The sequence below is a fragment of the Microcella sp. genome, assembly GCF_040286215.1.
Taxonomy (GTDB): Bacteria; Actinomycetota; Actinomycetes; order Actinomycetales; family Microbacteriaceae; genus Microcella.
This window is the reverse complement of the sequence record NZ_JAVKCK010000027.1, coordinates 1-52,064: the sequence shown is the minus strand read 5'-3', so window position 1 is coordinate 52,064 and position 52,064 is coordinate 1. Positions and strand designations below refer to the sequence as shown.

General features: G+C 70.1%; 56 protein-coding genes, 1 tRNA gene and 2 pseudogenes. 31 read left to right on the top strand and 28 right to left on the bottom strand.

Annotation, left to right across the window (positions count from 1 at the left end; all coding sequences use genetic code 11):
* Positions 1-570, top strand: a pseudogene (locus RJQ01_RS11945) (hypothetical protein); the annotation flags it as partial.
* 106 nt (positions 571-676) lie between these two features.
* Here the strand turns inward: RJQ01_RS11945 and RJQ01_RS11940 are convergent.
* The 6 genes from RJQ01_RS11940 to RJQ01_RS11915 all read right to left on the bottom strand — a co-directional run bounded on the left by RJQ01_RS11940 (position 677) and on the right by RJQ01_RS11915 (position 6,136).
* Positions 677-1,330: a response regulator transcription factor gene (locus tag RJQ01_RS11940; protein ID WP_350476948.1), complete on the bottom strand. Its 654-nt coding sequence runs from the start codon at positions 1,328-1,330 to the stop codon at positions 677-679.
* A gap of 10 nt (positions 1,331-1,340) precedes the next feature.
* On the bottom strand, positions 1,341-2,768 hold the full coding sequence (locus RJQ01_RS11935) for a sensor histidine kinase (protein ID WP_350476947.1): 1,428 nt from the start codon (positions 2,766-2,768) through the stop codon (positions 1,341-1,343).
* A 204-nt stretch (positions 2,769-2,972) separates the two neighbouring features.
* Positions 2,973-3,815: a putative RNA methyltransferase gene (locus RJQ01_RS11930; RefSeq protein ID WP_350476946.1), complete on the bottom strand. Its 843-nt coding sequence runs from the start codon at positions 3,813-3,815 to the stop codon at positions 2,973-2,975.
* 69 nt (positions 3,816-3,884) lie between these two features.
* Positions 3,885-4,769 (bottom strand): SMP-30/gluconolactonase/LRE family protein, encoded by an 885-nt coding sequence (locus RJQ01_RS11925; RefSeq protein WP_350476945.1) that lies wholly within the window; start codon positions 4,767-4,769, stop codon positions 3,885-3,887.
* 9 nt (positions 4,770-4,778) lie between these two features.
* Positions 4,779-5,540 carry a CDP-alcohol phosphatidyltransferase family protein gene (locus RJQ01_RS11920; protein WP_350476944.1) on the bottom strand — a complete coding sequence of 254 codons (762 nt, stop codon included), beginning with the start codon at positions 5,538-5,540 and terminating at the stop codon, positions 4,779-4,781.
* Positions 5,541-5,662: 122 nt separating this feature from the next.
* Positions 5,663-6,136, bottom strand: a complete 474-nt coding sequence (locus RJQ01_RS11915; protein ID WP_350476943.1) for an SRPBCC family protein — start codon at positions 6,134-6,136, stop codon at positions 5,663-5,665.
* 183 nt (positions 6,137-6,319) lie between these two features.
* Between RJQ01_RS11915 and RJQ01_RS11910 the strand changes: the two genes are divergently transcribed.
* On the top strand, positions 6,320-6,655 hold the full coding sequence (locus tag RJQ01_RS11910; protein WP_350476942.1) for a ribonuclease E inhibitor RraB: 336 nt from the start codon (positions 6,320-6,322) through the stop codon (positions 6,653-6,655).
* Positions 6,656-6,661: 6 nt separating this feature from the next.
* On the opposite strand, the gene RJQ01_RS11905 is transcribed toward RJQ01_RS11910, so the two are convergent.
* Genes RJQ01_RS11905 through RJQ01_RS11895 form a run of 3 tightly spaced genes read right to left on the bottom strand, consistent with a single transcriptional unit; the run spans position 6,662 to position 10,550 of the window.
* The gene (locus RJQ01_RS11905; RefSeq protein ID WP_350476941.1) at positions 6,662-7,726 is read right to left on the bottom strand and encodes a Glu/Leu/Phe/Val dehydrogenase dimerization domain-containing protein; all 1,065 of its coding nucleotides are present in this window, start codon (positions 7,724-7,726) and stop codon (positions 6,662-6,664) included.
* Positions 7,723-9,501, bottom strand: coding sequence for an amidase (locus RJQ01_RS11900; RefSeq protein ID WP_350476940.1), 1,779 nt, complete (start codon positions 9,499-9,501; stop codon positions 7,723-7,725). Before RJQ01_RS11900 ends, RJQ01_RS11905 begins: the two co-directional genes overlap by 4 nt.
* Positions 9,498-10,550, bottom strand: a complete 1,053-nt coding sequence (locus RJQ01_RS11895; protein WP_350476939.1) for an agmatine deiminase family protein — start codon at positions 10,548-10,550, stop codon at positions 9,498-9,500. The genes RJQ01_RS11900 and RJQ01_RS11895 overlap by 4 nt, the downstream gene beginning before the upstream one ends.
* Before the next feature lie 140 nt (positions 10,551-10,690).
* Here RJQ01_RS11895 and RJQ01_RS11890 point away from each other — a divergent pair, with 140 nt between their 5' ends.
* The 6 genes from RJQ01_RS11890 (at position 10,691) to RJQ01_RS11865 (ending at position 14,353) form a co-directional block, all read left to right on the top strand.
* Complete coding sequence (locus tag RJQ01_RS11890; protein WP_350476938.1) at positions 10,691-11,008, top strand: DUF7882 family protein; 318 nt, start codon at positions 10,691-10,693, stop codon at positions 11,006-11,008.
* Entirely contained in the window at positions 11,008-11,214 is a 207-nt protein-coding gene (locus RJQ01_RS11885; protein ID WP_350476937.1) for a hypothetical protein, read from the top strand. The genes RJQ01_RS11890 and RJQ01_RS11885 overlap by 1 nt, the downstream gene beginning before the upstream one ends.
* Before the next feature lie 139 nt (positions 11,215-11,353).
* Positions 11,354-11,659 carry a DUF7882 family protein gene (locus tag RJQ01_RS11880; RefSeq protein ID WP_350476936.1) on the top strand — a complete coding sequence of 102 codons (306 nt, stop codon included), beginning with the start codon at positions 11,354-11,356 and terminating at the stop codon, positions 11,657-11,659.
* A 77-nt stretch (positions 11,660-11,736) separates the two neighbouring features.
* Positions 11,737-11,994, top strand: a complete 258-nt coding sequence (locus RJQ01_RS11875) for a hypothetical protein (protein WP_350476935.1) — start codon at positions 11,737-11,739, stop codon at positions 11,992-11,994.
* 117 nt (positions 11,995-12,111) lie between these two features.
* The gene (locus RJQ01_RS11870) at positions 12,112-12,654 is read left to right on the top strand and encodes a PadR family transcriptional regulator (protein ID WP_350476934.1); all 543 of its coding nucleotides are present in this window, start codon (positions 12,112-12,114) and stop codon (positions 12,652-12,654) included.
* A gap of 76 nt (positions 12,655-12,730) precedes the next feature.
* Positions 12,731-14,353, top strand: coding sequence for an ABC1 kinase family protein (locus tag RJQ01_RS11865; protein ID WP_350476950.1), 1,623 nt, complete (start codon positions 12,731-12,733; stop codon positions 14,351-14,353).
* Positions 14,354-14,386: 33 nt separating this feature from the next.
* On the opposite strand, the gene RJQ01_RS11860 is transcribed toward RJQ01_RS11865, so the two are convergent.
* From RJQ01_RS11860 to RJQ01_RS11840, 5 genes are read right to left on the bottom strand one after another with little or no spacing between them, the layout of a single operon-like run.
* Positions 14,387-14,926, bottom strand: a complete 540-nt coding sequence (locus RJQ01_RS11860) for a hypothetical protein (protein ID WP_350476933.1) — start codon at positions 14,924-14,926, stop codon at positions 14,387-14,389.
* A 48-nt stretch (positions 14,927-14,974) separates the two neighbouring features.
* Positions 14,975-15,649, bottom strand: a complete 675-nt coding sequence (locus RJQ01_RS11855) for a helix-turn-helix domain-containing protein (RefSeq protein WP_350476932.1) — start codon at positions 15,647-15,649, stop codon at positions 14,975-14,977.
* A gap of 58 nt (positions 15,650-15,707) precedes the next feature.
* The gene (locus RJQ01_RS11850; RefSeq protein ID WP_350476931.1) at positions 15,708-16,598 is read right to left on the bottom strand and encodes an SDR family oxidoreductase; all 891 of its coding nucleotides are present in this window, start codon (positions 16,596-16,598) and stop codon (positions 15,708-15,710) included.
* Complete coding sequence (locus RJQ01_RS11845; protein ID WP_350476930.1) at positions 16,595-17,035, bottom strand: MarR family winged helix-turn-helix transcriptional regulator; 441 nt, start codon at positions 17,033-17,035, stop codon at positions 16,595-16,597. The genes RJQ01_RS11850 and RJQ01_RS11845 overlap by 4 nt, the downstream gene beginning before the upstream one ends.
* The gene (locus RJQ01_RS11840) at positions 17,032-17,706 is read right to left on the bottom strand and encodes an NAD(P)-dependent oxidoreductase (RefSeq protein WP_350476929.1); all 675 of its coding nucleotides are present in this window, start codon (positions 17,704-17,706) and stop codon (positions 17,032-17,034) included. Before RJQ01_RS11840 ends, RJQ01_RS11845 begins: the two co-directional genes overlap by 4 nt.
* Before the next feature lie 69 nt (positions 17,707-17,775).
* Between RJQ01_RS11840 and RJQ01_RS11835 the strand changes: the two are divergent.
* From RJQ01_RS11835 to RJQ01_RS11825, 3 genes and pseudogenes are all read left to right on the top strand, one after another.
* Positions 17,776-18,282 (top strand): annotated as a pseudogene (locus tag RJQ01_RS11835) (ribonuclease H family protein); the annotation flags it as partial.
* Between the two features lie 137 nt (positions 18,283-18,419).
* A complete protein-coding gene (locus RJQ01_RS11830) occupies positions 18,420-18,680 on the top strand; it encodes a hypothetical protein (RefSeq protein WP_350476928.1) in 261 nt (86 codons plus the stop codon).
* A 2-nt stretch (positions 18,681-18,682) separates the two neighbouring features.
* Positions 18,683-19,561: an FHA domain-containing protein gene (locus RJQ01_RS11825; RefSeq protein ID WP_350476927.1), complete on the top strand. Its 879-nt coding sequence runs from the start codon at positions 18,683-18,685 to the stop codon at positions 19,559-19,561.
* A gap of 129 nt (positions 19,562-19,690) precedes the next feature.
* Here the strand turns inward: RJQ01_RS11825 and RJQ01_RS11820 are convergent.
* Positions 19,691-19,762: transfer RNA gene (locus RJQ01_RS11820), tRNA-Arg, on the bottom strand.
* A 112-nt stretch (positions 19,763-19,874) separates the two neighbouring features.
* On the opposite strand from RJQ01_RS11820, the gene RJQ01_RS11815 reads away from it, so the two are divergent.
* From RJQ01_RS11815 to RJQ01_RS11800, 4 genes are all read left to right on the top strand, one after another.
* Positions 19,875-20,897: a 3-oxoacyl-ACP synthase III gene (locus RJQ01_RS11815; RefSeq protein WP_350476926.1), complete on the top strand. Its 1,023-nt coding sequence runs from the start codon at positions 19,875-19,877 to the stop codon at positions 20,895-20,897.
* A 29-nt stretch (positions 20,898-20,926) separates the two neighbouring features.
* Positions 20,927-23,515, top strand: coding sequence for an alpha/beta fold hydrolase (locus tag RJQ01_RS11810; RefSeq protein WP_350476949.1), 2,589 nt, complete (start codon positions 20,927-20,929; stop codon positions 23,513-23,515).
* On the top strand, positions 23,512-24,480 hold the full coding sequence (locus RJQ01_RS11805) for an NAD-dependent epimerase/dehydratase family protein (protein WP_350476925.1): 969 nt from the start codon (positions 23,512-23,514) through the stop codon (positions 24,478-24,480). The genes RJQ01_RS11810 and RJQ01_RS11805 overlap by 4 nt, the downstream gene beginning before the upstream one ends.
* 61 nt (positions 24,481-24,541) lie before the next feature.
* Positions 24,542-26,419: a DUF2207 domain-containing protein gene (locus RJQ01_RS11800; protein WP_350476924.1), complete on the top strand. Its 1,878-nt coding sequence runs from the start codon at positions 24,542-24,544 to the stop codon at positions 26,417-26,419.
* Here RJQ01_RS11800 and RJQ01_RS11795 read toward each other — a convergent pair.
* The 5 genes from RJQ01_RS11795 to RJQ01_RS11775 form a co-directional block, all read right to left on the bottom strand.
* Complete coding sequence (locus RJQ01_RS11795) at positions 26,416-27,663, bottom strand: RNA polymerase sigma factor (RefSeq protein ID WP_350476923.1); 1,248 nt, start codon at positions 27,661-27,663, stop codon at positions 26,416-26,418. The genes RJQ01_RS11800 and RJQ01_RS11795 overlap by 4 nt on opposite strands.
* A gap of 21 nt (positions 27,664-27,684) precedes the next feature.
* Positions 27,685-28,047 (bottom strand): YciI family protein, encoded by a 363-nt coding sequence (locus RJQ01_RS11790; RefSeq protein WP_350476922.1) that lies wholly within the window; start codon positions 28,045-28,047, stop codon positions 27,685-27,687.
* 199 nt (positions 28,048-28,246) lie between these two features.
* Positions 28,247-28,780: a hypothetical protein gene (locus RJQ01_RS11785; protein WP_350476921.1), complete on the bottom strand. Its 534-nt coding sequence runs from the start codon at positions 28,778-28,780 to the stop codon at positions 28,247-28,249.
* Positions 28,781-28,840: 60 nt separating this feature from the next.
* Positions 28,841-29,632, bottom strand: a complete 792-nt coding sequence (locus RJQ01_RS11780) for an MBL fold metallo-hydrolase (protein WP_350476920.1) — start codon at positions 29,630-29,632, stop codon at positions 28,841-28,843.
* A gap of 79 nt (positions 29,633-29,711) precedes the next feature.
* Positions 29,712-30,491 carry a helix-turn-helix domain-containing protein gene (locus RJQ01_RS11775; RefSeq protein ID WP_350476919.1) on the bottom strand — a complete coding sequence of 260 codons (780 nt, stop codon included), beginning with the start codon at positions 30,489-30,491 and terminating at the stop codon, positions 29,712-29,714.
* Between the two features lie 95 nt (positions 30,492-30,586).
* Here RJQ01_RS11775 and RJQ01_RS11770 point away from each other — a divergent pair, with 95 nt between their 5' ends.
* From RJQ01_RS11770 to RJQ01_RS11745, 6 genes are all read left to right on the top strand, one after another.
* On the top strand, positions 30,587-31,756 hold the full coding sequence (locus tag RJQ01_RS11770) for a DUF418 domain-containing protein (protein WP_350476918.1): 1,170 nt from the start codon (positions 30,587-30,589) through the stop codon (positions 31,754-31,756).
* An 82-nt stretch (positions 31,757-31,838) separates the two neighbouring features.
* Positions 31,839-32,375 (top strand): hypothetical protein, encoded by a 537-nt coding sequence (locus tag RJQ01_RS11765; RefSeq protein WP_350476917.1) that lies wholly within the window; start codon positions 31,839-31,841, stop codon positions 32,373-32,375.
* A 2-nt stretch (positions 32,376-32,377) separates the two neighbouring features.
* A complete protein-coding gene (locus RJQ01_RS11760; RefSeq protein WP_350476916.1) occupies positions 32,378-33,160 on the top strand; it encodes a fasciclin domain-containing protein in 783 nt (260 codons plus the stop codon).
* Between the two features lie 29 nt (positions 33,161-33,189).
* Positions 33,190-34,167 (top strand): alpha/beta hydrolase, encoded by a 978-nt coding sequence (locus RJQ01_RS11755; protein WP_350476915.1) that lies wholly within the window; start codon positions 33,190-33,192, stop codon positions 34,165-34,167.
* A 62-nt stretch (positions 34,168-34,229) separates the two neighbouring features.
* Positions 34,230-34,784, top strand: coding sequence for an RNA polymerase sigma factor (locus RJQ01_RS11750; protein WP_350476914.1), 555 nt, complete (start codon positions 34,230-34,232; stop codon positions 34,782-34,784).
* Positions 34,777-35,376, top strand: coding sequence for a hypothetical protein (locus RJQ01_RS11745; RefSeq protein WP_350476913.1), 600 nt, complete (start codon positions 34,777-34,779; stop codon positions 35,374-35,376). The genes RJQ01_RS11750 and RJQ01_RS11745 overlap by 8 nt, the downstream gene beginning before the upstream one ends.
* A gap of 28 nt (positions 35,377-35,404) precedes the next feature.
* Here the strand turns inward: RJQ01_RS11745 and RJQ01_RS11740 are convergent, their stop codons facing one another.
* The 3 genes from RJQ01_RS11740 to RJQ01_RS11730 all read right to left on the bottom strand — a co-directional run bounded on the left by RJQ01_RS11740 (position 35,405) and on the right by RJQ01_RS11730 (position 37,762).
* On the bottom strand, positions 35,405-35,902 hold the full coding sequence (locus RJQ01_RS11740; protein WP_350476912.1) for an HNH endonuclease: 498 nt from the start codon (positions 35,900-35,902) through the stop codon (positions 35,405-35,407).
* 364 nt (positions 35,903-36,266) lie between these two features.
* On the bottom strand, positions 36,267-36,956 hold the full coding sequence (locus RJQ01_RS11735) for a C40 family peptidase (RefSeq protein WP_350476911.1): 690 nt from the start codon (positions 36,954-36,956) through the stop codon (positions 36,267-36,269).
* A gap of 116 nt (positions 36,957-37,072) precedes the next feature.
* Positions 37,073-37,762, bottom strand: a complete 690-nt coding sequence (locus RJQ01_RS11730; protein WP_350476910.1) for an iron-dependent transcriptional repressor DtxR — start codon at positions 37,760-37,762, stop codon at positions 37,073-37,075.
* 119 nt (positions 37,763-37,881) lie between these two features.
* On the opposite strand from RJQ01_RS11730, the gene serC reads away from it, so the two are divergent.
* On the top strand, positions 37,882-38,997 hold the full coding sequence (serC, locus tag RJQ01_RS11725; protein WP_350476909.1) for a phosphoserine transaminase: 1,116 nt from the start codon (positions 37,882-37,884) through the stop codon (positions 38,995-38,997).
* 5 nt (positions 38,998-39,002) lie between these two features.
* Complete coding sequence (locus RJQ01_RS11720; protein WP_350476908.1) at positions 39,003-39,239, top strand: hypothetical protein; 237 nt, start codon at positions 39,003-39,005, stop codon at positions 39,237-39,239.
* A gap of 192 nt (positions 39,240-39,431) precedes the next feature.
* Here the strand turns inward: RJQ01_RS11720 and RJQ01_RS11715 are convergent, their stop codons facing one another.
* From RJQ01_RS11715 to RJQ01_RS11705, 3 genes are all read right to left on the bottom strand, one after another.
* A complete protein-coding gene (locus RJQ01_RS11715; protein WP_350476907.1) occupies positions 39,432-40,382 on the bottom strand; it encodes a hypothetical protein in 951 nt (316 codons plus the stop codon).
* 205 nt (positions 40,383-40,587) lie between these two features.
* Positions 40,588-41,091 (bottom strand): DUF3027 domain-containing protein, encoded by a 504-nt coding sequence (locus RJQ01_RS11710; protein WP_350476906.1) that lies wholly within the window; start codon positions 41,089-41,091, stop codon positions 40,588-40,590.
* Positions 41,084-41,464 (bottom strand): cold-shock protein, encoded by a 381-nt coding sequence (locus tag RJQ01_RS11705; RefSeq protein ID WP_100823416.1) that lies wholly within the window; start codon positions 41,462-41,464, stop codon positions 41,084-41,086. The genes RJQ01_RS11710 and RJQ01_RS11705 overlap by 8 nt, the downstream gene beginning before the upstream one ends.
* 146 nt (positions 41,465-41,610) lie before the next feature.
* Here RJQ01_RS11705 and RJQ01_RS11700 point away from each other — a divergent pair, with 146 nt between their 5' ends.
* The 3 genes from RJQ01_RS11700 (at position 41,611) to RJQ01_RS11690 (ending at position 45,412) form a co-directional block, all read left to right on the top strand.
* Positions 41,611-41,862, top strand: coding sequence for a multidrug ABC transporter ATPase (locus tag RJQ01_RS11700; protein ID WP_350476905.1), 252 nt, complete (start codon positions 41,611-41,613; stop codon positions 41,860-41,862).
* Positions 41,849-43,696, top strand: coding sequence for a helicase-associated domain-containing protein (locus tag RJQ01_RS11695; RefSeq protein WP_350476904.1), 1,848 nt, complete (start codon positions 41,849-41,851; stop codon positions 43,694-43,696). The genes RJQ01_RS11700 and RJQ01_RS11695 overlap by 14 nt, the downstream gene beginning before the upstream one ends.
* A 72-nt stretch (positions 43,697-43,768) precedes the next feature.
* The gene (locus RJQ01_RS11690) at positions 43,769-45,412 is read left to right on the top strand and encodes a DNA repair helicase XPB (protein ID WP_350476903.1); all 1,644 of its coding nucleotides are present in this window, start codon (positions 43,769-43,771) and stop codon (positions 45,410-45,412) included.
* Positions 45,413-45,472: 60 nt separating this feature from the next.
* Here the strand turns inward: RJQ01_RS11690 and RJQ01_RS11685 are convergent, their stop codons facing one another.
* Positions 45,473-46,180 (bottom strand): alpha/beta fold hydrolase, encoded by a 708-nt coding sequence (locus tag RJQ01_RS11685; RefSeq protein ID WP_350476902.1) that lies wholly within the window; start codon positions 46,178-46,180, stop codon positions 45,473-45,475.
* A 103-nt stretch (positions 46,181-46,283) separates the two neighbouring features.
* Between RJQ01_RS11685 and RJQ01_RS11680 the strand changes: the two genes are divergently transcribed.
* The 5 genes from RJQ01_RS11680 to RJQ01_RS11660 all read left to right on the top strand — a co-directional run bounded on the left by RJQ01_RS11680 (position 46,284) and on the right by RJQ01_RS11660 (position 50,167).
* Positions 46,284-46,976 carry a response regulator transcription factor gene (locus RJQ01_RS11680; RefSeq protein WP_179873087.1) on the top strand — a complete coding sequence of 231 codons (693 nt, stop codon included), beginning with the start codon at positions 46,284-46,286 and terminating at the stop codon, positions 46,974-46,976.
* A 12-nt stretch (positions 46,977-46,988) separates the two neighbouring features.
* On the top strand, positions 46,989-48,737 hold the full coding sequence (locus RJQ01_RS11675; RefSeq protein WP_350476901.1) for a sensor histidine kinase: 1,749 nt from the start codon (positions 46,989-46,991) through the stop codon (positions 48,735-48,737).
* 60 nt (positions 48,738-48,797) lie between these two features.
* Complete coding sequence (locus RJQ01_RS11670) at positions 48,798-49,088, top strand: WXG100 family type VII secretion target (RefSeq protein ID WP_350476900.1); 291 nt, start codon at positions 48,798-48,800, stop codon at positions 49,086-49,088.
* Between the two features lie 31 nt (positions 49,089-49,119).
* Positions 49,120-49,428, top strand: a complete 309-nt coding sequence (locus RJQ01_RS11665; protein WP_350476899.1) for a DUF2470 domain-containing protein — start codon at positions 49,120-49,122, stop codon at positions 49,426-49,428.
* A 79-nt stretch (positions 49,429-49,507) separates the two neighbouring features.
* Complete coding sequence (locus RJQ01_RS11660; protein WP_350476898.1) at positions 49,508-50,167, top strand: biliverdin-producing heme oxygenase; 660 nt, start codon at positions 49,508-49,510, stop codon at positions 50,165-50,167.
* A gap of 100 nt (positions 50,168-50,267) precedes the next feature.
* On the opposite strand, the gene groL is transcribed toward RJQ01_RS11660, so the two are convergent.
* Positions 50,268-51,896, bottom strand: coding sequence for a chaperonin GroEL (gene groL / locus RJQ01_RS11655; protein ID WP_350476897.1), 1,629 nt, complete (start codon positions 51,894-51,896; stop codon positions 50,268-50,270).
* Positions 51,897-52,064: the final 168 nt, after the last annotated feature.

Here is a 52,064-nt window from a genome sequence, read left to right as displayed (position 1 = left end):
CTGCTCGCCGACGCCGAACGGCTCGCGCACGAGGCCGACGAGCTGCTCGCCCTGGTGCCGTCGACGGCCCAGCGCCTCACCGATGCCCTCGCCGCGCTCGACGCCCTGCGGGCCGACGCCCGCACCGCCCGCTCCGAGGCGCTCGCCGACCTGGATGATGCGCCCGACCCCGGCACCGCGGCCGCGATCACCGCCGCGGTCGCCGACGTCGACGACGCTCTCGCCGCGACCGGCGGGGATGCCGCGCACCATCCCGTGGCGGCGCTCGACCGCGTCCGCGGCGCGATGGATGCGCTGGAGGTCGCGCTCGCCGCGAGCCGCACCCAGGCGCAGCGACTCGCCCACGCGCGGGAGGCCTACGCGGGCGCCCGGGTGTCGGCGCAGTCCCAGCTCGCCGCGGCCCGGGCGGCGCTCGGCCGCGGAGGCAGCGCGGGTGCCCGTGCCAGACTCGCCGAGGCAGAGGAGGAGCTCGCCCTGGCCGAGCGCTCGACCGACCCGGTGGAGGCTCTCGACGCCGCCCGCCGCGCGATCACCCACGCGCGCGACGCCGAGATCCTCGCCCGCTACTAGCCCGCCGCCGCTCCCCTCCGTGCCAGATCTGACGCGCATGGGCGCTCAGCCGCGGGCAAAGCGCCCCTTCGTGTCAGATCTGGCACTAGGAAGCGAGCATCGCGCGCTAGGCGCCGTTTTGGAGGTAGGTGACGACGGCGAGCACTCGGCGGTGGTCCTCCCCCGTGTCGTCGAGCCCGAGCTTGGTGAAGATCGCTGACACGTTCTTCTCCACCGCGCCGACGCCGATGTGCAGGGTCTGCGCGATCGCCGCGTTCGTGCGGCCCTGCGCCATGAGCTCGAGCACCTCGCGCTCGCGCGGCGTGAGCGCGTCGAGCGGGTCATGCCGCCTGGCCATGAGCTGACTCACCACCTCAGGGTCGAGAACGGTTCCGCCGGCGACGATGCGATGCAGGGCATCCCGTACGTCGTCGAGGCTGACGACGCGATCCTTGAGCAGATAGCCGAGACCTGCGCTGCCGGCCGCGAGCAGCTCATGCGCGTAGGTGAGCTCGACGTACTGCGAGAGCAGCAGAATCGCGATATCGGGATGCACCCGCCGCAGCTCGAGCGCCGCACGCACCCCTTCGTCGCGGAAGGTGGGCGGCATGCGCACGTCGAGCACGACGGCGTCGAGCTCGATCGCGGGCACCTCGGCGAGCAGCGTCTCGGCGTCGCCGTACGCACCGACGACCTCGAACCCTGCGTCGCGCAGCACGCGCACCAGCCCTTCGCGCAGCAGCACCGAATCATCGGCGACCGCGACGCGAAGGGCTGGCATGGGGTCAAGCCTAGGCACGCGGCTCGCGCTCGGCCGCCGGGTCGGCAACGGGGGCGGATGCTCCGCTCACGCCGGCGAGCGGCAGGGTCGCACGCACGACGGTGGGGCCACCCTCCGGGCTGTCGATCGCGAGCTCGCCGCCGAGACCGTGCGTACGGTCGCGCAGGCCTTCGAGACCGTGGCCGGTGCGCTCGATGGCACCGCCGACGCCGTCATCGCTCACGGTGATGATGAGCACGCCGTCCGCCGCGACCACCGAGAGCGTGATGCCGCTCGCCTGCGAGTGCTTGGCGGCGTTCGCAATGAGCTCGCTCGCCACGAAGTAGGCGTTGCGCGCGACCTCGTCGGGCAGGTTGGCCGTCGCACCGAGCTGCGACTCGAGCGCCACGGGGATGCTCGAGCGGCTCGCGAGCGACTCGAGTGCGGCGAAGAGTCCGCGATCGAGCAGCAGCGGTGGCGCGAAGCCCCGCGAGAGGTTGCGCAGCTCGTCGAGCGCGTCCTGAGCCTGGCGGCGGGCATCCGTGACGAGGCCTCGCGCCTCCTCGGGGTTCTCCGCGATGCGGCGCTCGGCGGCGGCGAGGTCCATCTGCAGGCGGATGAGGCGCTGCTGCGGGCCGTCGTGGATGTCGCGCTCGATGCGGCGCAGGGCGCTGCCCTCGGCGGCGACGGCCGCCTGGCGCGACGTGAAGAGGCTCGATACCTGCTGCTCGAGCTGCTCATTGCTGAAGCGGCCGAGGAAGGGGCGGGCGATGGCCGCGTGCAGCCAGGTGAGGCCGCGCAGCACGTAGGGCAGGGTGAGGATCGCGATGACTCCGAGCACGACCGCGATGACGGCGATGGTGGGGGCCGCATCGCGGATCCACTCCGTTTCGACGAGGACCTCACCGCGTTCGGTGTCGAATGTCCAGCTGCCCACTTCGAAGGGGTTTGAGCCGAGGAACGCGGCGCGAATCGGCACCGCGATTGCGGTGATGAGCAGGGTGAACCACACGGTGAGCACGACGAAGCTCACGGTCGCGATGATCGGAGCGATGACGGCGCCGTGCAGCAGCGCGAGCCAGTAGCGGCCGTTGGCGAGGGGGCGCAACCAGCGCTTCCACCAGACGGCTGTCGGGTCGCTCGTCCACGCCGGCGCGGTGATCGGGGTCTCGCCGGAGAAGCGCAGGCGGGCGATCTCGAGCGCTCCGGCGTAGCGCGCCAGCAGCAGCGTGAGCGAGAGGATGAAGACGCCGACGACGAAGACGATGAGTCCTGCGGCGCCGGAGACGAGCGAGGTCAGCGCAGCGCTGACGATGACGGCGATGAGGAAGGTGGGAATGAGGTAGCCGAGCGCGCGGGGTACGCGACGCCAGACAGCGCCGTAGCTCCAGCTGTCGGGCACGGCGGGTGCCGTCGATGCGGTCGCCGGCGGCGCGGAGGTGGGGGATGCGGTGGTCATGGTTTTCTCCTGAGGTCAGACTGCCACGGCGCGGGGTGCGGCGCGGTGACTCCAGCCTCGTGACGCTCGCCCTCTGTCACCATGCAGCCCACCCACCAACCTTCGGGGGGTTATCCCCCCTCCCCAGCGCGGCAGATCTGGCGAAGAGGGGCGCTCACGCTCGGGCATCGCGCCCATATGGGTCAGATCTGCGCCTGGGGGGGGCTAGGGCAGCTCGAGCGTCACGACCGTGACTGCGAGGGTCACGTTGATGGGCGCGACCCACTCCTCGAGGGCGGCACGCACGGTGGAGCGCTCCTGGTGGAAGGCGTTGGGGCCCATGAACACCGCGTCGAGGGCCTGCTCGATCGACAGCGGCAGGCGGGCGCGCACCTCACGAGCAGAGACGAGACGGGCATCCGGGATGCTCGCCGCGACCTCCTCCGCCTTGCCAGCCGGCACGCGCATCAGCTTGAGGCCGTGCTGCAGCTCGCGCTGGTGGTCGCCGTGCGGCACGACGAGCACGGCGCGGCCGCCGGGGGCGAGGATGCGCCGAACCTCCGCCGCAGCGCCGGGCGAGAAGATGCGCAGCGCGACGGCGACGGACGCGTCGCGTAAGGGGATGCCCGTCCACACGTCGGCGCTCACCGCTGCCAGGCGGGCATGGGCGCGGGCGGCGATGCGCACGGCAGCGGCCGAGGCGTCGAGCACGATGCCGCGCAGCGTGGGGCGCGCGTCCAGCACCCGCGCCGCGTACCAGCCGGTTCCGCCGCCGAGGTCGGCGAGCCAGCCGCTGGCACTCTCCGGCACGGCGTCGAGCACGGCGGCCGCGACGGTGTCGTGGAAACCGTCGGCCTGGAAGCGCTCGCGCGCCTCGAGCATGTCAGGCGTGTCGCCGGTCGCGGGGGCGCCCTTGCCTTTGTGCGCGGCGCGCAGGCTCAGGTAGCCCTGCCGGGCGCGGTCGAAGCGGTGGCGGTTGCCGCACTCCGCTCCCCCGTCGGCCGGGGCCAGCGGCTCGCCGCAGCTCGGGCACTGCAGAAGGTCGAAGGCCGCGTCGAGGGTGGTCACGCGCGCAACGCTACGCGGTCGCCGGCCGCCGCGTGCGCGCGGTCGCTGTGGCTGGCGCGCGTCGAGTCGCTACTGGGGCAGCGCGACGGGGCGCCAGCGGTGCGCCGGCTGGCCTGTGACGGGCAGGTCGACGAGGAAGAGCATGCCTGCACCGGGGTGGCGCTCGACCTCGGCCGGGCTGAGGACGAGGCTCGCGGTCGTCACGAGCGCGCGGTTCAGCGAGCTGCCGACGAACGCCAGGCTCGTGACGTGCGGAACGTCGATCGCGATGTCGCCGTGCGGGTGGCCCAGGGCATCCAGATGGCGGATGCCGTGGCCTCCCCACAGCGCCACCCAGAGGCCGCCCTCCGAGTCGACCGCCATACCATCCGGCGTCGCATCCTCGATGCGCGCGAGCACGCGTCGCGCACCCGCCGCGCCCGACTCGTAGTCGTAGGCGCGCGCGTAGACGACGTTCGCGTCGCTGTCGATCGAGTACAGAGTGCCGCCGTCCGGCGAGAAACCGAGGCCGTTCGACAGGCCGAGATCGTCGTCCAGGGTCGTCACGTTGCCGTCGTGCTCGAGGCGCAGCAGCACGTTGCCGGTGTGGTCGTCGGTCAGGCTGAGCCCGCCCACGATGAGCCGGCCTGCCGGGTCGATGATGCCGTCGTTGAAGCGCCGCCCCTCGGGCAGCAGCTCGCGCGAGGTGGTGACGGTGCCCAGAGCGTCGACGAGCGCGAGCCGGCGCTCGAGCGCGACGAGGAACTGCGCGTTGCCGAGCCGGAACGCGCAGCCGACGCGCTCCTCGAAGTCGAGCGTGCGGATGACGTCGACGCGGTCATCCGCGTCGGGGCGCCCGACGAAGACACGCCCGGCCTCGATGTCGATCCAGCTGACGGTCGCCGTCGCAGTGTCCCACGCGGGCCCTTCGGCGAGTACGTGGCGGTCGGTGTCGAGCATCGTGACGGCGGTCATGCCTCCACCCTACGAGCCCGGGCCTCGGCGGCTCCTCTGTACGAGGCGGGCGACCACGCGCGCTCCGATGAGAACCTCCATGACGGCGGCGGGGCGGATCCAGCGCGAGCGCGGCAGGTCGACCATGCCGCCGCGCGCGAAGCTCGCGACCGTGAGCGCCCCGACGGGTAACGCCCACGCGGCGAAGGTCGCAACCTGCCACGGGCGGCTCGACTCGTAGCGGAGGGTGAACCACGTCCACAGCGCGGCGTCGGCCAGGTAGTCGCCCTGGGTTCCGAAGCGGGTGACGGTGCCCGTGCGGCGGGCGAGCTTGCCGTCGACGAAGTCGGTGGCGAGGGCGAGCACGGGCACGGCGGCGCCGAGCCGCTGCGCGGCCGCCGGTAGTGCTGCCCGCGCGACGGTGAGCAGGTTGGGGGCACCGAGCGTGCGGCGCTGCTCGAGCATCCCGAGATGCGTGACGGTCATGATCCAGCTGGTGACGAGCCAGGCGCGACCGTGCGGGTGCGCGAGAGCGCCGATCGCGAGGTGGATGGCGGTCGCCTCGGCGACCGCGACGGGCCTCCTGCGGGCTTCGAGGAGGCTGCGTCGCGTCGCGTCGTATACGAAGCGTCCGAGCGCGCGCGGCCCGAACCCGTCGGCCTTCAGCCCGCTCAGCAGCGCCTCGGTCGCGGCGCGGCTGTCAGAACCTGTGAGGGCCGCCTGTCGTGCGCGCCGCACCCGTCTGAGGGCCCGCGCGCGCACCGCTGCCCGTGCTGCTGCGGCGTCCGTCATCGCGGCCTCCCTCGCTCGTCACCCTATCTTCGGTGCCCTGCCGCGAAGAAGAGGGGTCGGGGAGGCCGCGACGGGCCGGGGTGGAGCGGTCGTCGCCGCGGGGCGACGACGGTGGAATCGGCTCAGCGCCCTGTCGCGTCGGGGGCGCGCTCGACGCTGCCGCGCCAGGCTCCGCCCTCGAAGCCGTTGTGCTCGATGAGGTCTTTGAAGCTGCGCAGGTCGCGGTCGATCTGGATGTCGTCGATCTGCAGGAGCGAGCCGATGCGCTCGACAGCACCGTGCGGCTGCCAGGTGAGCTGCAGAGCGACCTTCGTGGTGTCTTCGCTGAGCCGGTGGAAGGTCACGACCCCGGCGTGCTCCTCGCCCGCTGTCGAGTTCCAGGCGATGCGCTCGTCGGGCGTCTGCTCGACGATCTCGGCGTCGAACTCGCGGGATACGCCGGCGAGGGAGACCTCCCAGTGGGTGTGGGTGTCGTCGACCTGGCGCACCGCGTCGACGCCTGACATGAACTGGGGGAAGGTTTCGAACTGCGTCCACTGGTTGTAGACGGTGGAGATGGGAAGGTCGATGTCGATCTCTGCGCGAACAGTGCTCATGGCGTGCTCCTGTCGGGGACGGTGTCGCGTCGAGGTCGTCGACGCGCGGTCGATTCCACGCTAGGCGGGTCATCCCGTCGCAGGGAGGGGGTTGACTTCTGCGGTCGCCGGGGGCGATGCACTGTCACACGGGGAATCCTCATGAGATGCGAACAGTGACGATCTGTCCTACTATCGCCCCTCGTGGGTGATATCCGTCAGCACCTCAGTGTGAATGTCGAGCAGTACTGCCAGCGCATGAAGATGCGCGACGATGTGGACGCTCCGCGCGAGGTCGAGCACATCGCGTTGTTCCGCAGCATGCGCGACGCCGCACGGGCCGCCCGTGACCTCGAATCGCACGGCTACCACGCCGAGGTGACCCGTCGGCAGTGGACGAAGGCGCGACTGCGGGCGACGAAGAATGCCGCGGTCGACGTCGACACCGCTGATGCGATGACGGAGGAGGTCTACACGATCGTGTGCGACCACCACGGCGACTACGACGGCTGGGCCGCGCCGGTTCTGGCGCGCGGCTAGGCCGAGCTACCGGCCCGCACGGCCTGCTCCCTGCACGCGCTCGACCGCGAGCGCTTCGGCGGCGTCGAGCGGCGTGACGCCCTCGGCTTCGGCCGCGTCGAGCACGCGCGCGAGGGTGTCGCCGATGGCCCGCAGCCGCGCGTCGAGCACGACGGAGGTGGCGCCCTCGGCCATGAGCGCGAGGTGGATGACGCCGCCCGCGTTGACGAGGAAGTCGGGAGCGTAGAGGATGCCCCGCTCGGCGAGCTGCGCCGCCCCCACCCTTTCGGCGAGCGGGTTGTTGGCCGGGCCGACGACGGCGCGCACGGGCAGCTGCTCGATCACGGAAGCCGTGAGCACCCCTCCGAGCCCGGCGGGCACGAGCACGTCGGCGGCTGTCGTGAGCGCCTGCTCGGGGGCGATCCAGATCGCTCCGAGCTCGTCCGCTAGTGCGCGCTTGTCGACGATGTCGGTGACGTGCAGTCGCGCGCCGGCGGCGGCGAGTCGGCGGGCGAGGCGCGACCCCACCTGGCCGAGGCCCGAGATGACGAAGGAGCGGTCGGCGACCGCGCGCGAGCCGAAGACGCGCTCGAGCACGACCTCGAGGGAGGCGTGCACGCCGAGGGCGGTGCCCTCGGCGGGCTCGCCGGCGCCGCCGAGACTGGCGGGGAGGCCGACGACGTGCGGCGTCCGCTCGCGCACGACGACCATGTCGTGCTCGGTCACTCCGACGTCTTCGGTCGTGATGTAGGTGCCGTCGAAGCTGTGGACCAGATCGCCGAGGTCGAGCAGGGCATCCCGTCGCCGGCCGTCGTCGAGCTCGTCGTCGGGGCCGAGGGCGATGACGGCTTTGCCGCCGCCGTAGTCGAGGCCGGCGAGGGAGTTCTTGAGGGTCATCGCGCTCGAGAGCCGCAGCACATCGCCGAGTCCGTCGCTCCAGTGCCGGTAGCGCCACAGGCGGCAGCCGCCGAGGCCGGGGCCGAGGGCGCTGGAGTGCAGGGCGACCCCGATCGTGATGCCGGAGCGGGAGCCCGTGACGAGCTCGACGCGCTTGTGGGCGAGGTCGGGCAGGGCGAGAGGTGCGGCGGTCATGCCTCCAGTGTGCCGTTCTCGCTCGCTGTGGCGCCCAGCTCGGGTGTGAGCGGCGCGGGCACGCGGGGTGCGCCGAGCGCCGACCCGGGCACGGCGGTGGCGTGCTCGAAGGCCCACGCGTAGGCGAGGAGCGCTGCGTCATCCCACCCTCGGCCGGCGAAGGTGAGGCCGATGGGCATGCCGATGTCGTCGAGCACCCCCATCGGCACCTGTGCCGTCGGGATGCCGAGGTGCCGCCAGACGAGGTTGCCGTTGGCGACCCACGTGCCGTTGCGCCAGGCGAGTTCGGCGCTCGCGGGGTTCACGTCGGCATCAGCCGGGCCGATGTCGGCGACGGCGGGGAACACGATCGCGTCGAGCCGCTCGGCGTCGAGCCAGGCATCCCAGTCGCGGCGGCGCACCTCGTCGAGCCCCCGCACGCCGTCGGCGAGGTCGGGTATCCGCTCGAGCGCGGGAACCCCGCTGGCGCGCGCCCGATGCACGTAGTCCTCGAGCGGCACGTCTTCGGGGGCGAAGCGGCTCAGGTGGTCGTCGTACCGGCCCGGCAGCGATCCGGGCGGGGTGGGGAAGATCTGCGACGGCTCGACGTCGACGAGCCGGTGCAGGGCGGGGTCGCCGTTGGTCTGCAGGAATTCCTCCCAGCCCCACATCGCGAGCTCGTACAGCTCGTGGTCGGCGAAGGTGCTGGGTACGAGCCCGCGCGCGACCATGGAGCGGTCGTCGGCGCGGCCGCGAGACTCGTACTTCGTCACGACCGGCAGGGCGACCTCGACGACCTCGGCTCCGGCGCTTTCGAGCACGGCCCGCGCCTTCTGCCACTGCGTGACGACGCTCGGTCGGGTGAGGATCGGGTCGTCGGTGTTCTCGTCGGCGTTGATGTAGAGGCGCGGGATGCCCAGCCGACGCCCGCGCAGGGCATCCGGGTCGGCCAGGGCTGGGTACGAGGCCGGCCGCACCTCGCTCGAGGCCGGGAGCGGCAGCCACGGTTGCACGCGCCAGAAGTCGCCGCGCACGCGCCCGTCGAGCCCCGGGTCGTCGGCGACGATCGCGTCGAGCACGAGCAGCAGCTCGTCCATGGTGCGCGTGTAGGGCACGACGACGTCCATGGTGGGCACGAGCGGCCAGTTGCCGCGCACCGAGATGACGCCCCAGCTCGGCGTGTAGCAGCACAGGCCGTTGTTCGAGGCGGGGCCGCGGCCGCTCGACCAAGTCTCCTCGGCGAGGGCGAATGCTGCGAGGGAGGCGGCGAGGCCTGCACCGGAGCCGTTCGACGACCCGGAGCCGAAGGGCGCCGCGAGGTAGGCCGGGTTGTACGGGCTCTCGGCGCGGCCGTAGAGCCCGCGCTGCATGCCGCCGTTCGCCATGGGGGGCATGTTCGAGAGCCCCAGGCAGATTGCGCCCGCGGCGCGCAGCCGCTCCACGGTGTAGGCGTCGTGCTGGGCGACGAGTTCGGCGAAGGCGGGCGAGCCGCTCGCGACGGTGAGGCCTCGCACCATGTAGCTGTCCTTCGCGAGGTACGGGATGCCGTCGAGGGGCCCGAGGGATGCGCCGCGCGCGCGCCGCTCATCGCTCTCGCGCGCCTCGTCGAGCGCGGCCGGGTTGTCCACCACCACGGCGTTGAGGGCGGGTCGCGCACCGTCGTCGGAGGGGCGCCGGTCGTAGGCGTCGATGCGGTCGAGGTAGCCCTGCACGAGCTCGACGGCGGTCAGCTCGCCTGCCGCGAGTGCGGCTGCGAGATCGTGGATGCTCGTCTCGACGAGCGGCAGCCGGCTCACGCCGCACCGCCGGCGCCGACGGGCACGCCGGTGCGCGGCTGCTGCTGGGTGATGCAGTGGATGCCTCCGCCGCGGGCGAGGATCTCGCGGGCGTCGACGGTGACGACCTCGCACCCGGGGTACGCGGCGCCCAGCAGGTCGCGGGCGCGAGCATCCGCCACCGGATCGTCGTAGCCGCACGCGATGACGCCGCCGTTAACGGTCAGGTGATTGACGTAGTTCCAGTCGACGTAGCCCTCATCATCAGTGAGTTGCGCGGGCGCAGGAAGATCGATGAGCTGGAGGCTGCGGCCCGCCGCATCGGTCGCCTGCTCGAGCACGGCGCGCACCTCGCGCATGACGGCGTGGTCGGGGTGGCTCGCGTCGGGCTGCTGGTGCACGAGAACGACTCCCGGCGAGGCGAAGGTGGCGATCATGTCGACGTGCCCGCGCGTGCCGAGCGGCTCGTAGTCGCGGGTGAGCCCCCGCGGCAGCCAGAGGGTGCGGCTCGTGCCGAGCGTGCGAGCCAGCTCGGCTTCGACGCGCTCCCTGGTGGCGTAGCGGTTGCGGCCGGGGTCGAGCTGCACCGTCTCGGTGACCATGACGGTGCCGTCGCCGTCGACGTGGATGGCGCCGCCCTCGTTGACGAGAAGGCTCGGCACGCGCGCGCAACCGACCTGGTCGATGACGAACTCGGCGATGCGGGCATCCCGCTCGAAGGCGCCGCCTTGGTCGCCCCAGGCGTTGAACACCCAGTCGACGCCGGCGAGCGCCCCTGTCTCGTCGTCGACGACGAAGGTGGGGCCGATGTCACGCATCCAGAAGTCGTCGAGCGGCGCCTCCACGACGTCGATCTCAGCGCTCAGCATCGTGCGGGCACGTGAGCGCTCGGATGGGTCGACGACCATCGTGACCGGCTCGAAGGGGAGGATCGCATGAGCGACCGCCGTCCATGCGGAGTAGGTCGCCTCGCGGGCGGCCGAGGTGTCTCCCATCACCTCGCCTTCGCGGGGGAATGCCATCCAGATGCGGTCGTGCGGCGCCGTCTCCGCGGGCATGCGCCAGGTCATGAATGCTCCTTCGCAGGGGAACGCGGCCAGTGACCTGATTCTGGCACTCGTAGCGGAAGTGGGTCGCGTGTGGGGGCAAGTTGCCCAAGACTGCTGCCACCCACTAGACATAGCCCTAGGCCGCGCCACAAGGGGGAGACATGGGCACACTCACCTACGATTCGACACTGTCGGCAGACTTCGACGACCGCACGCTCGCGCATCTGCAGATCGTGATCGGCGCGAAGCTCCGCCGCAACGAGGCCTTCTACTTCAGCTGGAAGGATGACGTGTCAATCGGCAACGGGCGCAGCGTTATCTGGGTGCACCCCACCATCCCGATCTCCTTCAAGTTCTTCGGCAGCAGGCCACCGTCCATCAACCGCTCGTGGGTCGACGAGCTCATGCTGTCGGCCAACACTCCGGCCGGCCTCCACATCATCCCCGAGCCGCCCGTACCGAGCGAGGAGGAATCCTGATGCGCACGACCATCCACTACGACGGCAAAGAGTACGTCGTGGCGCGAGCAGCGGCTGAACTGCAGGAGGAGATCGCGGCGATTCTCGCGACGGGAGCACCGGGATGGCTGCGCGTCAACCACGGTCGCGGGCAGTTGCAGAAGGCCGACATCCTCGTCGACCGCGGCGTGCCGATCGGCCTCGTCGACTCGAGCGATCCCGAGTAGCGCCCTCCGCCAACCGTTCGCATCCTGAGTTCGCGCTGTCAAGGGGGGGTGCGAGTGTTGCCCCCCGAACGGGGGGGATGCCAGCGTGTTCCCTGAGCCCTCGTCAAGGATCATGGGGGCAGTCAGGGGGAGCATCATCATGGGCACACTGCGATACGAGACGGAGGAGTTCCCTTTCGACGACCGCGTTCTGGCGCATGTGCAGATCGTCATCAGCACGAAGCTGCGCCGCGGCGAGAACTTCTTCCTGACGTGGGCACTTCCGGCCTCGGCCGGAAGTGGGCGTCACGCGCTGTGGATCGACAACGGCGTGCCGATTCACCTCAGCTACTCGGGGTCGCGAGCGCCGGCGATCAACCGGGAATGGGTGGAGTCGCTCATTCTCGCCTCCGCCACGGGCGGGGTGCATGTGAGCGAGGAGCCTCCGGGCCACGAGCACGGTTAGCCGTTCTCCCGCCGAAAATCAAGGTGTGTCCTTCGCGCAGGGTGCCGGGTTACCTTTGCCCGCGGACGGAGGCATCCATGACCACCAAGACTCTGACGGTCGACGAGCGCCGCATCACCCTGCGCGACGATACCGATGTGTCGGTACTCGCCGAGGAGATCGTGGCCGCGGTGCGCGACGGCGGAGAATTCGTCCGCGTACGCGATGCACACGGGCAGAGCTTCGCGGTGCTTCTCACGCCGCACTCCCGAGTGATGATCGCGCAGTCGGAGTCGACGGTGGATATGACGTCGTCTGACAGCGGGTGGTCGCCAAGTCTCGAGCTCGACTTCTGACCGTTCCACGCACAGCCCGCGCTCGACCGGCACCGAGGCGAGTCCCAGCGTGGTGGCGTTGACTGTAAACGAGAGCCGCGCACCGTCGGCCTCTCCCCCGCAGACGAAGGACTCCGCATGCGCAGCTCGACGAACTCTCGCTTCGACCTCTGGGAGGCCATGGAGGGCCTGCGCGACTCGTTCGGCCCGCGCATGGAGGCCATGATGGGTCACACCGACATCCGCTCCGCGATTCTCGTCGCCCTGCTCGACGGCGCGAAGAACGGCCACCAGGTCATGCAGGCGATCGGCGCACGGATGCCCGGCTCGCGCACCCCGAGCGCCGGCGCCGTCTATCCGATGCTGCAGCAGCTCACCGACGAGGGGCTCGTGAGCAGCGAGCAGCACGACGACCGCCGCGTGTACTCGCTCACCGAAGCCGGCCACGCTGTCGCCTCGGAGGCCGCCGAGAGCATGCACGAGACAGGCCGCGACGACGACTGGCAGTCGCGCATACCGCGTTTCCGCGAGCACTCGCGTGCCCTGCCGAAGGCGGGTGTGAAGCTCGCGCAGGCCGCGTCGCAGGTCGCTCAGAGCGGCACGGTGCAGCAGCAGGAGCGCGCGGCGACGCTTCTCGACGAGACGCGTCGAGCGCTGTACGCGATCCTCGCCGAGGACTAAGCGGGTGACGTTCGCCCGCGGCGCGCTCGAGGCGCCGCCGGCCGATCGCGCGTCGAGGGTGCGCTACCGCCGCATCATGCGGTTCGCGGCGCGCGCCCTCGCGCAGGCGTGGTGGTTCGAGCTCGTGCTGCCGCGCTTGGGCCTGGGCCGGCTCTCCGCGCGAGGCCGCATCCGACGTCTGCAAAGGGTCGCGCGACGGTTCCACGACCTCGCGGCCGACCTCGGCGGCCTCATGATCAAGGTCGGGCAGTTCCTGTCGTCGCGGCTCGACGTGCTGCCGCCGGAGATCACGCGCGAGCTTGAGGGGCTGCAGGACGAGGTGGCTGCCGAGTCGTTCGCGAGCATCGTGGCGCAGGCCGAGCGCGAGCTGGGCATCCCGCTTGATCGCGCCTACGCGGCCTTCGAGAGCGAGCCGATCGCGGCCGCCTCGCTGGGCCAGGCCCATCGCGCGCGCCTCACCCCGACGCTCGCGGCCGACCTCGGCTTCACTGACGTCGTCGTGAAGGTGCTGCGCCCCGGCATCGAGCAGATCGTGCAGGTCGATCTGGCCGCCCTGCGCCGCGTCGCCCGCTGGCTGTCGCGCGTGAGGCTCGTCAATCGGCGGGCGGACGCCCCGGCCCTCATCGAGGAGTTCGCGACGACGAGTCTGGAGGAGATCGACTACCTGCACGAGGCGGGCAGTGCGGAGCGCTTCGCCGAGATCTTCGCTGACGATCCGCGCGTCGGTGCACCCACGATCGTGTGGGAGCGCAGTGCGCGCCGCGTGCTCACGCTCGCCGATGTGACGGCGATCAAGATCTCTGACGTGGGGGCGCTGCAGGCGGCGGGCCTCGACCCCGATGCGGTGGCGGCCGAGCTGGCGCGTGCCACGTTCGAGCAGATCTTCGTCGCCGGGTTCTTCCACGCTGACCCGCACCCCGGCAACATCTTCGTGCGGCCGGACGCCGAGCACGGCTTCGTGCTCACCTACATCGACTTCGGCATGATGGGCGAGATCACCGACGAGCTGCGCGACGGCCTGCAGCAGTTCATCTTCGCGGTCGCCTCACGGGATGCCCGAGGCTGGGTCGTCGCCACGCAGCGCCTGGGCGTGCTGCTGCCGTCGGCCGACACGGTGGAGCTCGAGCGCGCGGTGACGGCTCTGTTCGACCGCTTCGGCGGCATGGGGGTCGCGGAGCTCACGGCGCTCGATCCGCGCGAGCTGCAGCAGTTCGCGCTGCAGTTCAGCGAGCTCGTGCGCACTCTGCCGTTCCAGTTGCCGGAGAGCTTCCTGCTGCTCATCCGCACCGTGTCGCTCATCTCGGGCGTCACGAGCGCCCTCAACCGCGACTTCAACATGTGGGACGCCGTTGACCCGTTCGCCCGCACCCTGCTGCGTGGCGGCGGCACGTCGACGGCGCGCAGCGTCGGCCGCGAGGCGGTCGCCATCCTCTCGGCGCTCGCGCGCCTCCCGCAACGGGTGGATGCTCTCGCCACGCGCCTCGATCGCGGCGAGCTCGCGACCCGCAGCCCCGAGGTCGAGCAGCGCTTGCGCGTGCTCGACGGCAGTGTGCGCCGCGCGACCTCGGCGATCCTCTTCACCGCCCTCGTGCTCGCCGGCGTGCTCGTGCGCGGCGACGACGAGGTGCTCAGCTGGGTGCTCATCGGCGCTTCGGCACTCCCCCTGCTACACGCGGTGCTGCCGTGGCGACTGCGGTAGGGGCTCTACCTGGTCACGGTGGCACGATCGCGATCAGGCACTGATCTCGGAGATGAGCCGCTCGACATCGGTCGGCGAGTGCAGGTACACGCCGTCGGTGAGGCGGGCGCTCCCGCCCAGGGACGGCTTGTGCGGTTGCCGGTCGGGCCACGCGGCCGCGTCAGGCAGGATCGCCGCGGCGTAGAGCCCGCGCGACGTCGGCTTGAATGACACCGCGATGCGACCGTCCGCATAGAACGGGGCGTAGCTGCGACAGGGTTGCAGGGTCAGCGCGGTATCGTTCGCGGCCGCAACCGCGCGATCGAAGAGAGGTCGCTGCTCGGGAAACTTTGCGAAGAGCTGCTCCACGAGGTCGTCGGGCTCGTCATAGTGGTTCGTGCCGAGCGTCACCTCGGCGATGGTCATGGCCTGAATGCGACCGAGCCCGTGCTCGAGCAGCCGCGCCTCGGCCGCCTTCCGATCGGTGATGCCTTCGTCGGCCAAGACCGCTTGCCACTCGGCAAGGTCTTTGCCCGACTTGCGCTTGAGGTTGGCGATGATCGCTTCACCCATTGCTTTGGGTCCCAGTGCCACTGGTGCACTCCTCTCACGGTCGTGTGCGGTGTCTGCCGCACGGCAACACTAGGTCGGGGCTGTCATGCCTCCATAGAACGGAAGCGACACGTTTCGCCATTCCGCCGGAGCCCGACCGGTCATGCGACGGCACTGGCGGGCGTAGTGCGAGCCGTCGGCGTAGAGGCCTAGAACGTTGGAGCCGGTGCGGTCGCGGTCGGCGCGCAACGTGGCCGCGAGGCGTTCGACAGCCGCGATCTGCGTCAGAGACTGCCCGGCGAAGCGAACCATCAGCCGCTGCACCCGCCGGTCGGCCGACGGCAGCGGCTCGCCGTCGTGATGGTGATGCCACCATAGGCGTTCGAACTCGTGCTCGTCGGGCGTGACCGTCAGGCTCGCCCGCAGGTCGTGCAGCAACGACAGTGCGCTGCGATCATCCGCTTCGTCATCGAAGAGACGTACAGCAGGGTGATCGGATGCCCGTAGCACGCGGCCGCGCAACGCGGCGGGCGGCCCGAGCAGCGCCTTGACCCAGTGCGGAGCCAGCGACCAGATCGCCACCACATCGTCGAGCACCACGACGCCCGCGTGCGGCGAAAGAGCGACGGTCTCGTGCCGGCCCTCGTGGCGGGTGAAGGCCACAACAGCATCACTGCTCGGCAGGAACGCGATCGAGCCACGCTCGACGCGTTCGGCCCGCAGAAGGTACGGAACGGGCCGACGATCGGGGTGGTCACGGTGCACACTCCATTGTGCGCCGTGCGCATCCGGCTCGGAGAACGATGGTCCGCTCCCGCTCGTCTCAGTTCGTGGCCCGTGTCGTGTCCGGTCGATTCCAGGCTGCGCGCTCCCGGCGCGCGAACTGCGCGAATGTCGTTGCGGGTGACCCGGTGAGTCGGCGGATCACGCGGTTGGGCAACGCGGAGACTCGAAGCCGCACGACGCGGTAGATCATCGACTGCACGGCGATGTAGTCCTCCGGCGCGCCGCGCTCCCGCAGCAGCTCGGTGTACTGCTGGGGCGTGGGCCTGGTGTACCGGATGGAGCGGTCGAGCTCGGCGCTGAGCATCCGTGCGACGTCGTGATAGGTCAACGACTGCTCTCCCGACAGCGTGTACGCCCTGCCGAGGTGACCGGACTCGGTGAGCACGTGCGCCGCGACGCAACCGATGTCGTCGGTGTCGATGAATGCCGTGCGTGCCCCTGCGGCGGGCACGGCGATCTCGTCACGATCGCGAATGTCGGTGGCGTACGTCGTGGAGAGGTTCTGCATGAAGAAGTTCGGTCGCAGGAAGGTGAAGGGCGCCCGCCGATCACGCAGGTGCTTCTCGACGGCGTGGTGCGGGGTGGCGCGGTTGACCTGCACTCCCTGCAGGGAGAGGAACACGATGTGCCGCACGCCGCGCTCAAGCGCGAGGTCGATGAACGGCAGGAGGTGCCGCTTCACGTCGGAGATCGCGGGCGGGCGCAGCAGAAAGAGTCGGTCGACCCCCTCGAGCGCCGCGCCCCACCCCGAAGGGTTCTCGAAGTCGAAGAGGCGCGGCTCACTGCCCGGCTCGACGCCGGCCTCGTCGAGGTTGCGCACGCCCGAGCCGACGGACTCGCCGCGATCGAGCAGGTGGCGCACGACCGCACCGCCGACATTGCCCGTCGACCCGGTCACAAGCACGGTGCCCGTAGCGCTGGTGCTCACGGTTGATCCACGGCAATCCGTACGGAGGCGAGGATGCGGTCGAGCTGGATGATCTCGTCGGTACTGAGGGCGTGAAACGCGGGGGCGACGGCCTCGACGTACTGCTGCTCGAACCCGTCGATCTCGCGCCGGGCATCCGCCGTCAGTCGCAGAATGCGGCCCCTCTTGTCGCTGGGGCTCACCTCGCTCGTGACGATGCCTGCCTCGCGCAGCGGGTCGGCGGCCTGCGTCACCGCGCCGCTCGTGATGCCCAACCGCGCGGCGAGCTCGGCGACGCGCGCGCCGTCGGTGCGCGAGAGGGCGAAGAGCAGGTTCATGGATGCCCGGCCGAACCCGAGCGCCTTGAAGGGGTACGCCCCGCGCGCCGTGACCTCGCGCGTGATGAGCCCGATGCGCTCGATGACGCGGGCGAGGGCGTCGGTGCGGGCGTCGGTCATCGGCTGATGAACGGCATCTCGTGGATGAACTGGCGGTCGTCGAGCTGGGTGAGGATGAAGCTCGCGAGGTCTGCCCGCGCGATCTGGGTGCTCGCGTTGACGCCCACCCAGCCGACCCGGTAGCTGCCGGTCGCCGGCGCGTCCGTCAGTCGCGGGCCGCGCGCGACCGTCCAGTCGAGATGGCTCGCCCGCAGTACAGCGAGGTGGCTCTCAGCGTCGGAGAGCACCTGGGGCGACAGCCGCTGCAGGAGGAATCGGATGATCCTGTCTGGCAGCCGGGGCTGGTCGTGCTCGACGGCGCGCAGGCCGCCGCCGGAGAGCGAGATGATGCGGCCGATTCCCTCGTCGGCCATGGCGTCGACGATCACCTGCGTGCCCTCGGTCTGCAGGGTCGGTGGCGAGCCCTTCACCTGGCCGAAGACGCTGATGACGGCGTCAGCCCCGGTCACGGTCTGGCGCACGGCAGCAGCGTCGCGAACGTCTCCGGCGATGACGGTGAGCCGGTCGTGGGTCAGCTCGAGGGATTCGGGGCGGCGGGCGAGGGCGCGCACCGTGTGACCGGCGTCGAGCGCCTGGGCCAGCACGTGACGCCCGGTCTTGCCGGTGCCGCCGAACAGCGCGATCGTGCGGGTGGGGGTCGGGCCGCTTGCCGGTGTCGTGGGGGTCGTCATGCCAGTAGTTTAGCAACTAAACGATATGGGAGAACGCCGAGAGCTGAGTGCGCCGGTACCCTGAAGACGATGACGATCACCGCAGCGGCCGACGGTTCAGCGCTCGGCAACCCCGGCCCTGCTGGGTGGGCCTGGTACATCGACGACGACCGCTGGGCAGCGGGCGGCTGGCCGCACGCCACCAACAATCAGGGCGAGCTCATGGCCGTGCTCGACCTCTTTCGTGCGACCGAGCACGTCGACGACGACCTGCATATCCTGTGCGACAGCCAGTACGTCATCAACTGCATCACGCAGTGGATGCCCGGCTGGAAGCGCAAGGGATGGCGGAAGGGCGACGGCAAGCCCGTGCTGAACCGCGACCTCCTCGAGCAGCTCGACGCCGCGATCGTCGGCCGCCGCTACCGGTTCGAATGGGTCAAGGGCCACGTCGGCCACGCTCTCAACGAGGCGGCGGATGCTCGGGCTCGAGCCGTCGCCGAGGCCTACCAGCGCGGCACAGCGATTCCCACCGGCCCGGGTTTTGCCGGCGGCGCGAGCGCGGGCTCAGCTCCTCACGCGAGCCCGCAGGCCGCACCGACGCTCTTCGACGACTGAGCCGGTACCCCGCGTGCCAACCCGCCTTGAGTTGTCTGTGAGCGGGGGCGCAGCGGCGGGCGCCGACCTAGCGTGAGACCACGACACCACCGTCGATCACGCAAGGAGACCAGGTCATGGCCGAACCGAAGAACGACAAGCCCGCATCCGGCCCCGACGGCCGCACCATTCAGGACTGGACGGACCTGGGTCGGGAGATGTGGTCATACCTGACCGGTCGCGGCGCCGCCGTCAACTACACGTTCGTCGACATGACCGTCGAGGTTCCCCGCGACATCGGCCCCGACGCGCCTCGCGCCACGTGGAAGTTCGACGGCACCCTGCGCGTGACCACGAGCGACGATCTCGCCGTCGGCTCAGATCCGCACCGCGGCTGAGCATGGCTTCCGCGGCACGCGTCGAGGGTGACGTGCTCTTCTCGCTCTCGACCGACGACTCCCGGCCGACCCTTGTCGGCTCGGTCTCCGCCGAGGGCACCGCGGTGACGGTCACCGTGCGCGAGGGCGCGGTGGCGCTTCCGAACGGCCGCGCCGGGCTGACGATGGCGCGCGTTCTCGGTGCCGAGCTGGGCCGGCTCGGCCTCACCGCCTCCCTGGTCACGCGGCACGGCGTCGTCGGCACCATCGGCGCTGTGCGCGCACCGTGGCTTCACCGCATCGTCACCCGCTCCCGGCACCTGAAGCTGGGGTCGCTCACGGCTCTGCGCGCTCTGCGCCGCGACGGCCGCCTCCCCGAGGCGCAGCCGCTGGATGTTCCGCCCGGCACGCTCCTCCCCCTCACGCCCACGATCCTGCGCGGGATGCGCCGCGAACGCACCACCACCCACTACCTGCCCGGCTCGGGGCGACCTCGGCTGATCTTCGCCGTGCAGTCTGGGGTGTGGGACGGCAAGGCTCCCCGCGAGTTCGACCTCCTGCCCGACGTCACCACGATCGGGTCGGCGGAGTCGGCAGACCTCGTGCTGCCCGGGCTGGGGCCCGTGCACGCGAAGATCGTGCACGACGATCAGGACGAGTACGTGCTCTACGTGAGCGATAACGGGGCAGGGTTGTCTGCGCCGGTGCTCGTCGATGACCCGGTGGCGGGGCGCGTCCTGCGCACCGGAGCGCTCATCACCCTCGGTCAGTGGCGGCTGGCGTTCTTCCGAGAGGAGTTCGCCGACCACGGGCGGCCGTTCGGAGGTCGCGCGGGCGGCGAGTTCGCCGTGCAGCGGCCCCAGCCGCCGCGCAGAGCGGGCACGCAGCAGCCCGCTGGCTGAGCCGAGCATCCAGGATGCCGGCTGCCGCGGCGCCCCGGGCTGCGCGTCGTGGGCCGACGTAGGGTTCTCGACGCTTCCACCGGTACTGATGCGAAGAGCCGACCCTTCTGGGCCGGCTCTTCGCAGCAGTGCCCCTGGAGGGACTCGAACCCCCAACCCTTTCCTTAGGACGGAACTGCTCTTCCATTGAGCTACAGAGGCGGTGCATCCACTCTAACGATGCTCCGGGCACAGGGGCTCTGATGCGCTCGCACCGAGGCAAGTGAGGTAGAACTTTAGGGGGAAGTTTCCCGACGCTCTCGATGGAGGCTCCGTGCCCGGCAACGCAACCACCCGCTTCGACAACGTGGCGCTGCTCTCTGTCGCGAGCGTGCTGCCCGGCCGGGTCACGACGTCGGAGGAGATCGAGGAGCGCCTCGCGCCCTCGCTGCAACGACTGCGGCTGCACCGAGGGCTGCTCAGCCGTGTCGCCGGCGTGCACGAGCGTCGCAACTGGGCGGTCGGCGAGACCGTCAATGCCGCAACGATCACCGCAGGGCAGAACGCCCTCTCCCAGGCCGGGGTGAGCTCGAGCGACGTCGGCCTGATCATCAACACCTCCGTCTCGAGGCCGAACCTCGAGCCCTCCGTCGCCGTCGCGCTGCACCACGGCCTCGACCTGCCCAGCTCGGCCGTCAACTTCGATGTCGCGAACGCGTGCCTCGGCTTCATCAACGGCATGTCGCTCGCCGCCACGATGATCCAGTCGGGTCAGATCCAGCACGCGATAGTCGTCGCCGGCGAGGATGCCGACGAGATTCAGGTCAACACCATCGAGCGCCTGCTGCAGACAGCGAACAATCGCGACGACTTCATGAGCGAGTTCGCGACCCTGACGCTCGGCAGCGGCTCGGCTGCGGCGGTGCTCGGGCGGGCGGACGAGCACCCGGGCGGGCACCGCATTCTCGGTGGCGTCACGCGCGCCGCCACCGAGTTCCATCGGCTGTGCGTCGGCAGTGTCGACGGCATGTTCACGGATGCGAAAGCGCTGCTCAAGGGTGGCCTCGACCTCGTCGTCTCGGCGTGGAAGGAGGCCTCGACCGACTGGGACTGGTCGTCGATGCACCGCTACATCACCCACCAGGTGTCGTCCATCCACACCGACTCGATCATCAGGGCCGTCGGGCTCGACCGCTCGCGCGTGCCCACCACCTTTCCGACCCTCGGCAACATCGGACCTGCCTCGGTGCCTATCACGCTTGACCGCGAGCAGGCGAGCCTGCGCGACGGTGACCGGGTGCTGCTCGTCGGCGTCGGCTCCGGCCTCAACACGGCCATGCTGGAACTCGCCTGGTGACCGACGACCCCCTGCAGTCACTTGCCGGGATGCCCGGCCTCGACCCTCGCGTGAGCCGAACGCGTCTCGTGACCGACTCGCGCACTGGCTCGGCGCGCGAATGGCACTACCTGGACACAGTCGATGAGCTGGATCGGCTCGCAGCCCGCCCCGTGGGCACCATCCTCGCCGTGCACGGCAACCCCACGTGGAGCTACCTGTGGCGCGACCTGTTCTCGGCGTCGCTGCGCGCGGCCGAGCGGGGCGAGCCGGCCTGGCGCGTGATCGCCGTCGACCAACTCGAGATGGGCTACTCGGCACGCACGGGCACCACCCGGCCGCTCGCGCAGCGCGTGCGCGACCTCACCGACCTCACCGACGCGCTCGCACTCGACGGGCCGGTCATGACGCTCGGCCACGACTGGGGCGGCGTCATCGCCCTCGGCTGGGCGGTCGACCACCCCGAGCAGCTGGCCGGCGTGATGTCGCTCAACACCGCTGTGCACCACCCGCCCGGCGTGCCCATCCCGGCACCGCTGCGGGTCGCCGGCGCGCGCGGCGTGCTCGCCACCTCCACGGTGACGACACCGGCGTTCCTCGAGACGACGCTGAGTCTCGCGCGGCCAGCGCTCGATCCGGCGGTGCGCGACGCGTATCGGGCACCGTATCGATCCGCCGAGCGCCGGCGGGGCATCGGCGGCTTCGTCGCCGACATCCCCGTGGATGCCCGCCACGACAGCTTCGCCGAGCTGCAGCGCATCGCCGCCGGGGTGGCCGAGCTCGCCGTGCCCGCGCTGCTGCTGTGGGGGCCGCGCGACCCGATCTTCGGTGACCGCTACCTCGACGACCTGGTCGACCGGCTGCCTCAGGCCGACGTGCACCGCTTCGAGGGCGCCGGGCACCTCGTCGCCGAGGAGCGCGACTACGCCTCCGCCGTGCTCGCCTGGCTCGGCGACCTCGGCGAGAAGCCCGCGCCCGCCGCAGTGGACGACGGGGCCTCGTTCACCCCCCTGTGGGCGGCGCTCGACGCGCGGCGCCACGATGATGATGATGCCGTCATCGATATGGCCGTGCGGGGCGGCGGAGAACGACACGTGAGCTGGCGGCGGCTCGACGACCGCGTGCGGCGCATCGCGGCAGGCCTCGCGAGCGTCGGCGTGCGCAAGGGCCAGCGGGTCTCCGTGCTCGTGCCGCCCGGGCCGACCCTCACCGCCGTCGTGTACGCCTGCCTGCGCATGGGCGCCGTGGTCGTCGTCGCAGACGCCGGGCTCGGCGTGCACGGCCTCTCCCGCGCCGTGCGAGGAGCGTGGCCCGACGTGATCATCGGCGAAGCACGCGGGCTCGCCGCCGCGCGCACTCTCGGCTGGCCGGGCATGCGCATCTCCGTCGCGCGGCTGCCGAGAGCCTCAGCCCGCCTGCTCGGGGTCGCCCACGACCTGCGCTCGATCATCGACCGTGGCGCCAGCGCACCCCTGCCGGCCGAGCCCGCCGCCGACGACCCCGCGGCGATCCTCTTCACCTCCGGCTCGACCGGACCGGCCAAGGGTGTCGCCTACACGCACCGGCAGCTCTCCGCCCTGCGCGACGTGCTCGCCGCGCACTTCGCCATCACGGCCGACACGGGGCTCGTCACGGGCTTCGCGCCCTTCGCCCTGCTCGGCCCCGCACTCGGCACGCGCTCGGCGACCCCCGCGATGGACGTCTCGGCACCGCGCACGCTCACCGCGCGGGCGGTCGCGGCGGCGGTGCGCGCATCCGCGTCGCAGATCGTGTTCCTCTCCCCCGCCGCGATCCTCAACGTCGTGGCCACCGCCGACGCGCTCGACGCCGACGATCGCGCCGCCCTCGCGACCGTGCGCACCTTCCTCTCCACGGGCGCTCCCGTCGGCGAGCCGCTCCTGGCCGCCGCAGCACACCTCATGCCGAACGCCGAGCCGCACACTCCCTACGGCATGACCGAGTGCCTGCTCGTGACCGATGTGACCCTCGCCGGTATCCGCTCTGCGGCCGCAGCACCCGATCGCGGCGTGTGCGTGGGCACGCCGATCGGCGCCAACCGGGTGCTCATCAGCGCCCTGGATGCCGACGGCGCCGCCGTCGGCGCCCCGAGCTCGGCTCCCGGAGTTCTCGGCGAGGTCGTCATCTCGGCGGCGCACCTCAAGACCTCGTACGACCGCCTGTGGCTCACCGATCGCGTCGCGCAGCTCGACACGCCCGGCGACGGGCGCTGGCACCGCACGGGAGACGTCGGGCACCTGGACGCCGACGGCCGTCTCTGGATCGAGGGTCGCCTGCCTCACGTGCTCGCCACCGCCGACGGACCCCTCGCGCCGGTCGGGCCGGAGCAGCGGATCGAAGGTTCCGCGCACGTGCGCCGAGCGGCGGTCGTCGGCGTGGGCCCGCACGGCCTGCGGCAGGCCGTCGCGGTCGTCGAGACGGTACCCGCCGTCACGCGCCCGGGGCTCGCCTCCCCCGACGTCACCGCCGACATCCGCGCCCGAATCGACGTGCCTCTCGTCGCCGTGCTTGCCATACCGAGCCTGCCGACCGACATCCGCCACAACTCCAAGATCGACCGCACGCGCCTGTCGCGCTGGGCCGAGCGCACGCTCGCCGGCGGGCGGATGGGGCAGCCATGATCGTCACGGTGACGGGCGCCTCCGGCTACCTCGGCCGCGCCGTCGCGGCGCACCTCGTGGCCGCCGGGCATGAGGTGCGCACCCTGCAGCGGCGCGCATCCGGTGTTGACAGCCTGACCGACGTGCGCGGCTCCCTCACCGACGCTGAGGCTGTCGCACGCGCACTCGACGGCGCCGAAGGGGTCATCCATCTGGCGGCGAAGGTGTCGCTCGCCGGCGACCCGGCCGAGTTTCGCGCCGTCAACGTCGAGGGCACGCGGCTGCTGCTCGACGCGGCCGAGCGGGCCGGTGTCTCACGGCTCGTCCACGTCTCCTCACCCTCGGTGGCGCACGCCGGCAGCGCGCTCGAAGGCGTCGGCGCCGAACCCGCCACTCCCGAGCACGCGCGCGGCGAGTACGCGCGCACGAAGGCGGAGGCCGAACTGCTGGCCCTCGAGCGCGACACGGCGGCCCTGCGGGTCGTCGTCATCCGCCCGCACCTCGTTTGGGGGCCCGGCGACCCGCAGCTCGTCGGGCGCATCCTCGATCGTGCGCGCCGAGGCCGGTTGCCCCTGCTCGACGGCGGGCGAGCCCTCATCGACTCGACCTACATCGACAACGCCGCGAGCGGCCTCACCGCCGCGCTGCATCGCGCCGAGCACGCGCACGGCCGCGCCTTCGTGCTCACTAATGGCGAGCCGCGCCCCGTCGGCGAACTGCTCACGAGCATGTGCCTCGCCTCGAACGTGCGCCCGCCGCGGTGGAGCCTGCCCGCAGGCCTCGCGCGCGCGGCCGGCTCGCTCATCGAGCGCGTGTGGGCGATCCGCCCGGGCGAGGACGAGCCGCCGATGACGCGGTTCCTCGCCGAGCAGCTGTCGACCGCGCACTGGTTCGACCAGCGCGAGACCCGGCTGGCGCTCGACTGGGCGCCCTCGGTGAGCATCGACGAGGGCCTGCGGCGCCTCGCGGCCCACGCCGCGCGCTGACGGCCGCACCGCCGCACGAGCCTTCTCGCAGCGGCGAGAGCGTGCTCGCTAGGGTTGCGGCATGCGCGCACCCGGTCGCCTCGCCCTCACCCTGGTGCTGGCCGGCGGGTTCGCACTCGGTCTCGCACCGGCGGTAGGTGGCGCCACTGCGGGCGCCCGTGACGTGAGTGACTTCACCTTCGACTCGTTCGACGCCGACTACTCGCTCAGCCGCGAGGCCGACGGCACGGCGACCCTGCAGGTGGTCGAGACGATCGTCGCCCGGTTTCCCGACCGTGATCAGAATCGGGGCATCATTCGCGCTATTCCCGATGACTACGACGGCGTGCCTCTGAACACTGTCGTCGACAGTGTGACCGACGAACGGGGCGACCCTGTCTTCTTCGAATCGTTCACCGCGGGCGGCTTCGTCGAACTCGCCCTCGGCACCGACGAGTTCGTGCGCGGTGTGCAGACCTACGTCATCAGCTACACGCAGCAGAACGTCGTGCGTTCGTTCGACGACACGAACGCCGACGAGTTCTACTGGGATGTCAACGGCACCGGCTGGCAGCAGCCCTTCGGGCGCGTGAGCGCGACCGTGGCGCTCACTCCTGACGTCGCCTCGGCGCTCACCGGCAATGCCGCGTGCTACGTCGGCGCCTTCGGTGAGGACGAGACGTGCCCGATCGAGGCGATCAGCGGTGAGAGCGCTCCTGACGGAGTGGACACCGTCGTCACGGCGAGCGCCTCCGACCTCGCGCCCGGCGAGACGCTCACGGTCGCGATCGGCTTCGAACCCGGCACCTTCCTGACCCCGGAGCCCGTGCGCCCGACGCCTCCGCCGCCCCCACCGCCCCTGCCGTGGTGGATGCACCTCGTCTCGGGCGGTCTCGGTCTCGCGAGCACCGGTGCTCTCGTCGCCTCGATCGTGTCGCGCGTGCGCGCGGGCGGCGGCGCGACGGGGCGCGGCGTCATCATTCCCCAGTACACCGAGCCGGAGGGCATCGATATCCTGCAGGCGGCGCAGCTGCTGGGGCGCTCCACCTCGGCGATTCCGGCCGCCGTCGTCAGGCTCGCCGTGCGCAAGAATCTGCGCATCCTCGCCTACCCCGTCGAGAAGGGCGGCGCCCCCTACACGCTGCAGTACCTCAGCGATGACCGTACCGACGTGCTGGACCGTGCCGTACTGACCGCCCTGTTCGGTCGCGCGCGCGACGTCGGTGAGCTGCGCGAGTACGGCACGTATGACTCTGCGCTGGGTGCGCGGCTGACCACGCTCGCCACCGGCGCGCGCGCGTCGCTCCTCACCGACGGCTTTCGGCGAAGGCCGAGCGGCGTGGGGTTCGGCTGGCTGATGGTCGTGGCGCAGATGGTGGTCGGGTTCTTGGCGGTCATCACGGTCGCCATCTCGGCGGAGTTCTTCGACGACGCAAGCCCCTTCGCTCTTCTCGCGATCCCTGGCACAGTCTTCGCCGGCATCATCGCCTTCGCTCTCGCGGTGCGACCCCTGCAGCTGACCGAGAAGGGCCGAGCGGCACGCGACCACCTGGAGGGCATGAGGCTCTACCTCACGGTCGCCGAACAGGATCGCCTGCGCATGCTGCAGAGCCCTCAGGGTGCCGAGCGTATCGATGTCGGCAGCGATCTGGAGCTCGTGAAGCTGTACGAGAGGCTGCTGCCGTGGGCGGTGGTCTGGGGCGTCGAGGACCAGTGGATGCGCGAGCTCGCGATCCGCGTCGCCGCGACCGACACCACCCCCGAATGGTACGTGGGCCGCACCGGCTTCGACGCCGCCATCTTCAGCACCGCCGTGCGCGGCGTGACGACGACCGTGACCGCACCGCGCTCGAGCAGCCGCGGCTGGTCGGGCAGTGGCGGAGGCAACTTCTCGGGAGGGTCCTTCGGCGGAGGCTTCTCGGGCGGCGGCGGCGGCGGGGGTGGCGGCGGCGGCCGTTAGCCCGAGACCTCGGCAGCGCGCCGCGCAAGATGCCGCCTCTCGCCTTCGTTTCGGGTGAGCTCCCGCGCCCGCTCAAAGCTCGCCGCCGCCGGGCGGCCCGCACGTGCGAGCAGTTCTGCGCGTGTCGCGTGGAACAAGTGGTAGTTGTCGAGACCCGTGAGGCGGTCGACCAGGGCAAGGCCGGCGAGCGGGCCGTCGGCCATGGCGATCGCCACGGCGCGATTGAGTTCGACGACGGGGTTGGGAGCCATGCGCCCCAGTTGCGCATAGAGCTCGGCGATCGCCGCCCAGTCGGTGTCGGCGGCCGTGCGCGCGTTGGCGTGATGCCCCGCAATGATGGCCTGCAGTTGGTAGGGGCCCGGTGCCATGCGTGTCATCGCGTTGCGGAGCCGGGCATTGGCCTCGGAGATCTCGGCGAGATTCCAGCCGGTGCGGTCTTGGTGCTCGAGCAGCACGAGCTCACCGAGCCCGTCGACGCGCGTGCCGGAACGCGCGTGGTGGTAGAGCTCGAGGGCGAGCAGCCCTTCAGCCTCGGCGCTCGACGGCAACTCGTCGACCACCTGGCGCGTCAGCCGGATGGCCTCCGTGATGAGGTCGACGCGCGTTACGTGCCCGGCGCCACGCGACAGATAGCCCTCGTTGAAGATCAGGTAGAGCACGCGCAGCAGCGCGTCCACGCGCTCGTCAAGGTTCGCGGGGATCGTGAGCGGCATACCCGCCTCACGAATCTTGCGCTTGGCCCGAACGACGCGCTGCGTGAGCGTGGATTCGGGCAGCAGATAGGCGGCCGCGACTTCGGCGGCGGACAATCCGCCCGCCAGGCGCAGCGTCAGTGCCACTTGAGTGTCGCGGTCGAGCGCAGGGTGGCAGCAGAGCAAGAGCAACCTGAGGCGCTCGTCGCCGAGAGAAGAAGCATCCATGATCGGGTCGCCCTTCTCGTCGGTGTCGGTGGTCGTGTGGTGCGCGGTCAATTCGGGGGCGGCCTCGTGCAGGCGGCGACGGGATGCCCTGTCTCTCCGCACCTCGTCGATCAGGGTGTTGCGGGCCACGGTGTAGAGCCACGCGGCGGGGCTGTCGGGAACGCCCGACTGCCAGGCGGTCAGGGCCGTGACGAGGGCATCCTGCACCGCGTCATCGGCAGCGTCGAGGTCGCGAAAGCGGCGCGTGAGGAGAGCGAGCACCCTCCCGCTCTCCTCACGCGCGAGCCGGCTGACGGCGTCGGCGATCTCCGCCGAGGTGGTCATGCTGCGATCACGCCTGCCGGGTCATCCCGCGTCCGGTCGGAACGCGACCGGGCGAATCTCAAGCGAGCCGCTCTCCATCGGCAACTCGCGCGCGAGGGCTATGGCCTCGTCGAGGTTCTCGGCCGAGATCAGGTAGTAGCCGCCGAACTGCTCCTTCGTCTCAGCGAAGGGCCCGTCGACGATCTCCGGCTCATGGCCCGGCGTCAGCCTCAGGGTGGTCGCCGTGCTCGTGGGGGCGAGGTTCGCACCGGCGACCCAGTGGCCGCGCTCGATCAGGGACTGGTTGTAGGCCATCCAGCTGCCCATGAACTCGTCGAAGCCGGGGTCGCCGGGGGCGAGGCGCGGGGAGGACTCGTCGCCGTGGATGAGGATCATGAATTCCATCGTCAGTTCTCTCTTTCGTCAGGAGTGAGGGTTCGGTTGCCGACGAGTCCGATGACGAGTGCCATCGTAGGCGTCACGTGCAGAGGCCAGCCAACTGCTGGCTCTCACTCAGATGACGGTCGGCTGCGCTCGATTCGACAAGATGAGCAAAGAGTGTTTTCTGGGCGCGATGACGACCCTCGGGCGTCACTGGCCGTCGTCAGCGAGGCGCGCCCAGCGACGTCAGTAGCTTCCGCGCGCGACCACGCACCGACTTGTGTCGACTGGAGGTGAGCTTCTCCAACTCGGGCAAGAGCCAGGTGGCCAGCGCGGGTCGCTGCCGGGCGAAGTGGGCGAGCGATTCGGCCGTGGTGTTCTGCACGATCCAGTCGTCGTAGTGCAGGTTCGCCTGCATGAGGGCAATAGCCGCTTCGCGCTGTGGCGGGGTCATGTGCGCGTCGAGCAGCACGAAGAGCGTCGAGAGTGTCCACTTGGTCGAGGCCTGGTCGATCTGGGCGACCCAGCCGAGCAGGTCGTCCAGATGAGCAGCCACCCACTCAGGTTGTTGCAGTGCGACACGCTTGACCGCGTTCGAGACGCGCAGCCGCACTACGGAATCCTCGCTGCGGTAGCAGGCGACCAGCTCAGGCAGCAGCGTTCGATCGGCCAGCACCTCGTCGACGACTCTCAGCGTGTTTCCGAGCGAGTTCGGATGCCCTCCGGTCAAGGGGGTCTCGAAGCGGCGCACCGACATGTCGTCACACTAGTGCCGCCCGTCGACGCCCTTGGCCCCCAACGCCCATCGACGATGTCGTCAGCGGTCGGCGAAGATGATGGCGTTCTGAATGTCGAGAAGACCCCGACCGCCCGCCTCGGGAAAGGCGGAGATGAGTGCGTTCTTGAGCTCATCCGGCCCGGCCGCGGACGACAAGAGCGGCTGCGCGATCGCAAGATAGTCGAGAACGTAGTCATAGAGCTCTGTTCCGCCCGGAGCGCCATGACCGGGCAAGATCACGGAGAATCCGCGGGCCTTGAAGGCGCTGATCGCCTCTGCCCAGCCCTGGAGGTTGCCCTCGGCGATGAACATGTGGAGGTTGTTGAAGACCAGATCTTGCGCGAACACGAGACCAATCGACTCCACCGAGACGACGAGAAGCGTCGCGGATTCAGCGTTCCGCACGTCATCGAAGGTCACCGTGACTCCGTCAATCACCTCGTCGCCGACGGTGACGATGCGCTCAGGGACGACCTCCCGCCCTGGCACCTCGTCGGCACCCTCGTCGGCCGAGGCCGCCAGAGCCTGCACCGCTGCCGCGATCGAGTCGCGCGTGGCCGCCAGGGAGTAGATCGGGGCCTCGAAAGTCGCAGCACCGCGCCAGTGATCGGGGTGGTCGTGCGAGACGTACACCCGCGTGATCGGCTTGCGAAGCGACTGAGCGTGCAGGAACGCTTCTGCAGCGTGGCCGGCGTCGTACTGTGCATCGATCACGATGAGTTGTGTCGCGAACTCGAGAAGGTGGGTCGTCGCCTCGTAGCCTTCGGCGGGCGCGATGTAGGTGTGGACGGTGAGCCCGTCGCGGACGGTGCGAACGATGGTGCCGAGCATGAATGCCTCCTGGTGACGGGTGGGGTGAGGACTCCGGAATGGGGATGATGCGGATCCTCGGTGACGGGATGCTGCGACCTCACGCCCCGAACGCGATGCCCGCCACGTGCTCTGACTCCGCGTCGAGAGGCACGAGCAACTCGACCTCGAACTGCTCGGCGAGGGCGTCGTGCATCGAGATCCATCGACCATGCAGCGAGGTGAAGCGCAGCCGCCCGAGGCCCGGCAGCGTCACCTCGATCGGGATGTAGATGGGCAGTTCATCGGTGTCGCCGAGCACCCGAGCAACGTGGTCGAAGCGGCCGTTGGCCTCGGCGGCAGCGAGCGCGTCGCGCACGACCGTCGAGCGGCGAGCGACCTCCTGAATGCGGGTGTAGAAGCTTGCACTCGCCAGCTCCCAATTCGTCACCACGGGCTCGAAGTCTGGCGAGAGGAACAGCGCGTGCATGTTCGGTACCCCGCCGAATGACGCGACCATGCGGTCAGCCGGGCCGTTGGTACGCAGGAAATTCCAGTCGCGGTCGACGACGAAGGCCGGAAAAGGCCAGTGGCGCAACACCTGCGACTGCATGAGGTCGAGCGTGGCCTGCAGGTCGTCGCTGTCGGCGGAACGCGCCGGATACGGGCTGCGATAGCCCGAGTCGTGAAAGAGGGCTGCCCGCTGTGCGGCACTGAGTCCCAGCCCGGTGGTGAGTCGGCCCAGCATCGCCCGGGTCGGCGTCGTCCGACCCGTTTCAAGGAAAGATACGTGGCGCTGGGTCGTACCGATCGTGTGAGCAACTGCCTCTTGACTGAGACCCAGCTCTGATCGCACCGCGCGGAGGGTGGAGCCGAATGCGTGCGAGTGGTTCATCTTCATTCCCTTCGAGGGTATAGAGATCAATCCCTCAGCCTTGTCAGTGTAGTGACCACCCCCTGTTCTATGCCACCAACTTCATGCGACCAGGAGACACGATGAGCTCAGCGACACGAGATGCCGCCCCCGATATCCTGCGTGGCTTCGCACTGTGGGGAATCGTCGTCGTCAATGCCGGCTTCTTCGCCGCGTCGGTCGACCTTGGGGTGACGGCCGATGCGCTCACCAACTGGGGCGACTCGCTCGTGGCCTTCCTGGTCTTTACGCTCGCGCAAGGCAAGTTCTACCTCATCTTCTCCTTCCTGTTCGGCTACAGCGCGCACTACATCCTGCGCAACCCCGTGCACGGACGCCGGCGCTGGGTGATGCGCTCCGTGGGTCTCATCGTGCTCGGCATCGCTCACGCCGTGCTGTTGTTCATTGGCGACATCCTGTTCCTCTACGGAGTTCTAGCGCTCGTCCTGGTGGCCTTCTACGGCAGATCCCGGAGGGCGATCGTGCGCTGGATGGCGTGGATCTACGGGTTGTTCGCCTTCGCGCTCACGACCCTCGCGGCCCTCACCTGGCTGGGTGAGCGCCAGGGAGTGTTGACCACCACCGAGCGGTTACCAGCGGCAGTGGCCTTCGAGGAGACGGTGGTCTCAGGCACCTACCTCGAGTCGATTGCCGCGAGGACCGAGGCGTGGCTGTCAGGGGGGGTGCTCTTCGTCGCCTTCCAGGGGGTCTTGACACTGGTCGCCTTCCTCGCGGGGGTGCTCGCCGCCAGGTCGGGCATGTTGAGCGCCGGTGGCGTGACGCCGACGACGCTGCGGCGGATGCTCGCCTGGGGTCTCGGGCTCGGACTCGTCGTTCAGACCGCACTCGGTGCGCTCTGGATCACCAACCTGCAGTCGACGACCCCCAGTGCGACCCTCGACCTGATCGCGGTCTTCGGCGGATTCCTGACCGCGCCGCTGCTGAGTGCGGGCTACGTCGGTGTGATCCTCTGGGTCATGCAGTCGCGACCTCGCGTGCCCGGCGGGCTCGCCCCTATGGGCCGCATGTCGCTCACCGTCTATCTCTCGCAGTCGCTCGTGCTGAGCCTCATCTTCAGTGCGTGGGGCCTCGGCCTCCATCAGCAGGTTTCCTACGGGGGAGCGGTGCTCATCGCTCTCGGCGTGACCGCCGCGCTGGCACTGTGCGCGCACCTGTGGCTCTCACGCGTCCCCCGGGGCCCGATGGAAGCCCTACTCGCTCGATTCTCTACACTATTCCTCACAAAGGAATAGCCACGATTCCCCAGGTGCGTCAGTCTTGACAGCACTCCGGTGTTGCCGCGGCACGGGCGCACCCTCAACCCTTGGAGCCACCATGACCCCTACCTTTGTCTCGACCGTCGGCCTGATCCTCTGCCTCGCGCCGGCACTCCTCCACGCCGTCGAGGTCGTCTCGCCGATGCTCTCACGCTGGATCGTCCGGTATGTGCTGCCGCTCTTCGGGCCGGGTGTCCCGAGCGCGGAATCCTCGCTGTCCCATAGCGAGCAACTGGCCATGCTGGACGCGGCTCGAGACGCCGGGCCGGCCGGCAAAGCGAAGGCGACGCAGGACTACATCTTCTTGATGCTCTTCGAGCAGCGGCAGGGTTCGTTGGCCTTCATCTCCGTGGCAGTCGGCGCCATCTTCAGCCTCGGGCTCCCGCTCGACGAACGCTCCGCTGTGCACCTCATGTTCGCCGTCATGTCCGTGCTCTTCTTGCTCGTGAACGCGAATCATGCCGGCGCCCGCTTCCTCGGACGCCACCCGCGCGTCTCGCAGCACGGCAAGAACGTGGGTCGCGTCTTCGTCCCCTTCTGGGCCGTCGCCGCAGGCTTGAACGTTGGCGCGTTCTTCGGCGTCTCGGCACTGTAGTCATGACGAACCCCGCGCACCCGCTTCCCCTGTTGGCGCGTCTGGGCGCCGCTCTCGCGATCACGACAACCACGGTTCTCGGCTCGGGCGTGCCCGCACACTCCTCCCCCGTGGGGCCCGCGTCGGTCACCACACCAGCCGGCGACTACGAGTTCGTGTGCGAGAACGAGGGCGCTGGCCTGAGCATCCACGATGTTCTGGAAGCGACCGGCGACCACGGCACGTTCCTCGATTACTTCGCCGAATTCGACCCCGAGGGCTACGCGATTCTCGGCGACCCCGAGCTCGCCGACAAGACGGTGTGGGCGCCGAACGACGCCGCCTTCGCCGAGCTGGGAGATGCGCCATCCCTCCTCTCGGCCGAGGAGATCACCGCGGTGCTCGGGTACCACATCACTCCCCCGCGGCGCACGCCCGAAGGGCCGTACCCGATCATCACCCCGCAGTACCTCGTCGACGGCGGTGAGGTCATCCACCAGACGCGCACCGGCATCGTGACGGGCTCTGACGAGCGCGTGCGCACAACAGTCGCCGATGGCGTGCTGAAGGTCGGCGACGCCACGATTCTGCCCACCTCGTGGTGCACGCAGACCGGTTCCGTCTTCTCGATCAGCGCTGTGCTGACCGAGGGCTCCCCGCCGACCTTCCTCGAGCAGGCGATCTTCGTCGTGTTCTTCCAGTACCCGCTGGTGTTCCTCATCGGCACCATCGTGGTGGTCGTCGGTCTCGTTCTTCTCCTGCGCTCTCGGCGTCGACGCCGCACCCTCCCACCCGACACGGTGTGACGGCCTCGCCGTCGCCCTAGAGTCATGCCATGACCGATGGCACTGGTGCCCCCGAGTACCACCCCGACCTCACGCGCGCCCGATTCATGCCGCGCACCTCGGCCACGCGGGGAAACCGCCGGCTGCTGCGGGCGGTCACGCGCATCGGGCGTCGGCGGCCTCCGCCTGACGGCGACCTCGTCGATCTCGACGACGGCGTCACGGTGCGGGTGCAGAGACCGGAAGACGCGCTGACGAGGGATGCGGGCTCACGCCGCCCGGCCGTCCTGCACCTCCACGGCGGCGGCCTCATCATCGGCTCGGCCACGCAGGGCGACGCCCTGTGCCGGCGACTGGCCGACGAGCTCGCAGCGGTCGCCGCGAGCGTCGACTACCGCATGCCGCCCGAGCATCCCTACCCGGCGCCGCTCCACGATGCCTACGCGGCCCTGCAGTGGCTGGCAGAGCAGCCCGATGTCGACCCGACACGCATTGCCGTGATCGGCGAGAGCGCCGGAGGCGGGCTCGCCGCATCCCTGGCCCTGATCGCCCGCGATCGCGGCGAGATCGCGCTCGCCGGCCAGGTGCTGGCCTACCCGATGCTGGATGACCGCACCCCGCGCGACGACGGTCCTGACCCTCGGCACCGCGACCCCGACCCGCGCGCCCTGCGACTGTGGAATGCGCGCAGCAACCGCCTCGGCTGGGGAATGTACCTCGGGGCCGGCACTGCCGTTCCCGCCGCGACGCCCCTCGACGACGCGACACTCGAGCTCGCCGTGCCGGCGCGCCGCACCGACCTGAGCGGGCTGCCGCCCGCGTGGATCGGGGTCGGCACCCTCGACCTCTTCCACTCCGAAGATGTGGAGTATGCGCGGCGGCTTACCGCCGCGGGCGTGGCGGTCGAGCTGCACGTCATCCCGGGCGCGTACCACGGCTTCGACGCCGCCGAGCCGAGCGCCGCCGTCTCGCGCGATTTCGTCGCCAGGCAGGTCGAGGCCCTGCGAGGCATGCTCGCCTCGCACTGACGGTCGCCCCGCCTGCCGTGAAAGCCTAGCCGCGGTGCCGGACATGAGGCAGGGTGAGAACCGTGACCGAGCGCGACACGCGTATGCGCACCCTGGCCGACGAGATCGTCGAGCCCGTACGCCGCTACCTGCACCGCCGCACCGACCCCGCCACGGCCGACGACGTGCTCGGCGAGGTGCTGCTGACCTGCTGGCGGCGCCTCGACGACGTACCGGCCGAGGCCCTGCCGTGGGCGATCGTCGTCGCGCGCAACTGCCTCGCCAACGCCGAGCGCACCGCTCGGCGCCAGAATCGTGTCATCGGCAAGATCATCGCGCTCGATCCGCCGCACGCCCACACTGTGCACCCGGGGATGCTCGGCGCGGGTGACCCGGACGACGACGTCGAGGCGCTCCACGCGGCCCTCGCGCGCCTCCGAGCAGCCGACGCGGAGCTGCTGCGCCTCTGGGCGTGGGACCAACTCTCCAACCCGCAGCTCGCGACGGTACTCGGCATCAGCGCGAACGCTGTCGCCATCCGACTGCATCGCGCAAAGACGCGACTGCGCGAGGAGCTCGCGAAAGACCATGCGCCTGCCGGACATGTACGGCACGAGGAAGGGAGAACCGATGACTGACGACGACCGTCGCCTGCGAGATCGGTTGCGCGCGGCCGACCCGGCACGCGACCTGGCTCCCCTCGACCCCACGTGGCTCGACCACAGGATGGAGCACATCATGACTGACACGACCACCGTGGCGCCGGCCGCCAGCGCGAACCGGGCGCAGCGTCTCTGGGCGCCGCTCGTGGGCGTCGCGGCCGTCGCGGCCGCCGCCGCCATCGCCGTACCCCTCGCCCTCGGCGCCGGTGGCTCGCCGTCCATCGAAGCGCTCGAGCAGCCGAGCGGAGGCGACCTCGCCGCCGGCAGCTGCCCGATCCTCGCGCCCGAGCAGCTGACGATGCAGGATCAAGCCTTCGCGGCCCGCGTGATCACTGTCGAGGGCGGCACCGCCGTTCTGGAGGTGACCGAGCGGTTCACGGGCGAGGTCGCCGACCGCGTCGAGGTGCCCCAGGTCGACCCGCTCGACGGCGACTTCTCAGGAGTGCCGTTCGACGAAGGTGGCGACTACCTCATCGCCGCGAGCGGTGGCGTGATCGCACTGTGCGGTCTCACAGGAGACGACTCCTCCGAGCTGCGGGCGATCTACGAGGAGGCCTTCCGACGCTGAGCGGCCCGGCGCACCTGGCGCCCCGCGGCTACGCGGCCGGCGCCAGGTATTCGTCCCACGCCGGCTGCGGGCGCTCGATACCGCGCACCAGCCACGAGGTGCCGTGCGGCGCCTTCGGGGTGAACAGCAGCTCCCAGCGCATCTCGGCAGGCGTGCGGTCACTCTTCAGGTTGTTGCACTTCAGGCAGCACGCCACCAGGTTCTCCCACGTGTCGGCGCCACCGCGCGAGCGCGGCAGCACATGGTCGATCGTTGTCGCGTGACCGTCGCAGTAGGCGCAGCGGTTGCCGTCGCGGCGCAGCACCCCGCGCCGGGTGAGCGGCACGCGTCGCGCGTGCGGAATGCGCACGTAGCGGCGCAGCACGATCACGCTCGGGCGGTCCCATGAGTCGTGGATGCCGAAGACCGGATGCTCGCCGTCGGAGGCGAGCACCGTCGCCTTGTCGTTCATGACGAGCACGAGAGCTCGGCGGAACGACACCACGGCGAGCGGCTCGAACCCCGCGTTGAGGACGAGTGTGCGCATGAGCTGGCTCCTGTCGAACGGGCCCGCATGGCCTGCGGGCGTTCCTTCGGTTCCCGACGCATCACGGTGCGAGGGTCAGCGCCGCCCTTCCGGGCACAAAAAAAGCACTGCCGTCAAACGGCAGTGCTCGATCCGGCAAGACCACGACAGGGCGCGATCCCGCGAGTGCTGACGGCTATGCGAAAGACGGCGCGCGCATCCACGGTTTGGATGCCCGCTCGCTCACTCATGGCCTCTCCTCCCGTGCCCGTGCGGCACCGAGAGCTTCAGGCTAACCGAGAAACCGCGTGCGCGCGCTGTGAGGCGCGCCGATTCACGCGCCGTTCACCCCGGCGGTCGCGCGCCGCACCGTTGCCCGCGAGCGCTAGATGCCGAGGCGCACGATGTAGTAGGCGTCCGTCCACAGCGGGCGCACGGTGACGCTCTTGCCCGCGTAGGGAGCATCCAGAATCTGGCCGCCGCCCATGTAGATGCCGTTGTGCGACATGTCGTTGAAGATCACGATGTCGCCCGCGCGAGCGTCAGCACGCGAGATGGGCGTGCCCATCGCCGCCTGGCCGCGCACACTGTGCGGCAAGGCGATGCCGAACTGCGCGTACACGTACTGCACGAAGCCCGAGCAGTCGAAGCCCGCCGGCGTGCTGCCACCCCAGCGGTACGGCACGCCCTGATACTGCAAACCCACCTGCACGACCTGGTCGAGGCTGAAGTTCGGGTACGGCGGGTTGGCGAGGAAGTCGCCGACCGTCGGACCGCTCCAGGTCGGCGCCGCGGCGGCGAGTTGCGCCCGGCGCAGCTCGGCAACGCTCGTCGCATCGAACTCGTCGCGTGAGAGATCCTGGGCCACCTCCACCGTCGCGCTGATCGAGAGCGTCTGCGACTCGGTCGCCCGGAGCTGGGCCATCGCCTCGGCACCGGCGGAGCTCTCAGCGTTGGCGGCGCCCTGCAGGGACGTGCCGGGAAGAGCGAACGTGGCGATGAAGGCCGTCGCGAGTGCGAGAGCGGCGACGTTCGTCAGGGCGCTCTTCACAGAGCCACGGGCATGGGTAGTCACAGATGAAACCTCCTGCCGCGCCACCCTGGGTGTCAGATGCGCGACTGGGTGAGTGTACGCGAGATAACGGGAAGGTCACAAAACGACGCGCAGGCACTACATGTGGTGGCGAATGCTCACTCGTCCACGTAGATGTGCTGGGCGACCTCCGCCGGCAGCTCGATGCCCTCCGCGCGTCCGTCGACGTCGACAGCGATGTAGCCGTTCGGCTCCGGCCGGATCCTGGCCTGCGCGCCCGGCACCACCCCCGCCTCGAACAGCTGGTGCAGCAGGTCGGGATCGAATTGGACGGGCTCAGACAGGCGCCGGATCGTGCACTGCCGCATCCCCGCCGCCGTCGCGTGCGTGAGCGAGATGACGCCGTCCAGAAAGTCGACGGCGGGGGCGCCCCCCAGCTCCTCCATTCCCGGAATCGGGTTGCCGTAGGGCGACTCGGTCGGCCCGTTCAGCAGCGTCATGAGGCGCCGCTCCACCTGCTCGCTCATGACGTGCTCCCAGCGGCAGGCCTCGTCGTGCACGTACGCCCAGTCGAGGCCGATCACATCGGCCAGCAGCCGTTCGGCGAGCCGGTGCTTGCGCATCACCGACACCGCCTTGCGGCGACCCTCCGGCGTGAGCTCCAAGTGACGGTCGCCCTCCACACGCACGAGGCCGTCGCGCTCCATGCGGGCGATCGTCTGCGACACGGTGGGGCCGGAATGCCCGAGGCGCTCAGAGATGCGCGCTCGGAGGGGAACGATGTTCTCCTCCTCGAGATCGAGGATCGTGCGCAGGTACATCTCCGTCGTGTCGACGAGGTCGGTCATGGGGGCCTGTCTCCTTACACGCACGCGATCGTCTGCCCAGCCTAATCCTCGGGCATCGGCAGCCCCTGACGCGGGATGCCCGGCACAGGGCCCGCCCGCCCGCTCAGTAGACTCGAGCCATGGCCGACGTGCGCATCCCCACCGACCTTCTGCCCGCCGACGGTCGGTTCGGGTGCGGGCCGTCGAAAGTGCGTCCCGAGCAGGTCGCGGCCCTCGCCGCCGCCGGTGAGCTACTCGGCACCTCCCACCGACAGGCCCCTGTCAAGAACCTGGTCGGCAGCGTGCGCGCCGGCCTCGCAGAGCTGTTCCGCCTGCCTGACGGGTACGAGGTCGTGCTGGGCAACGGCGGCTCCACCGCGTTCTGGGACGTCGCCGCGGCCGGCCTCATCGAGCGCCGCAGCGCCCACCTCTCCTTTGGGGAGTTCGGGGCCAAGTTCGTCGCCTCCGCCGCAGCGCCATGGCTCGAGGCCCCCCACGTCGTCTCGACCGACCCCGGCACCCGGGGCACCCTCGCACCGGTCGACGGCGTCGACGTCTACGCCTACCCGCACAACGAGACCTCCACGGGCGTGAGCGCGCCCGTGGCCCGCATGGGCTCCGCCCCCGATGCGCTCACCGTCGTGGACGCGACGAGCGCCGCCGGCGGCATCGACATCGACGTGGGCGAGACCGACGCCTACTACTTCGCCCCGCAGAAGAACTTCGCGGGTGACGGCGGCCTGTGGATCGCCCTGCTGAGCCCCGCCGCGATCGAGCGCGCACGGCGGCTCGACGCGAGCGAGCGGTTCATCCCGCCGTTTCTCTCGCTCACCGCCGCGATCGACAACTCCCGCCTCGACCAGACGCTCAACACCCCGGCGATCGGCACGCTCGTCATGCTCGACAGCCAGCTGCAGTGGATGAACTCCTCGGGCGGGCTCGCCTGGGCCGGGGCGCGCACGGCCGAGAGCTCGGGCATCCTCTACGACTGGGCCGAGGCGCACCCTCTCGCGACTCCGTTCGTCGCCGACCCCGCGCACCGCTCCCCCGTGGTCGTCACGATCGACCTCGATGACTCCGTCGACGCCGCCGCCGTAGCCACGACCCTGCGCGCGAACGGCGTCGTCGACACCGAGCCGTACCGCAAGCTCGGGCGCAACCAGTTGCGCGTCGCGACCTTCGTCGCCATCGAGCCCGACGATGTGCGCCAGCTCACGCGCTGCATCGACTTCGTGATCGACGCCCTGGCAGACTGAGCGTCATGAGGCTCTGGGTTCCGCACGAGAAGCGTCGGCCGCAGCCCGAGCCGCTGCGCACCAACGACGTGCTCGCCTTCCAGGTCGGCCTCGGCCTGTGGCTCGTCGCGCTCATCATCGTGCTCGGGATGCTCGCCACCCCGATCGCGTTCGACCCGGTTCAGACGCTCGCGACCATTGCGCTCGGCCTCGTGCTCGGAATCGCCGGCCTGCTCGTCTCACGCCGCGCGCGCCGCCGCTGACCCGCACACGCCGCGCCCCTCCCGCTCCCCCGGGCCGCCTAGGCCGCCTGGGCCGCCCAGTCACGCCGTTTGTGACAAGACACTCCGAACGTTCGATCGCAATTGTCACGAACGGCGTGACCCAGTCATCCGCCGCGCGTCGCTCGCACGCGAAACACCCCAGCGACCCAGGCGTGGACTGATTCGTGCGGCTCACCATCGCACGCCGATACGGCGCAAGCGTTGTGCGAGCGCGACTTCCGACCCCGCGACGCTCCAGTCCCACCGACCGTAGCCGCGCAACTGGGGCCGGATCTCGTCCTCACGCAGCTTCTCCTCGTACACGGCCTGATCGGGGGTGCGCCCGGCGAGGTAGCGCGGATCTGTGTACTTCGCCCGCCCGTCGAACTCGGCACCAACGTTGAACTCGGGCCAGTAGAAGTCGAGCTCGTAGCGACGCCCGGTCGGCCCGAAGACGGTGTGCTGCAACTCCGGGGCCGGCACACCAAGGGCCTGCATCGTGACGCGACTCAGCGACTCGCCGGGCCGATTCGCCCGCCCGTCGATGAAGTCGAGCACCCGGCGCGCTCGCGCGAAACCCCTCCCGTGGTCGAGGAGCGACCACAGCTCCTCAAGCTCCTGGCGTGATGCACCCGCAAGGCCTTCCGCGTCCTGCGGATGCGCGGCACGCCACAGAGCGGCGTCGCCCATCGCGACAGCGACCGGGAACCGGGCGACTCGCGCCATGTCCACCACGGTTCGGCTGAGAGCGGTGAGACGCATCCCGTCGAGGTGCACCGGGCGCGCATTCCACGACTCCGTGTGCCTGCGCAAGACCGACGTCGAGCGACTGTTCGAAATCGCACTACCGACGACGTGGACATCCTTCGGCCAGCGACCAAGGATGGGCAGCTCCCACAGTGCTGCTGCAGACCAGTGACTCAGTACGTCGGATGGTGCAGCTCGCTCCCATGCAGCGCGAACCCTCAAGCGATACCGCTCATCGACGTCCAGCTCGTCCCAGGTGTCGTGCCGCACGTAGACGCCCGGCGCGAGCTTGAGCAACTCACCTTTCCGCGCGCCACGATAGACCTGCCGCCGAACACCGAGATCGAGTTCGCGCTGCGGGTAGACGAGAGCACTGTGGTCGACGAGGGTGAGCATGGGAGCACTGTTCCTCATGCGTCGAGGTGAGGCGCATCACCACCGTATACGGCGCAGTCTCCACCGTGCGGCGTCCCTGAGGAGGAGCGCCGAGCGACCAACTCACGTCGTTTGTGACGACATGCGTCGAACGTTCGGCGTGACGTGTCATGAACGGCGTGACGGGGCGCGGCGGCGCAGCCCGGGCGCCGTAAACGCGACCGGGCTAGTCGTCGGTGTCGCTGTCCTCGCCGACCGTGTCGTCATGAGAGTCGATGTCTACGCCGTCGAAGACGTCGTCGCCGTCGTCGCCGTGCAGGTCGTGCTCATCGTGATCGTGATCGTCGTCGCCGTCGGAGTCGTCGGTATCGCCCGTCGACTCGACCTCAGCGGCCTGCTGCGCCAGGTAGTCCTCGAGTCTGTCCGACCACGGCACCCAGTCGGGAGCCGTGAGGGCCCCCTCGCCGGGCATGAGCTCCGTCTCGAGCACGCTCGGCTCGAGCCCCGGGTTGACGGCGATGGAGACTGTCCAGAACCAGCCGAGGTATCCACCCTGCCGAGTCGCGAAGCGCACGGTGGCGACGGCGTCAGCTACGGTCACGTCGCGCAGGGCGCCGATCGTCGCCGACGGGGTGATCTCCTCGAGCGCGGCACGGGCGATCGGTTCGAGCTCGCTCGCGTTGACTGCCGGCTCGCGCTCGGTCGTCGCACCGCGAGCGTCTCTAGGCATCGAGGTCGTCCGCGACCTTGCGCAGCACGGTCGCAATCTTGCGCCCGTGAGCGGCGTCGGGGTAGCGGCCCCGCTTGAGGTTCGCGCCGATGCCGTCGAGGAGACCCACGAGGTCTTCGATGATGACGGCCATGTCGTCGGCAGACTTGCGGTTGAGGGTGCTGAGCGTCGGCCGGCTCTCGAGCACGCGCACCGAGAGCGCCTGCGCACCGCGCTTGCCGTCGGCGACGCCGAACTCGAGCCGGGTGCCGGCCTTGACGACCGCCCCCTCGGGCAGGGCGGAGGCGTGCAGGAAGACCTCGTCGCCGTCATCGGACGCGATGAAGCCGAACCCTTTCTCCTGGTCGTAGAACTTGACCTTGCCGGTGGGCATGCGCGTTGTGTCCCCTCGCGTTCGCTGGTGTGTCGAGCGCAGTGCTCGAACCCCGAGGATACCGCCGCTGGGTGGCCCCAGGAAACGGGGTCGAGCCTTTCAGCCAGCGGCACTACCCTAGATGAGTGCCAGAAGAATCTTTCGTGATGAGCAACCGCGTCGAGCGCGTGCTCGCCTACATGGTCGCAGGCGTCATCCTGCTGAGCCTTGCGAGCTTCGTGGCCCTCATCGTCGGCACAGCGGCGGGTCTCGAGCGTGGAGACTTCGCGGAGGGCGTCTGGCCGCTCGTGACGATGATGCCCCTCGTCGGCCTGCCGATCGGCTTCGTGCTCATCATCGTGCTCCTCGTCGTCAGTGCCGTGCGCCGGGGGCGAGCTGCCAAGGATGCCGGCAACTAGCTCGGCTTCTCTCGCGCTCGCCGCGCGACTGCGCGACCTCGATGACGCGAGCGTGACGCGCATCATCCGTGAGCGCTCGATCTCGCCGGCCTCGCTGCGCGACATCTTCGACCTCGCCGAGGCGTTGCTCGACCCGGGTGCGATCGGCATCGCTCTCGCCCGTCAGACCCGGCCGACGCTCGCCGCGCTCGTGACCGCCGGTGAGGCTGAGTCGATGCCGGTCGCCGAGGTGGCGCGCCGGGTGGAGCGCCCGATCGAGCAGGTGCGGGACGATCTGCACGCGGCGCTGGATGCCGTGCTCATCGACCTCGTCGACGACACGGTCACGGTCTGGCCGACGGTGGTCGCCGAGCTCGCGCAGTGGCCGCAGCGCGGCCTGCCCGGCCCCGAGGCGCTGACCTCCGTGCATCCGCCGGTCTCGCTCGACGCCGTGGACGACGCCGATCGCGCCGCCGTCGACCGCGGAGCAGCCGAGCGCGCCTTCACGACGATGACGCAAATCACCGAGATCGTGCTCGCCCTCGCGGAAGCCCCCGGGCGCTTGCTCGCGCGCGGCGGGCTCTCCCTGCCGGATGCGAAGCGGCTCGCCGAGGTGGCGGGCGTCGAGCTGGACGAGCTGCCCCTCCTGCTCGATCTCGCGGCACTCGCCGAACTGGTCGAGGACGATGAGGGGTTCACCCGGGCGACGGATCGCTCCGACGGCTGGCGCCGGGCAGCTCTCGCCGACCGCTGGCGCCACGTCGCGCACGCCTGGGTGGCGTTGCTTCCCGTCGAGCTCGTCGACCTGCTCGCCTCGCGCCCCCTGGCCCGGTGGGGTACTGCGTTGGTCGACTTCGTGCACTGGCTCTACCCTGCGGGCGGTGAGGCACTGGACGCCCGCATGGCGCGGCGCGGCGCGCAGGGGGAGCGGCTCGGGATAACGGCTGGCGGTCGCGCCAGCACGATGGGCGCCGCCCTGCTCGGGCAGGGCGCCGACGCGGCGAGCGCCGTGCTTGCGCCGCTCGTGCCGCCCGACGTGGACCAGGTGTACCTGCAGCACGACCTCACGGTGGTCTCGCCCGGCCCGCTTGCGGCGCACCTCGATGAGCGGCTGCGACGCCTCGCCGATGTGGAGAGCGCGGGGCTGGCAGGTCGGTACCGTGTCACCTCCGACAGCGTGACGCGGGCCGTAGCGCTCGGCGAATCAGCAGAGGAGCTGCTGGCATTCCTCGAGCAGCTCTCGCTCACGGGCGTTCCTCAACCGGTGGAGTACCTGATCCGTGAGACCGCCGCGCGCTACGGCAGCGTGCGCGTGGCGCCCACGGACGCCGACGAGCGCGGCGGCGCCCGCACGCTCGTCACAAGCGAGGATCGACTGCTGCTGGATTCACTGCTCGTCGACGCCGCAACAGCTCCGCTGGGCCTGCAGCTGGCGAGCCCGGGTCGCGCTGTCAGTCGCTTCGAACCCGCCGTCGTGCTGTGGACGCTCATCGACGCTCGGTATCCCGCGGCCCCCGTCGAAGGGTTCCCCGCGCCGGAGCGCCCGGGGCGCGCACGCCCGGTCGCCCCCGTGAGCGTCACCGACTCCGTCGCTGACGCCGTAGCGCGCATCCGCAGCGGCTCGACCGTCGGCACCGACGGCGACGACGCGTGGGTGGGGCGGCAGTGGGAGCTCGCCGTGCGCGGCAAGCTCGCTGTGCGCGCGACAGTACGGATGCCCGACGGCCGCGAGCGCTCCTTCGACCTCGAACCGACCGGCATCGCGGCGGGGCGCGTGCGCGGACGTGATCGCGACGCCGACGTCGAGCGCACCCTGCCGATCGCGAGCATCACCGGGCTCGAACCGCTCGAGTAGCGGCCAGCGCCCGGCGTGGCGCCGAGCATCCCGACCGAGCGCTCTCAGCCGTGCGCTCTAGACTGGCCCGTTATGAATCCTGACGGCCCCCTCATCGTTCAGAGCGACCGCACCGTGCTGCTCGAGGTCGCCAACAGCCAGGCCGATGAGGCTCGCCATGCTCTCGCCGTCTTCGCCGAACTGGAGCGGGCGCCCGAGCACGTGCACACCTACCGCATCACCCGGCTGGGCCTCTGGAACGCCCGAGCGGCCGGCCACGAGTCGGCGGAGATGCTCGCAGTGCTCGACCGGTACTCGAAGTTTCCCGTGCCCCAGTCGGTCGCGACCGACATCACCGAGACGGTGCGCCGATACGGTCGGCTGGTCATCGAGCGCGATGAGCAGGGGATGCTCGTGCTGAGGTCGACCGACACGGCCGTGCTCACCGAGATCGCGTCCAACCGGAAGGTGGCGCCCCTCCTTGCGCGCCGCATCGACCAGCACAGCTATGAGCTCGCGGCCTGGGCGCGCGGACAGGTCAAGCAGGAGCTCGTGAAGATCGGCTGGCCAGCGGAGGACCTCGCCGGATACACGCCCGGCACCCCGCACGAGATCGATCTCGACCTCGCCGATTGGGGACTGCGGCCGTACCAGCAGCAGGCGATCGATCAGTTCTTCGGCGGCGGCTCGGGCGTGGTCGTGCTGCCCTGCGGCGCGGGCAAGACGCTCGTCGGCGCCGGCGCGATGGCGCAGGCCGGCACGACGACCCTCATCCTCGTCACCAATACCGTCTCGGCGCGGCAGTGGCGGGCAGAGCTGCTGGGCCGCACGAGTCTCACCGAGGAGGAGATCGGCGAGTACTCCGGTCAGGTGAAGGAGGTCAAGCCCGTCACGATCGCGACGTACCAGATCTTGACCGCCAAGCGGAAGGGCGAGTACGCGCACCTGGCGCTGCTCGACGCCCTCGACTGGGGACTCATCGTCTACGACGAGGTGCACCTTCTGCCCGCGCCCGTCTTCAAGCTCACCGCCGAGCTGCAGGCGCGCCGCCGCCTGGGCTTGACGGCGACCCTCGTGCGCGAGGACGGCCGCGAGGGCGACGTCTTCAGCCTCATCGGCCCGAAGCGCTTCGATGCGCCGTGGAAGGAGATCGAGGCTCAGGGCTTCATCTCCCCCGCGAGCTGCTACGAGGTGCGCGTCGACCTGCCGGCGAGCGAGAGGCTCGAGTACGCGGCGAGCGCTGACGACCAGCGCTACCGGCTCGCGGCGACGGCACCCGCCAAGCTCGACGTCGTGAAGCGGCTCGTGGCGCAGCACCCTGGCGAGCGCATCCTCATCATCGGCCAGTACCTCGACCAGATCGAGGAGCTCGCCGAGGCCCTCGACGTGCCACAGCTGACCGGATCAACCCCGGTCGCCGAGCGCGAGAGGCTCTACCAGGAGTTCCGGGATGGCCGCACCCCGGTGCTCGTCGTCTCGAAGGTCGCCAACTTCTCCGTCGACCTGCCCGAGGCCACAGTGGCGATCCAGGTGTCCGGCTCGTTCGGCTCGCGGCAGGAGGAGGCTCAGCGGCTCGGACGGCTTCTGCGGCCGAAGCAGAGCGGCCTGCCCGCGCACTTCTACACCCTCGTCGCTCGCGACACCGTCGACCAGGACTTCGCGCAGAACCGGCAGCGCTTCCTCGCCGAGCAGGGCTACAGCTACGAGATTCTCGACGCGAGCGCGATCGCCGCGTAGCACAGGGCTACGGAGCGGCGCCGGGGGTAGTTGCGCCCGGGGTAGCGGCGACCCCGCGAGCTACACCGGCACGCGGTCGACAGCGGCGAGGATGCACTGCGCGAGCTCGAGGGGCTTCGTGAACTGCGGCCAGTGGCCGGTGGGCAGCTCGACGATCTCGAGCCGTTCGAGTCTGGCGAGCTCGCTGGCCCACGCTGCACCGCTGGAGACGGCCTGCCGCAGCATCTCCTCGGGGAACTCGCACGCGATGATCGTCACCGGCAGCGCGAAGCGCGCATCGTCCCTCAGCTCTTGCGCATCGGTGGCGACGGCGGCCGGCTCGGGAACGGCAACGGTGCGGATCCGCTCGCGGAGCGCGTCGTCGAGATCGACGAGGTCGTCGTCGTCGAAGAAGCTCCAGTCGGGCAGGGGGAGGCGGTCGCCCACCACGGGCAGCTCATCGTTGATGCAGCTGCCGTCGGGGAGGGGCAGAGCGTCGACGAAGATCACGCGCGCGATCGCGGCCGGCCGTGCATCGGCCACCGCCCAGGCGATGGCGCCGCCGCCGGAGTGCCCCACGAGCACCACCGGCGGCGCTATCGCGTCGACGACCTCCAGCACCGCGTCGACGTGATCGTGCAGGCCGATGCCGGAGAGAGCCCTGTCACCGGCCCGTTTGCCGGGCAGGGTGGGCGTGTGCACCGTGTGGCGCGCCCTCGCGAGCGCTGGCGTCACGCCCGACCACGATGAGCCGGTGAGCCAGAAGCCCGGAATGAGGACGATGTTCATACGGGAACCCTACGGTGAGCATCCGACATCGCCCTTCCGCACGGGATCGCGGCGATTCCCGTGCATTCAGGAAACCCACAACAAACGCGCAGAGAATGAGCGCATGCCTGACGGACCCAAGATTCTCATCGTCGACGACGAGCCGAACATCCGCGACCTTCTAACGACGAGTCTGCGCTTCGCCGGGTTCGCCGTGCGCGCCGTGAGCAATGGCGCGCAAGCCATCTCGGCCGTGCTCGAAGAAGAGCCCGACCTCATCATTCTCGACGTCATGCTGCCCGACATCAACGGCTTCGGCGTCACGAAGCGCCTGAGGTCCAGCGGCTACACGAGCCCCATCCTCTTCCTCACCGCCAAAGACGACACCGACGACAAGATCATGGGCCTCACCGTCGGCGGCGACGACTACGTCACCAAACCGTTCAGTCTCGACGAGATCGTCGCCCGCATCAAGGCGATCCTGCGGCGCACCATGCAGGAAGAGGACGATGCCGTCATCCGCACGGGCGAACTGATCATGGACCAGGACACGCACGAGGTGACCGTCGGCGACGCCGTCATCGAGCTGAGCCCCACCGAATTCAAGCTGCTGCGCTACCTGATGCTCAACCCCAACCGCGTGCTGTCCAAGGCGCAGATTCTCGACCACGTCTGGGAGTACGACTTCAACGGCGACGCCGGCATCGTCGAGAGCTACATCTCGTACCTGCGCCGCAAGCTCGACCAGCACACCGACGAGCCACTCATCCAGACCAAGCGCGGCTTCGGCTACATGCTCAAGGCGGCCAAGGTCTAGCCTTGGCTCGCGATGCATGAGCAGCTGACGCAGTGGTGGGAGGGCATCTCCCTCCGCTCCAAGATCACCGGTGTGACCGTGCTCGTGGTGACCGTCGGCCTGCTCGTCGTCGGCATGGGCACACTCACCGTCCTGCAGCGCACACTCGTCGACGAGGTGGACCGCCAGCTGCTGCAGGTGGCGGAGGAGCAGGTGCCGCAGTCTCCGGCCACGTTCAGCCTCGAAGACTTCGCCTCGTTCGACGAGCTCACGCCCTCTGTGTTCTCCAGCCAGTTCTACTTCGGCGCTGTCGACGCTGACGGCGTCATCATCGACGACAACGTAGGCACCGCGAGCCGCGACCGCGCCCCCGACGTCTCGCGCCTCACCGCCGCATACCTCGAGCGGGTCGACGGCGGCATCACGGTCGCGAGCCAAGACCGCACGACGCAATGGCGTGTCGCGACCTTCCCCCTCGCCGTCGTCGATGGCGACTCCGACACGATCCACGCCGCAACACTCGTGATCGGTGCCGATCTCGCCGACACGAACGGCGTGATCGGGTCGTTCGCCTCGATCTTCCTCGGCTTCGGCCTCGTCGTCGTCATTCTGAGCGCCGCCCTCACGCGTCTGCTCGTGACCTCCACCTTCCGCCCGTTGCGCGACGTGGAGGCGACCGCGGCCCGATTCGCGGGCGGAGACTTCAGCCAGCGGCTGGGTGGGGCGACGCCCAACACCGAGGTGGGGCGCCTCAACCGCTCGCTCAACACCATGCTCTCGCGCATCGACCGGGCATTCGCCGACCGGGCGTCGACGATCAGCCAGATGCGGCGATTCGTGGGAGACGCGAGCCACGAGCTGCGCACCCCCCTCGTCTCGGTGCGCGGCTATGCCGAGCTGTACCGCATGGGTGCCCTGCAGAAACCCGAGGACGTCGCCCAGGCGATGGAGCGCATCGAGAAGGAGGCGGTGCGCATGGGCGCTCTCGTGAGCGACCTCCTCGAGCTGGCGAGGCTCGACGAGTCGCGCCCGCTCGAACTCGGCCCGGTCGACCTCGCCGACCTTGCGCGAGACGCAGCGTTGGATGCCATGGCCGGCGCACCCGATCGCGAGGTGACGGTCGTGCTCGACGAGCAGGGCCCAGCACAGCGCGTGATCGATCAGGATGCCGATGCCGACGCCGACGAGGACGCACGCCGCGCGACCCATGACGACCCAGCCGGGTCGGCGAGCGGGGCCGCGGCGACAGGCGCGATCGCCCTGGCTGGCTCGGCTCTCGCGCGGCTGCGCCGACGCCGCGGGAGGTCCGGGGCGCCCGAGCAGGAGCCCGCAGCGGGTTCGGCACCTCCCCCGGCGCCCGCCGTGGGAGCCGTCGTGCTCGGCGAGGAGAACAAGCTGAGGCAGGTGATCACGAACCTCATCGGCAACGCGGTGCGCTTCACTCCCGACGGCTCTCCCCTGGAGATCGCGGTGGGCGTCGACCCGATCCTGCGTCTGGGAACGATCGCCGTCGTCGACCACGGCGAGGGCATCCCCCCGCAGCTGAAGGAGAAGATCTTCCAGCGCTTCTTCCGGGCCGACTCCTCTCGGGCTCGCGACACGGGCGGTTCCGGACTGGGGCTCGCGATCGCCGCGTCGATCGTCGGTCACCACCACGGCCGCATCGAGGTCGTCGACACGCCGGGCGGCGGCGCCACCTTCCGCGTCACGCTGCCGCTCCTCCCCAAGGCCGTCGAGACGGCGGCCGGAGCTCACGAAGACGAGACGGTCTCCGGGGCCTGACGCGCGCCCGTACGGTGCTGTTCCGCGGGGGGCTCGCCCTCGCCCGAACGGGAGGCAGTGATGACGCGGTACCAGGTGGACAGTGATGCGGTGATCTCGACGACCGGCGCAGCACGAGGATCGATCGGGCGCATTCAGGCGGAGGTGGCGGCGCTGCAGAACCAGCTCGTCTCACTGCAGGGTTCGTGGACAGGCTCGGCCGCGAGCGCCTTCCAGGCGCTCGTCGCCGACTGGAGCGCGACGCAGCAGCGCGTGGAGCAGTCGCTCGGTGCCCTGACCGAGGCGCTCGCGCACGCAGGGCAGCACTACGCGGAGATCGAGCACCAGAACGCCCGCCTCTTCCTGCGCTGACTCGTGGTGCCGCGAGCCGTAGGCTGAGGGCGTGACCGACTTCGACCCCGCCGTGGTCGCCGCGGTGCTCGCCCACATGAACGGCGATCATGCCGACGACAATCTGCTCATCGCTCGCGCGTTCGGAGACCGTGCAGCCGTGCGCGCCCGCATGGTCGACGTGGACGGCCACGCCGGTCACTGGGTCTACGCGCTGGAAGAAGGCCCGGAGCCGGAGCGTCCGTTGCGCGTGGAGTGGAGTGTCGCCATCACCGAGCGACCGGAGATACGGCGAGAGATCGTGATCCTCTACGATCGTGCGTGCGCCGCTCTCGGCCTCGTTCCGCGCGAGCACGAGTAGGGCAGCGGTCTCCTCAACCCTGGCGCCTCAGACGCAGGAGCGATAGCTTAGGTATGCCTTACCCAGCCTGGAGACCATCGTGAGCGCATCTGAGACCGACGTCATCCCTTTCTCGCGCCTTGTGCGCGAACGCACCGCGCGCGGGCACCGCAGCAGCGAGAGCGCCACCTTCATGAGCGACCTCATGACGGGAGAGGGCTCGCGGCAGGACTACGTCGCGCTCGTCGAGCAGCACTACTTCATCTATGAGGCTCTCGAGAGCGTGCAGCCAGCGATGCGCGCGAATCCCGACCTGTCTCCTTTCCTCTCCCCCGCACTGACCCGCCTGCCCGCTCTCGAGAGCGACCTGGAGTACCTGCTCGGCGACGACTGGAGAGATCGCGTTGCGCCTCTCGAGGTCACGCGCCGGTACGCGGCCCGAATTCTCGAGGTAGCCGCCACCTGGCCCGCGGGCTACATCGCCCACCACTACACGCGCTACCTCGGCGACCTCTCCGGCGGCCAGTACATCGCGAAGGTCATGGCGCGACGCTTCGGCTTCGACAGCAACGGCATCGGCTTCTACCTGTTCGATCAGATTGCTGATCCGGCGGCCTTCAAGGACACCTACCGCGCCCAGCTCGACGCCGTCGACTGGAGCGAGGAGGAGCGCGAGCGCGTCATCGACGAGGTGATGGCGGCCTACGACATGAACACCGAGCTCTTCGTCGGTCTCTCCGAGGCGCGCAACGCTGCCTGAGCAGACCCACGAGCAGCACTCGCGACTGCCCGCGTACGCGAAACGGGGCGGCTTCCGTTGAAGGAAGCCGCCCCGTCATCGGTGCGCTGAGCTCGCTGGACTAGAAGTCCATGCCCCCTGAGGGGTCGCCCATCGGCTGCGGGTTCTTCTCCGGCTTGTCGGCCACGACGGCCTCCGTCGTGAGGAACAGCGCTGCGATCGACGCTGCGTTCAGCAGGGCCGAGCGGGTCACCTTCACCGGGTCGGCGATGCCCGCGGCGAGCATGTCGCCGTACTCCCCGGTCGCGGCGTTGAGACCGTGCCCGACGGGGAGGTGACGCACCTTGTCGGCGACGACACCGGGCTCCATGCCGGCGTTGAGGGCGATCTGCTTGAGCGGCGCGTCGACAGCGAGGCGCACGATGTTCGCTCCCGTCGCCTCGTCGCCCACCAGGTCGGTGAGAGCCTTCGACTCGAACGCGATCTTGCCGGCCTGGATGAGAGCGACGCCACCACCGGCGACGATGCCCTCCTCGACGGCGGCCTTCGCGTTGCGCACGGCGTCCTCGATGCGGTGCTTGCGCTCCTTGAGCTCCACCTCGGTCGCGGCACCGGCCTTGATGACCGCTACTCCACCAGCGAGCTTCGCGAGGCGTTCCTGCAGCTTCTCGCGGTCGTAGTCGCTGTCGGTGTTCTCGATCTCGGCACGGATCTGCTTCACGCGGCCCGCGATGGCGTCAGCCTCGCCGGCGCCCTCCACGATCGTCGTCTCGTCCTTCGTGATGACCACCTTGCGCGCGCGGCCGAGCAGGTCGAGGGTAGCGTTCTCGAGCTTGAGACCGACCTCTTCGCTGATGACCTGGCCGCCGGTAAGGATCGCGATGTCCTGCAGCATGGCCTTGCGGCGGTCGCCGAAGCCGGGGGCCTTGACGGCGACCGACTTGAAGATGCCACGGATCTTGTTGACGACGAGCGTCGCGAGAGCCTCGCCCTCAACGTCTTCGGCGATGATGAGCAGCTGCTTGCCGCTCTGGATCACCTTGTCGACGACGGGCAGCAGGTCCTTGATCGCCGAGATCTTGCCGTTGACGATGAGCACGTAGGGGTCTTCGAAGACCGCTTCCTGGCGCTCGGGGTCCGTGACGAAGTACGCAGACAGGTAGCCCTTGTCGAAGCGCATGCCCTCGGTCAGCTCGAGCTCGGTGCCGAAGGTGTTCGACTCCTCGACGGTGACGACGCCCTCCTTGCCCACCTTGTCGATGGCCTCGGCGATGAGTGCGCCGATCTCGGGGTCGGCGGCGGAGATGCTCGCGGTCGCGGCGATCTCCTCCTTGGTCTCGACCTCCTTGGCCGTGGCGAGAAGCTGCTCGGATACGGCCTTGGTGGCCTTCTCGATGCCGCGCTTGAGGCCGATCGGGTCGGCGCCGGCTGCGACGTTGCGCAGGCCCTCGCGCACGAGCGCCTGGGCCAGGACGACCGAGGTCGTCGTGCCGTCACCGGCGACGTCGTCGGTCTTCTTCGCAACCTCCTTGACCAGCTCGGCACCGATCTTCTCGAACGGATCCTCGAGCTCGATCTCCTTGGCGATCGACACGCCGTCGTTGGTGATGGTGGGGGCGCCCCACTTCTTCTCCAGCACGACGTTGCGGCCGCGCGGGCCGAGCGTGACGCGCACTGCGTCGGCCAGGATGTTCAGGCCGCGCTCGAGACCGCGACGGGCCTCTTCGTCAAAAGCAATCAATTTAGCCATGGGTGTCTTTCGTCCCTCCCGGACGTATCACGTGCAGTAGCTCTGGCACTCGGCATTCACGAGTGCTAACTGATTCTGGCACTCGCACCCCGCGAGTGCAAGCCAACGCCACGCCGCGCCGTGCCCCATCAGGGGCAAAAGGGGGCGCGGGGGGGGGGTGGGGCCCGA

What these genes read in the sequence shown, in the direction of transcription:
- RJQ01_RS11940 (WP_350476948.1), bottom strand. Translation starts at nt 1,330, where the DNA reads ATGCCAGCCCTTCGCGTCGCGGTCGCCGATGATTCGGTGCTGCTGCGC.
- RJQ01_RS11935 (WP_350476947.1), bottom strand. Translation starts at nt 2,768, where the DNA reads ATGACCACCGCATCCCCCACCTCCGCGCCGCCGGCGACCGCATCGACG.
- RJQ01_RS11925 (WP_350476945.1), bottom strand. Translation starts at nt 4,769, where the DNA reads ATGACCGCCGTCACGATGCTCGACACCGACCGCCACGTACTCGCCGAA.
- RJQ01_RS11920 (WP_350476944.1), bottom strand. Translation starts at nt 5,540, where the DNA reads ATGACGGACGCCGCAGCAGCACGGGCAGCGGTGCGCGCGCGGGCCCTC.
- RJQ01_RS11915 (WP_350476943.1), bottom strand. Translation starts at nt 6,136, where the DNA reads ATGAGCACTGTTCGCGCAGAGATCGACATCGACCTTCCCATCTCCACC.
- RJQ01_RS11905 (WP_350476941.1), bottom strand. Translation starts at nt 7,726, where the DNA reads ATGACCGCCGCACCTCTCGCCCTGCCCGACCTCGCCCACAAGCGCGTC.
- RJQ01_RS11895 (WP_350476939.1), bottom strand. Translation starts at nt 10,550, where the DNA reads ATGACCTGGCGCATGCCCGCGGAGACGGCGCCGCACGACCGCATCTGG.
- RJQ01_RS11890 (WP_350476938.1), top strand. Translation starts at nt 10,691, where the DNA reads ATGGGCACACTCACCTACGATTCGACACTGTCGGCAGACTTCGACGAC.
- RJQ01_RS11885 (WP_350476937.1), top strand. Translation starts at nt 11,008, where the DNA reads ATGCGCACGACCATCCACTACGACGGCAAAGAGTACGTCGTGGCGCGA.
- RJQ01_RS11880 (WP_350476936.1), top strand. Translation starts at nt 11,354, where the DNA reads ATGGGCACACTGCGATACGAGACGGAGGAGTTCCCTTTCGACGACCGC.
- RJQ01_RS11875 (WP_350476935.1), top strand. Translation starts at nt 11,737, where the DNA reads ATGACCACCAAGACTCTGACGGTCGACGAGCGCCGCATCACCCTGCGC.
- RJQ01_RS11870 (WP_350476934.1), top strand. Translation starts at nt 12,112, where the DNA reads ATGCGCAGCTCGACGAACTCTCGCTTCGACCTCTGGGAGGCCATGGAG.
- RJQ01_RS11865 (WP_350476950.1), top strand. Translation starts at nt 12,731, where the DNA reads ATGCGGTTCGCGGCGCGCGCCCTCGCGCAGGCGTGGTGGTTCGAGCTC.
- RJQ01_RS11845 (WP_350476930.1), bottom strand. Translation starts at nt 17,035, where the DNA reads ATGACCGACGCCCGCACCGACGCCCTCGCCCGCGTCATCGAGCGCATC.
- RJQ01_RS11840 (WP_350476929.1), bottom strand. Translation starts at nt 17,706, where the DNA reads ATGACGACCCCCACGACACCGGCAAGCGGCCCGACCCCCACCCGCACG.
- RJQ01_RS11830 (WP_350476928.1), top strand. Translation starts at nt 18,420, where the DNA reads ATGGCCGAACCGAAGAACGACAAGCCCGCATCCGGCCCCGACGGCCGC.
- RJQ01_RS11825 (WP_350476927.1), top strand. Translation starts at nt 18,683, where the DNA reads ATGGCTTCCGCGGCACGCGTCGAGGGTGACGTGCTCTTCTCGCTCTCG.
- RJQ01_RS11810 (WP_350476949.1), top strand. Translation starts at nt 20,927, where the DNA reads ATGCCCGGCCTCGACCCTCGCGTGAGCCGAACGCGTCTCGTGACCGAC.
- RJQ01_RS11805 (WP_350476925.1), top strand. Translation starts at nt 23,512, where the DNA reads ATGATCGTCACGGTGACGGGCGCCTCCGGCTACCTCGGCCGCGCCGTC.
- RJQ01_RS11800 (WP_350476924.1), top strand. Translation starts at nt 24,542, where the DNA reads ATGCGCGCACCCGGTCGCCTCGCCCTCACCCTGGTGCTGGCCGGCGGG.
- RJQ01_RS11795 (WP_350476923.1), bottom strand. Translation starts at nt 27,663, where the DNA reads ATGACCACCTCGGCGGAGATCGCCGACGCCGTCAGCCGGCTCGCGCGT.
- RJQ01_RS11790 (WP_350476922.1), bottom strand. Translation starts at nt 28,047, where the DNA reads ATGGAATTCATGATCCTCATCCACGGCGACGAGTCCTCCCCGCGCCTC.
- RJQ01_RS11785 (WP_350476921.1), bottom strand. Translation starts at nt 28,780, where the DNA reads ATGTCGGTGCGCCGCTTCGAGACCCCCTTGACCGGAGGGCATCCGAAC.
- RJQ01_RS11780 (WP_350476920.1), bottom strand. Translation starts at nt 29,632, where the DNA reads ATGCTCGGCACCATCGTTCGCACCGTCCGCGACGGGCTCACCGTCCAC.
- RJQ01_RS11775 (WP_350476919.1), bottom strand. Translation starts at nt 30,491, where the DNA reads ATGAAGATGAACCACTCGCACGCATTCGGCTCCACCCTCCGCGCGGTG.
- RJQ01_RS11770 (WP_350476918.1), top strand. Translation starts at nt 30,587, where the DNA reads ATGAGCTCAGCGACACGAGATGCCGCCCCCGATATCCTGCGTGGCTTC.
- RJQ01_RS11765 (WP_350476917.1), top strand. Translation starts at nt 31,839, where the DNA reads ATGACCCCTACCTTTGTCTCGACCGTCGGCCTGATCCTCTGCCTCGCG.
- RJQ01_RS11760 (WP_350476916.1), top strand. Translation starts at nt 32,378, where the DNA reads ATGACGAACCCCGCGCACCCGCTTCCCCTGTTGGCGCGTCTGGGCGCC.
- RJQ01_RS11755 (WP_350476915.1), top strand. Translation starts at nt 33,190, where the DNA reads ATGACCGATGGCACTGGTGCCCCCGAGTACCACCCCGACCTCACGCGC.
- RJQ01_RS11745 (WP_350476913.1), top strand. Translation starts at nt 34,777, where the DNA reads ATGACTGACGACGACCGTCGCCTGCGAGATCGGTTGCGCGCGGCCGAC.
- RJQ01_RS11740 (WP_350476912.1), bottom strand. Translation starts at nt 35,902, where the DNA reads ATGCGCACACTCGTCCTCAACGCGGGGTTCGAGCCGCTCGCCGTGGTG.
- RJQ01_RS11730 (WP_350476910.1), bottom strand. Translation starts at nt 37,762, where the DNA reads ATGACCGACCTCGTCGACACGACGGAGATGTACCTGCGCACGATCCTC.
- serC (WP_350476909.1), top strand. Translation starts at nt 37,882, where the DNA reads ATGGCCGACGTGCGCATCCCCACCGACCTTCTGCCCGCCGACGGTCGG.
- RJQ01_RS11720 (WP_350476908.1), top strand. Translation starts at nt 39,003, where the DNA reads ATGAGGCTCTGGGTTCCGCACGAGAAGCGTCGGCCGCAGCCCGAGCCG.
- RJQ01_RS11715 (WP_350476907.1), bottom strand. Translation starts at nt 40,382, where the DNA reads ATGCTCACCCTCGTCGACCACAGTGCTCTCGTCTACCCGCAGCGCGAA.
- RJQ01_RS11710 (WP_350476906.1), bottom strand. Translation starts at nt 41,091, where the DNA reads ATGCCTAGAGACGCTCGCGGTGCGACGACCGAGCGCGAGCCGGCAGTC.
- RJQ01_RS11705 (WP_100823416.1), bottom strand. Translation starts at nt 41,464, where the DNA reads ATGCCCACCGGCAAGGTCAAGTTCTACGACCAGGAGAAAGGGTTCGGC.
- RJQ01_RS11700 (WP_350476905.1), top strand. Translation starts at nt 41,611, where the DNA reads ATGAGCAACCGCGTCGAGCGCGTGCTCGCCTACATGGTCGCAGGCGTC.
- RJQ01_RS11695 (WP_350476904.1), top strand. Translation starts at nt 41,849, where the DNA reads ATGCCGGCAACTAGCTCGGCTTCTCTCGCGCTCGCCGCGCGACTGCGC.
- RJQ01_RS11690 (WP_350476903.1), top strand. Translation starts at nt 43,769, where the DNA reads ATGAATCCTGACGGCCCCCTCATCGTTCAGAGCGACCGCACCGTGCTG.
- RJQ01_RS11685 (WP_350476902.1), bottom strand. Translation starts at nt 46,180, where the DNA reads ATGAACATCGTCCTCATTCCGGGCTTCTGGCTCACCGGCTCATCGTGG.
- RJQ01_RS11680 (WP_179873087.1), top strand. Translation starts at nt 46,284, where the DNA reads ATGCCTGACGGACCCAAGATTCTCATCGTCGACGACGAGCCGAACATC.
- RJQ01_RS11675 (WP_350476901.1), top strand. Translation starts at nt 46,989, where the DNA reads ATGCATGAGCAGCTGACGCAGTGGTGGGAGGGCATCTCCCTCCGCTCC.
- RJQ01_RS11670 (WP_350476900.1), top strand. Translation starts at nt 48,798, where the DNA reads ATGACGCGGTACCAGGTGGACAGTGATGCGGTGATCTCGACGACCGGC.
- groL (WP_350476897.1), bottom strand. Translation starts at nt 51,896, where the DNA reads ATGGCTAAATTGATTGCTTTTGACGAAGAGGCCCGTCGCGGTCTCGAG.